At 32.6% G+C, this 41,818-nt stretch carries 36 protein-coding genes; 15 read left to right on the top strand and 21 right to left on the bottom strand.

The window, feature by feature from the left end:
- Positions 1 to 379 precede the first annotated feature (379 nt).
- Entirely contained in the window at positions 380 to 1,780 is a 1,401-nt protein-coding gene (gene uxaC / locus CLORY_RS15515; RefSeq protein ID WP_079426048.1) for a glucuronate isomerase, read from the bottom strand.
- A gap of 52 nt (positions 1,781 to 1,832) precedes the next feature.
- Positions 1,833 to 5,012: a glycosyl hydrolase 115 family protein gene (locus CLORY_RS15510; RefSeq protein WP_079426045.1), complete on the bottom strand. Its 3,180-nt coding sequence runs from the start codon at positions 5,010 to 5,012 to the stop codon at positions 1,833 to 1,835.
- A 274-nt stretch (positions 5,013 to 5,286) separates the two neighbouring features.
- On the opposite strand from CLORY_RS15510, the gene CLORY_RS15505 reads away from it, so the two are divergent.
- The 4 genes from CLORY_RS15505 to CLORY_RS15490 all read left to right on the top strand — a co-directional run bounded on the left by CLORY_RS15505 (position 5,287) and on the right by CLORY_RS15490 (position 10,337).
- Complete coding sequence (locus CLORY_RS15505) at positions 5,287 to 6,081, top strand: Nif3-like dinuclear metal center hexameric protein (protein ID WP_079426042.1); 795 nt, start codon at positions 5,287 to 5,289, stop codon at positions 6,079 to 6,081.
- A gap of 272 nt (positions 6,082 to 6,353) precedes the next feature.
- Positions 6,354 to 7,169: an AraC family transcriptional regulator gene (locus tag CLORY_RS15500; protein WP_139376061.1), complete on the top strand. Its 816-nt coding sequence runs from the start codon at positions 6,354 to 6,356 to the stop codon at positions 7,167 to 7,169.
- Between the two features lie 458 nt (positions 7,170 to 7,627).
- Positions 7,628 to 8,698, top strand: a complete 1,071-nt coding sequence (uxuA, locus tag CLORY_RS15495) for a mannonate dehydratase (protein ID WP_079426039.1) — start codon at positions 7,628 to 7,630, stop codon at positions 8,696 to 8,698.
- A gap of 16 nt (positions 8,699 to 8,714) precedes the next feature.
- Positions 8,715 to 10,337: a mannitol dehydrogenase family protein gene (locus CLORY_RS15490; protein ID WP_242954431.1), complete on the top strand. Its 1,623-nt coding sequence runs from the start codon at positions 8,715 to 8,717 to the stop codon at positions 10,335 to 10,337.
- Between the two features lie 80 nt (positions 10,338 to 10,417).
- Here CLORY_RS15490 and CLORY_RS15485 read toward each other — a convergent pair whose 3' ends face one another.
- The 3 genes from CLORY_RS15485 to CLORY_RS15475 form a co-directional block, all read right to left on the bottom strand.
- Positions 10,418 to 11,008, bottom strand: coding sequence for a DUF6143 family protein (locus CLORY_RS15485; protein WP_242954430.1), 591 nt, complete (start codon positions 11,006 to 11,008; stop codon positions 10,418 to 10,420).
- 79 nt (positions 11,009 to 11,087) lie between these two features.
- The gene (locus CLORY_RS15480; protein ID WP_079426033.1) at positions 11,088 to 12,083 is read right to left on the bottom strand and encodes an AI-2E family transporter; all 996 of its coding nucleotides are present in this window, start codon (positions 12,081 to 12,083) and stop codon (positions 11,088 to 11,090) included.
- Between the two features lie 353 nt (positions 12,084 to 12,436).
- Positions 12,437 to 13,777 (bottom strand): erythromycin esterase family protein, encoded by a 1,341-nt coding sequence (locus tag CLORY_RS15475; protein ID WP_079426030.1) that lies wholly within the window; start codon positions 13,775 to 13,777, stop codon positions 12,437 to 12,439.
- A 295-nt stretch (positions 13,778 to 14,072) separates the two neighbouring features.
- Between CLORY_RS15475 and CLORY_RS15470 the strand changes: the two genes are divergently transcribed.
- The 4 genes from CLORY_RS15470 to CLORY_RS15455 are packed head-to-tail and all read left to right on the top strand — an operon-like array spanning position 14,073 to position 17,029.
- Positions 14,073 to 14,732: an amino acid ABC transporter permease gene (locus CLORY_RS15470; protein ID WP_423236527.1), complete on the top strand. Its 660-nt coding sequence runs from the start codon at positions 14,073 to 14,075 to the stop codon at positions 14,730 to 14,732.
- On the top strand, positions 14,713 to 15,390 hold the full coding sequence (locus CLORY_RS15465; protein WP_079426027.1) for an amino acid ABC transporter permease: 678 nt from the start codon (positions 14,713 to 14,715) through the stop codon (positions 15,388 to 15,390). The genes CLORY_RS15470 and CLORY_RS15465 overlap by 20 nt, the downstream gene beginning before the upstream one ends.
- A 15-nt stretch (positions 15,391 to 15,405) precedes the next feature.
- Positions 15,406 to 16,146 (top strand): amino acid ABC transporter ATP-binding protein, encoded by a 741-nt coding sequence (locus CLORY_RS15460; protein ID WP_079426024.1) that lies wholly within the window; start codon positions 15,406 to 15,408, stop codon positions 16,144 to 16,146.
- Between the two features lie 25 nt (positions 16,147 to 16,171).
- On the top strand, positions 16,172 to 17,029 hold the full coding sequence (locus CLORY_RS15455) for a cysteine ABC transporter substrate-binding protein (protein WP_079426022.1): 858 nt from the start codon (positions 16,172 to 16,174) through the stop codon (positions 17,027 to 17,029).
- Positions 17,030 to 17,213: 184 nt separating this feature from the next.
- Here CLORY_RS15455 and CLORY_RS15450 read toward each other — a convergent pair whose 3' ends face one another.
- From CLORY_RS15450 to CLORY_RS15435, 4 genes are all read right to left on the bottom strand, one after another.
- Positions 17,214 to 17,552: an arsenate reductase family protein gene (locus CLORY_RS15450; RefSeq protein WP_079426020.1), complete on the bottom strand. Its 339-nt coding sequence runs from the start codon at positions 17,550 to 17,552 to the stop codon at positions 17,214 to 17,216.
- Between the two features lie 18 nt (positions 17,553 to 17,570).
- Positions 17,571 to 18,095 carry a 2'-5' RNA ligase family protein gene (locus CLORY_RS15445; protein WP_079426017.1) on the bottom strand — a complete coding sequence of 175 codons (525 nt, stop codon included), beginning with the start codon at positions 18,093 to 18,095 and terminating at the stop codon, positions 17,571 to 17,573.
- Positions 18,096 to 18,302: 207 nt separating this feature from the next.
- The gene (gene nhaA, locus CLORY_RS15440) at positions 18,303 to 19,511 is read right to left on the bottom strand and encodes a Na+/H+ antiporter NhaA (RefSeq protein ID WP_079426015.1); all 1,209 of its coding nucleotides are present in this window, start codon (positions 19,509 to 19,511) and stop codon (positions 18,303 to 18,305) included.
- Positions 19,512 to 19,803: 292 nt separating this feature from the next.
- A complete protein-coding gene (locus CLORY_RS15435) occupies positions 19,804 to 20,700 on the bottom strand; it encodes a 30S ribosomal protein S1 (RefSeq protein WP_169911646.1) in 897 nt (298 codons plus the stop codon).
- Positions 20,701 to 21,217: 517 nt separating this feature from the next.
- Here CLORY_RS15435 and CLORY_RS15430 point away from each other — a divergent pair.
- Positions 21,218 to 23,605, top strand: coding sequence for a phosphoketolase family protein (locus CLORY_RS15430; protein WP_079426011.1), 2,388 nt, complete (start codon positions 21,218 to 21,220; stop codon positions 23,603 to 23,605).
- 81 nt (positions 23,606 to 23,686) lie between these two features.
- Here the strand turns inward: CLORY_RS15430 and CLORY_RS15425 are convergent, their stop codons facing one another.
- The 10 genes from CLORY_RS15425 to CLORY_RS15380 form a co-directional block, all read right to left on the bottom strand.
- Positions 23,687 to 24,160, bottom strand: a complete 474-nt coding sequence (locus CLORY_RS15425; RefSeq protein WP_139376059.1) for an ABC transporter permease — start codon at positions 24,158 to 24,160, stop codon at positions 23,687 to 23,689.
- A 97-nt stretch (positions 24,161 to 24,257) separates the two neighbouring features.
- Positions 24,258 to 25,661 carry an ABC transporter permease gene (locus CLORY_RS15420; protein ID WP_079426006.1) on the bottom strand — a complete coding sequence of 468 codons (1,404 nt, stop codon included), beginning with the start codon at positions 25,659 to 25,661 and terminating at the stop codon, positions 24,258 to 24,260.
- Positions 25,658 to 26,536, bottom strand: a complete 879-nt coding sequence (locus tag CLORY_RS15415) for an ABC transporter ATP-binding protein (RefSeq protein WP_079426003.1) — start codon at positions 26,534 to 26,536, stop codon at positions 25,658 to 25,660. Before CLORY_RS15415 ends, CLORY_RS15420 begins: the two co-directional genes overlap by 4 nt.
- Before the next feature lie 71 nt (positions 26,537 to 26,607).
- Complete coding sequence (locus CLORY_RS15410) at positions 26,608 to 27,795, bottom strand: HAMP domain-containing sensor histidine kinase (RefSeq protein WP_079426000.1); 1,188 nt, start codon at positions 27,793 to 27,795, stop codon at positions 26,608 to 26,610.
- Complete coding sequence (locus CLORY_RS15405) at positions 27,783 to 28,457, bottom strand: response regulator transcription factor (protein WP_079425999.1); 675 nt, start codon at positions 28,455 to 28,457, stop codon at positions 27,783 to 27,785. Before CLORY_RS15405 ends, CLORY_RS15410 begins: the two co-directional genes overlap by 13 nt.
- A gap of 415 nt (positions 28,458 to 28,872) precedes the next feature.
- Positions 28,873 to 29,715 (bottom strand): carbohydrate ABC transporter permease, encoded by an 843-nt coding sequence (locus CLORY_RS15400; RefSeq protein ID WP_079425997.1) that lies wholly within the window; start codon positions 29,713 to 29,715, stop codon positions 28,873 to 28,875.
- Between the two features lie 11 nt (positions 29,716 to 29,726).
- The gene (locus CLORY_RS15395; protein ID WP_079425995.1) at positions 29,727 to 30,611 is read right to left on the bottom strand and encodes a carbohydrate ABC transporter permease; all 885 of its coding nucleotides are present in this window, start codon (positions 30,609 to 30,611) and stop codon (positions 29,727 to 29,729) included.
- 154 nt (positions 30,612 to 30,765) lie between these two features.
- Positions 30,766 to 32,052: an extracellular solute-binding protein gene (locus CLORY_RS15390; protein ID WP_079425992.1), complete on the bottom strand. Its 1,287-nt coding sequence runs from the start codon at positions 32,050 to 32,052 to the stop codon at positions 30,766 to 30,768.
- A gap of 196 nt (positions 32,053 to 32,248) precedes the next feature.
- Complete coding sequence (locus CLORY_RS15385; protein WP_079425989.1) at positions 32,249 to 33,073, bottom strand: response regulator transcription factor; 825 nt, start codon at positions 33,071 to 33,073, stop codon at positions 32,249 to 32,251.
- Positions 33,066 to 34,850: a sensor histidine kinase gene (locus tag CLORY_RS15380; protein ID WP_079425987.1), complete on the bottom strand. Its 1,785-nt coding sequence runs from the start codon at positions 34,848 to 34,850 to the stop codon at positions 33,066 to 33,068. Before CLORY_RS15380 ends, CLORY_RS15385 begins: the two co-directional genes overlap by 8 nt.
- Before the next feature lie 360 nt (positions 34,851 to 35,210).
- On the opposite strand from CLORY_RS15380, the gene CLORY_RS15375 reads away from it, so the two are divergent.
- The 3 genes from CLORY_RS15375 (at position 35,211) to CLORY_RS15365 (ending at position 37,514) form a co-directional block, all read left to right on the top strand.
- Positions 35,211 to 36,371 (top strand): DEAD/DEAH box helicase, encoded by a 1,161-nt coding sequence (locus CLORY_RS15375; protein ID WP_079425984.1) that lies wholly within the window; start codon positions 35,211 to 35,213, stop codon positions 36,369 to 36,371.
- 195 nt (positions 36,372 to 36,566) lie between these two features.
- The gene (locus CLORY_RS15370; RefSeq protein WP_079425982.1) at positions 36,567 to 37,247 is read left to right on the top strand and encodes a hypothetical protein; all 681 of its coding nucleotides are present in this window, start codon (positions 36,567 to 36,569) and stop codon (positions 37,245 to 37,247) included.
- Between the two features lie 60 nt (positions 37,248 to 37,307).
- A complete protein-coding gene (locus tag CLORY_RS15365; protein WP_079425979.1) occupies positions 37,308 to 37,514 on the top strand; it encodes an alpha/beta-type small acid-soluble spore protein in 207 nt (68 codons plus the stop codon).
- A gap of 116 nt (positions 37,515 to 37,630) precedes the next feature.
- Here CLORY_RS15365 and CLORY_RS15360 read toward each other — a convergent pair whose 3' ends face one another.
- Positions 37,631 to 37,843: a YetF domain-containing protein gene (locus CLORY_RS15360; protein WP_079425976.1), complete on the bottom strand. Its 213-nt coding sequence runs from the start codon at positions 37,841 to 37,843 to the stop codon at positions 37,631 to 37,633.
- A gap of 157 nt (positions 37,844 to 38,000) precedes the next feature.
- Between CLORY_RS15360 and CLORY_RS15355 the strand changes: the two genes are divergently transcribed.
- Both CLORY_RS15355 and CLORY_RS15350 read left to right on the top strand, forming a co-directional pair.
- Entirely contained in the window at positions 38,001 to 38,729 is a 729-nt protein-coding gene (locus CLORY_RS15355; protein WP_079425974.1) for a YetF domain-containing protein, read from the top strand.
- An 11-nt stretch (positions 38,730 to 38,740) separates the two neighbouring features.
- Entirely contained in the window at positions 38,741 to 39,106 is a 366-nt protein-coding gene (locus CLORY_RS15350) for a DUF4363 family protein (RefSeq protein ID WP_079425971.1), read from the top strand.
- Positions 39,107 to 39,186: 80 nt separating this feature from the next.
- Here CLORY_RS15350 and melA read toward each other — a convergent pair whose 3' ends face one another.
- On the bottom strand, positions 39,187 to 40,509 hold the full coding sequence (gene melA / locus CLORY_RS15345) for an alpha-glucosidase/alpha-galactosidase (RefSeq protein WP_079425968.1): 1,323 nt from the start codon (positions 40,507 to 40,509) through the stop codon (positions 39,187 to 39,189).
- 233 nt (positions 40,510 to 40,742) lie between these two features.
- On the opposite strand from melA, the gene CLORY_RS15340 reads away from it, so the two are divergent.
- The gene (locus CLORY_RS15340; RefSeq protein ID WP_079425965.1) at positions 40,743 to 41,564 is read left to right on the top strand and encodes an AraC family transcriptional regulator; all 822 of its coding nucleotides are present in this window, start codon (positions 40,743 to 40,745) and stop codon (positions 41,562 to 41,564) included.
- Positions 41,565 to 41,818 lie beyond the last annotated feature (254 nt).

The raw sequence follows: 41,818 nt of genomic DNA, 5'->3' as shown, positions 1-41,818 counted from the left end.
ACACGTGCTCTCCGCACAATACTTTGTACTTTTAATTACCGAAGCCAGTTTCCTACAAGGAGTTCTTGCTACCAGAATTTACACGGGCTTACTTCCTCACCTTTCTTTATTATTGACAGGATTTCGTCTTTATTAACAAACGCATCCAATTTTCATTATACTTGGTGAAAGCAAGTTTTCATGGGCATTTCCTACGAAAAAGAAGATTACTTTTTCATTCTACTTGGTGAAAGCACGCTTTCATGAACATTTCCTAAAGAATAAAAAAGATATTGGCATCTAGCGACTAATCTAGTTCACTAAGAAATTATTCCATGTCGCTTACTCCACTATCTTTCTTTTGCAGAGTTTTAAATATAATACTTATCTCTTTATCATTCTATACGTTAAAATAATTTTTGGCATTATAGTAGCAAATATCCCTAACAATCTTTCCAAGCAATTTCATGTCATCTGGGAATTCACCATTATCAACGCTTTCACCAATAAAATCACATAATATCCTTCTAAAGTATTCATGCCTAGTATATGAAAGAAAACTTCTAGAATCAGTAAGCATTCCTACAAAACAGCTTAATAAACCGACATTAGCCAGTGTTTTCATTTGTTCTATCATTCCCACTTTATTGTCTAGAAACCACCACGCTGCTCCTAGCTGCACTTTTCCTTTTACACCTTCACCTTGAAAAGATCCCATAATTGTTCCCAAAATATAGTTATCAGCTGGATTTAAAGTGTAAAGTATCGTCTTTGGCAATAAATTATTGACTTCTAGGCTATCTAAAAACTTGAAAAGTTTTTGTGCAAGCTTATTATCATTTATAGCATCATAACCAGTGTCAGGCCCAAGTTTATTGTACATTCGCGTATTAGCATTTCGTATAACATTTATATGAAGCTGCATTGCCCATCCAAGCTTTGCGTATATTTCTCCAAGATACCTTAAGGTGTAGGTTTTATACTTTTCTTCTTCTTCTAGTGTGATTTTCTCACCTTTTACAGCTTTTTGGAAGATAGTTGAAACTTCCTCTTTAGAAGCTTCTAAATACGGGAAATAATCTAAACCGTGATCAGATATTTTGCAGCCCACAAAATTAAAAAACTGTGCTCTATCCTCAAGTGCCTTTAGCATAGAATCATACTCATCAATACTTTTATCACATACCTCCCCAAGTTTATCAATCCATTCTTTAAAATCACTCTTACTTATTCCTAACGCCTTATCAGGTCTAAAGGTAGGTAAAACCTTAGTAGTAAAGGTTCTATCCTCCTTAGTCTTAATATGATACTCTAGAGAATCCACAGGATCATCAGTTGTACAAATTACTTCTACGTTGGATTTCTTAATTAATCCCTTTGCTCTATACTCTTCCTTAGCTAACAGCTCATTAACCTTTTTCCATATAACAGGTGCTGTTTTTTCATTTAAAGTTTGCTCTATTCCAAAGAATCTTTTTAGCTCCAAATGTGTCCAATGATACAAAGGATTTCCTAAGGTCATTGGAATAACTTTAGCCCAAGCAACAAACTTATCGTAATCACTAGCATCTCCTGTTATATATTTTTCTTCTATTCCGTAAGCTCTCATCACTCTCCACTTATAATGATCTCCATACAACCAAGCTTCTGTTATATTCTTGAACTGCTTGTTTTCACAGATCTCCTGTGGACTTAAATGGCAGTGGTAATCAATTATCGGCATGTCCTTTGCATGTTTTTCATACAATTCTTCAGCTGCCTTACTATATAATAAAAAGCTCTCATCCATAAACTTTTTCATTTCATGTTTCCTCCTGCATACAAACAATTTTATTATTAATCAGAATATGATATTACACAATACTCTGATCGGGCTGCTCCAATTCGAATTCATATTCACTTAAATTTTTTTCGTAAATAATAGAAGTCTTAAGCTTATATCTCTTGCTATTTTCCACCTCTTTAAAACAATAATTATACATTTGTCTATCCTTTCTAGCTATGATTCCCATATTGCTTACAGAATCTATAATATTACCTCTCTCGTCAAATAACGAAATAGTCAATGCAAATTTATGCGAAAATATATCTCTATTAGATACCTCTATCTGAGCTGTCAGCGGCTTTTCAGGTAAAACATCGTTGAGCCTTAAGGTTGGTCTTACTATCATTAAAGCCTTTTCCTTTGCCATTAATTTAAGCTCTTCTGGCTTTCCATACTTTTTACCTGTTTCTTTTTTCCCTCCATAATAGCTTTCCGGAGCCCCCAAATAGCTTGGCTTAAGTCCACCCATATTGATAAGTATTTTTTGCAAAACAACTATAGGATCTACCATCCAAATTTTTAACGTATGATACCCATAGCCTTCCACATTATGAGCCGTCTTAGCTTTTCTTATGTTATATATAACACTTTCATCCCAGTCACAATTACTGAAGTCAGCGATCTTTATCGGCTGATCATCAAATGATATTCCAAGCCTTAACCCCTGCCCGGGAATGAAATCAATAGTCGGTGCAATAAGTGTTGTCACCTCTAGCTCTCCAGGATTTACAATATACACCTTATATTCAAGGCAGGGAGAATTTTCTGGCGGAGTCGTGCTTGGAACTTTAACTGGAAAAACAGTCATGGACGATAGAGTTCTTCCATAGTCTGGTATCTTCTCCCATCCAGCATTATTGGTGTCCACTTTTTTTGTATAATGTTCCGCCTCTATGGATATATATCCATTGGACTCTATAAATCCTTCTAGTGTAGTTCTATCAATTTCAACAGGGTTGAACAAGCTTAAATTGATTGCAACAGTTTGTCCACTGGAGCTTGAAACCCTTATGCTTCCTTGAACATCTTCTCCTTTTGGTGCATTGTCCCAATCAATATCAATCCATATTCTTTTTTCTAATTCTATAGTTCCTTTAGTGCTGCTTAGTTTTATCCATTTTTCATCAGCATCAATAGAGAAGGCAAAAATATCTTTTTTCCTGTTAAATATATCTATATATCTGCTTTCTCTGTTAAATCCATCAAATTTCGGAAGTATGCATCTCTTGCTTGAAATAGGCCAAGCCTCTGCAGAACCTTCAATAGCCACTCCCATTTCAGCACCACTTTCGAGTTTTAACCTCGTAACCTCCGGCATTATGTTTTCTGGCGGATAATTCCAATAGGTATACCCAATATGTGTCTGATCCATCATATGATTCCATCTTCCAAATGCCATTCTCTTATTATAATCAAAAGTCAGTTCAGCATCTGCCTCGAATATTTTCTCTGCCATGTCTGCTAATTCATTTGTTGAAGCTCTTCCCTGCGCCGCATAAAGTTTATTCTTCTCAGCTGTCAAATATAATTCCGTAACCTGTGCAGAAGCTTTTGCAGGATAAAACGCCACCTGAAAAAATGCGTCCTTTAAATTATCTGGCAGCTTTTCATATATATTTTCAGCCTTGACTGTTATTTCATTGAAGTCTGCAATTACTGAATCAGCCTCTTTGTAATTTGTCTGACTATAGAGCTCAACTGCATTTAGTAATTCAGGTTTAAGTCTGCCATTAAGCTTTGAATACCTGTTGATTATGTAGGAAATATCTTCAGCATATTCCTTACCAAATTCCCTCTCGGCCCATCTTACACTGTATTTCCAAGTGTTATCTTTATTAAATTCGTCCATATTCCACGCCATGCGAAAAAAATACTCAGTCTGAAATTCCATGGGTTTTAAATCCCCCACATTCAGAATCCATATCCTATCTGCTCCATATTCATAAGCCTTATGCATCTGTTCCCATATCTTCTGAAGCGGCACAGTATTAATCCATTTATAGGATCTTGGTCCTCCAACATAATCCAGATGATAGTATATACCAGCTCCTCCGGATCTTCCTCTTTCCTCTTCAGTAGGTACTCGTCTAAGATTACCATGATTATCATCAGACCACAGCAAGGTTATATCTTCAGGAACCCTCATTCCATTTTCATAATAATCCTGAACCTCTTTATATAATGCCCAAAGCTGAGGCACCTTCGTCACATCAGAATTCATTTTCTCTCTGATTATTTTCCTCTGATCTTGAACGATTTTCTGCAGCAGCTCAATTTTTTTCTTAAAGGTTAGTTGTCCTCCCATTTCCTCATCGCCGTCTCCGCGCATACCCAAGGTCACTATGCTTTCAAAGTTCTTATTTCTTTCTATTCCATGTTCCCAAAATCTATATAAATACTCTTCATTCACCGAGTAATCCCAAGGACCTTTTCTGTGCTTTTTCCATTCACCATGAGCTCTTATCATCGGTTCATGGTGAGAAGTCCCCATTACAATTCCATATTCATCAGCTAGTAGCGGATTTAATTCATCATCCTCATTGAAGGCATTATCCCACATAGCCGGCCATAAATAATTACCCTTAAGTCTCAATATGAGTTCAAATACATGTTCATAAAATTCATGAGTAAAATCTCTGTAATTTGCTCTAACCCATGCCATAAGAGAAGGTCCTTCATCATTAAAGAATATCCCCCTATATTTTACAGAAGGCTCTCCCTGCTTATAGATGCCTTGTCTTACTATTAGGTCGTCTCTATGTCTGGCTGGTATATCTGCCCACCAGTGCCAGGGTGATATACCAATCTGTTCAGATAAATCGTATACACCAAAAATAGTACCGCGTTTATTGCTTCCTGCGATAACCAAAGCTTTATCTACGTCTGTCATAGGATTGTCCACTGTTTGAATTACAAAAGCTTCCCATTTTTCTTTAACGTCCGCAGCATCAAGCTTACCTTCTGCAATAAGTCTATCTATTATGGGACTGTTTCCAATAGTACCTATAATCACCGTATTCTCTGAAAGCTGCTCGCTTGTTCTAAGTTTCGGAAGTATTCTTGAAACTTTATTTATATCTTCTCTTAAAGTTTTTACAGCTCTTATAACACCTTTAAAATCTTCAGAGGATACATATATATCTGCTGCCTTATTATTGTAAACAAGCTTAAAGTCACCTATTGAATAAGTTTCATCTACGTATTTCATATTCTTATTTCTATCCCTCCCGTCGAATAACAAATCTACAAAAAATCTATTTTTTGTAATATATCAGGCTTATAATATCATTTACTAACTCTAGCAGACATGAACTATGTTACTGAATTTGTAAAATATCACTACTATTTATTCTTACATATGATTTTTCCTATAAAATAACTCTGTCTGCGACTATAATATTTAATAGAGAGCAATTCACAGAAATGGTGTAACCAATTATTTATATAGACGACGCTTTCACGTTTGAAAGGAGCATAAGAACATGAATATTAAAATTGAAGATGTATTAGATATTTTGACAACCCCTAAAATACCAATTGAAAATACAGTTGATAATCTACTATTGGGAAGTGTAGACACTGATGTAACAGGTATTGCTGTAGCTTTCCTAGCGTCCCAAGAAGTTATTGAAAAAGCAAAAGACTTAGGAGTTAATCTCATTATCTCACACGAAGGTATATTTTATAGTCATAGAGATAACCATAAAATATTGCAGAGGAATTCTGTATATATCCAAAAATATAGAACCATTCAAAAAAATGACCTTGCTATTTTTCGTTATCACGATTATATTCATAGATGTTTTCCAGATGGAATTACTGCTGGATTATTAAAAGAGTTAAACTGGGTGGATTATGAAGTTGAAAATCTGCAAACTTCATCTATTTTAGAAATACCCGAAAATACTGCTGAAAATTTGATAGTTCATATAAAAAAACAACTTGGAATTTCATATGTACGTTTCATAGGGGATTTATCCATGTCCTGCAAACGAATAGGAATATTAGTTGGGTACAGGGGATCAAGTGAGATAACATTACCACTTTTTCAGGAAAAAAATCTGGATTTGATAATTTACGGCGAAGGTCCAGAATGGGAAACTCCTGAATATGTGAAAGATGCTGTACAGCAAGGAAAAAATAAGGCTCTTATTGTACTTGGACATGGAGAAAGTGAAATGCCTGGAATGAAATATTTAGCTCAGTGGCTTCAAAAACAGCTGTCCGACATCCCAGTTTATTTTATACCTCAAAAATCAGTCTTTCAGATTCGTTAAATTTAATTAGATAATATCCGGGATATTACTGCATTTTATATGTCATCGCTTAAAAGCTAGGATTCTAGGACATACGAATGTAATAATATATATAGGTTTTTTGGATTATATAGATATACTTTATTCCATCTCTCCAATTTTTACTGTACTTCTCGTCTAAAAACATACATCTCGTTGTAAAATAATATCAAACATTTAAATAATTAAACATTTACTATATAATTATATTTGTAATATATGATTGTAATTTTACTGAGAGATGGTGAATATAATTGAATCAGCCAAAATATATCTATGAAGTATTTCCGAAAATCCTATATATTATTGATAGAAATGCTAATTTATCATGGAAACTTGATGACCAAATTAATTTTTATAATATAATGCTGCTTTATGACGGTAAAGCTGAATTCACATGCAATAGTACTACTATTCAAGCCTCAAGTGGTGATTTGCTTTTTCATAAGCCTGGTGATGTTAGAAAGGCTCATACTTATACGGAAAGTCCCATGAAATGTTATGCAGTTGATTTTCTATATACATGTCCTATTTATCAGGATAATCAGTGGAAATTTGTAAACGCGCCGCTTCCCTTTTCATATTCACAGAAGATAGGAGATAAATACCTTTTCTCCAGACTTATTGATTTATTTTCACGATTAAACCGTTCATACTTATCGACTAAAGATGTAAGCGGCGTGAATCAAAGATTAATATTTTCAGAAATACTGGCACTCCTTTTCAGATATAAAGAGGGAAATCAATACAATTACTCAAACTCAAGAAAAGTTGATAAAATTATTAACTACATGACAGAAAACTATATGGAAAATATAACTCTTCAGCAGCTTGCTGAGCATTCAAGAATCAGTCCTTCATACTTAGGCAGTATTTTCAAAAAAGTTACAGGCAAATCAACCATTGAATATCTGATAAATATAAGAATTACTAAAGCTAAATCACTGCTTAGAGATGGATTTACTGTTTCAGAAACCTCAAAATTGGTTGGTTTTAATGATATTTTCTATTTTAGTAAAGCCTTTAAGAAACATGAGGGTATTAGTCCTTCTCAGTACATCGACTTATAAAAAGGGTAGGAAGTGATTTCCGTAGGCTGGAAAATGCCTCCTCCAACCACTTCCTACCCTATACCGACTCTATGCATTTACAAAGTATTATTTTCTATATTACTTCTCCCAAATTATTTTTCTTGTTTATTTATTTACTAGCATTTTCTTAAAAGCTGTCTTCATATTACTTCGTATATTATATAGTTACATCCTTCTAATAACACATACAATTTATTCATACACAGTTGAAAGTTATCCTCAATTGGCAAAAATCATAATTCTTTAGAGACTCAAATGTCAAGTGGCAGGCACTTGACATTTGAGATTTTTTATAGTGGAATATTACAAATAAACTTATAATTTTCATGTTAGTATTTGTGCAACAGTGTTATCATGTATATAATTTGTTTGTCTACAAATGCTTGTAGCCAGTAATCCTATTTAAAACAAATTATATTAGAATTGGAGTGATACTTATGAGAATGACCTTTAGATGGTACGGCGAAGGTAATGATACTATTACACTAGAGCAAATAAAACAAATCCCTGGGGTTGAAGGCATTGTATGGTCTCTTCATGATATACCTGCTGGCGAAGAATGGCCAATGGATAGAATTCTTAATGAAAAGAAGCTTATAGAAAGCTACGGATTTAATATAGACGTGGTTGAAAGCGTTAACGTCCATGAAGACATTAAACTTGGGCTTCCTACAAGAGATAAATATATTGAGAACTACAAAAAAACTATTGAAAAGCTTGGAAAAGCTGGTGTTAAAGTTATATGCTATAATTTCATGCCTGTATTTGATTGGACAAGAACTGACTTATACAAAAAACATCCAGACGGCTCTACCTCTCTATTCTTTGAAAAGGCAAAAATTGAGAATGCGGATCCCCTTGAGCTAGTTGAAAAAATAGCCAATGGAGTCAATATGACAATGCCTGGTTGGGAACCTGAAAGACTCTCTCATTTAAAAGAGCTTTTTAAAGCTTATGAAAATGTAACAGATGAAGATCTATGGAATAATTTAAAGTACTTTCTTGAAGCAATTATTCCAATAGCAGAAATCAACGATATTAAAATGGCCATTCATCCAGATGATCCGCCATGGCCAATCTTTGGACTTCCAAGAATTATCACCAGAAAAGAAAACCTTAGAAGATTTTTAAAACTTGTAGATAGTCCTTATAATGGCTTAACCTTATGCAGTGGTTCCCTAGGCTCTAATCCAGAAAATAATGTTGCTGAAATGATAAGAGAATTTGGACCAAGAATCCATTTCGCACATATTAGAAATGTTAAGATATTCGAAAATGGAGATTTCATAGAATCTTCACATAAAACTTCTGATGGTTCTCTTGATATAGTCGACATAGTTAAGGCTTATCATGACATAGGCTTTACTGGTTATGCAAGACCCGATCATGGAAGACATATCTGGAATGAACAGTGCAGACCTGGCTACGGACTTTATGACAGGGCACTTGGGATTATGTATATATGGGGAATATGGGATTCCCTTCAAAAGAACAGCGGAAAGTGTTAAGAGAGGTGCATATTAATTGGAAAGCTTAATTTTAAACAAAGAAAACATAAAAAATCCTCAGAATTGGAAGCAAGTTGACATAGAATTGCCAAGCTTTGATTATGATAAAATGTCAACTGCCACTCAGGAAAATCCAACCTGGATACATTTTGGTGCTGGAAATATCTTTAGAGGCTTTATTGCAATGCTTCAACAGAAATTGTTAAATAAAAAGCTTGTAGGTACTGGTATCGTTGCTGTAGAAGGTTATGATTATGAGATTATAGATAGAATTTATACCCCATATGACAATTTAAGTCTGCTGGTAATCATGAATCCTGATGGCAGTTTAGACAAAAAAGTTGTAGCAAGCGTAGGCGAAAGTCTTGCTGCCGACTGTTCAAGAGAACAAGAATGGCAAAGGCTGAACGAAATTTTTAAAAAGTCCTCTCTCCAAATGGCCAGTTTTACAATAACAGAAAAGGGTTATGCCTTAAAGAATATTTCAAATGAATATCTTCCTGTAATAAAGACTGATATGACCGCAGGTCCTAAGAGTCCTAAGAGTGTTATGGCTAAGGTTGCCTCATTGGCTTATACAAGATACAAAAATGGAGAACTGCCCATTGCTTTTGTTAGTATGGATAACTGTTCCCAGAATGGTAAAAAACTTAGAAATGCTGTAGTTACAATAGCAAAAAAATGGTTTGAGTCTGGTTTTGTAGAAGAAGGTTTTATCAAATATCTTAACAATCCAGAAAAGGTATCCTTTCCTTGGAGTATGATAGATAAAATTACCCCTCGTCCTTCAGACAGCGTAAAAGAAATGTTAGACTCAATTGGCTTTGATAGCACAGAAATTGTTTGTACAAAAGTTAATACTTATATAGCACCTTTCGTAAATGCAGAAGGTCCTCAGTATCTTGTAATAGAAGATAAATTTCCAAACGGACGTATGCCTCTGGAACAGGCTGGAGTGTTTTTAACTGACAGAGAAACTGTGGAAAAAGTAGAAAAAATGAAAGTTTGTACTTGTCTAAATCCTCTTCATACTGCTCTTGCGGTTTTTGGCTGCTTGCTTGGTTATAAGTCAATAGCCGAAGAAATGAAAGATGACTGCTTAAAAGCTCTTGTAGAAAAAATAGGCTATGAGGAAGGAATGCCTGTGGTTATTCATCCTGAAATACTTAATCCAAAAGACTTCATAAAAGAAGTAATCGAAGTAAGACTTCCAAATCCATATATACCCGATACACCTCAGAGGATAGCCTCAGACACCTCACAAAAGGTTGGAATAAGATTCGGAGAAACTATTAAATCCTACTGTTCAAGAACCGATTTAGATGTTAAAGCACTTAAATTCATACCTCTTGCTATTGCAGGCTGGTGCAGATATCTCTTGGAAGTAGATGACTTAGGACATAAAATGCATTTGAGTCCTGATCCTTTACTAAACGTTTTGAAATCTTATGTTTCAGATATAAAATTAGGCGATAAAGCATCTGTTGGAAATAACTTAAAGCCTATACTTTCAAATGCTGAGATATTCGGAACAGATCTTTATGAAATAGATCTCGGAGAAAAAATTGAAGGATATTTTATCGAAATGATTACCAGGGCAGGCGCAGTAAGAGCAACTCTTCAAAAATATTTAAAATAAAGATAATGGATTTTAAGGGACGTGCAATCATCGGCGGCATCTCATTTAGCCGGCGTAGATCACCTTCGTCCCTTTTTAGTTTATCTTGTCTTCTGTTGTCTGCACCCGCATTTACCTCTATACATCTTTTCTTCCCACCAGCCAAATGCTACTCTTCCTGAAGTTTCATTCTCTGGTGTCTCAGGCGTTGATAAAAATACCATAAAATTTCCACCTGGAGCGATAATTATCTTACCATTTTCATTGTCTACAAGTGTCGTTTCTGGCAAAGCTCTTCTTACAAAAGCTTTTATTCCACCTGTTGGGTTCCCAGTAACATTAGAAGCATATTCAAGTTGTACCCTTGCTTTAGGCAATGGTGTAACAGCTAAATTTGTTGGAGTTGTATCTGAATATTTGACGTCTGAAGCAGGCGGAGTTGCGTTAAACCAGAATTGTGCACGGAAAGGCGATCTTGAAACACCAGTTACTGTCCACACATTTACATGCAAAATCACTCCAGAATTTATAGGATTATGCAAACGCGCCCAAGCACTTGTATTCTGACCAAAAGTTAAGTTGTCAGCATATCCAATAAAATATTTTCCAAGTATAGACTCATATAATTCTATGGGTGTACTGACATTTTGTAAAAGCGGTTCATATATCTTTTCAAAAGTTTCTCTGTTCATGAAAATTCCTCCTCCATACATAATATCCAGATTATTAATGTATGGTGACAACCTTCATGGGGAAACAAACTATAACTTTTTAATCCTGAACCTTGACGTTAATAATATCTAGGAAAAATATGAACAATGGTATGCTGAGTAGCAAACCCCATATTCCCATAAAATGCTCTCCTAAAATAAGTAATATAAACGTAAAAAACATTGGAAGCTTTGTTTTATCAGCCATCAGTTTTGGATTTAATACGTAGCTCTCCAGACAATGCAGCAACACAATCATTATCAAGACATACACTACCTTAATAGGCCCTCCAATACTAAAAGCTATCAGTGAAAGAGGAACTAAGGATATAACAACTCCAGCAACAGGAATAAAGCTTAACACAAATATCATAAAGCCTAGTCCAATAAGCTGTGGAAATCCAAGAATCCATAGGACTATTATTGAGAGAATGCTATTTACAAATGCTATTAAGATTTGTGCTTGTATAACCTTACCAAAGGAATTTAAAAAGTTTACTCCAAAATACTCGAAATAGCTATAGACACCAGCAATCTTACTCTTTCTAAACTTAGCTAATAACTTTCTTATTTTTTCATTCTCCAAAACAAAAAACATACTTAATATTATGGCCAGAAAAATATTAAGACTCAATTGTGCTACATTTTTACCAACTTCAACTATAGTACCCATATATTTCTCAGAATACTTAGATATATCGAATTTCTCTATAATAGGATTTATATATTTTGCAAATTCATCAGGTACTTTTACCTTAGATATCTCCCAAAGCATAATTCTAAATTGTTTAATAAGTTCGGGAACATATCTATATATAAAGAAAACTATAAAACCTACAATAACAACATACAGTAATAATATAACTATAACTCTTGGTATATGAGTTTTATCAACCAAGAATTTCTGCATATTGTAAATCAGATAAGAGAATAAAAATGTAAGAAAGAATAAATTAAATAAATCTCTCATTAAATAAACAAGCAAACCCAATACAGCAAACTCTATAATTCTCTTAATTAAATTTTTATTAAAGCTCTCCTTTACGATTTTCAACATCTAGGTCCCCCACATAAATAATTTTCTACTATTATAAGTATCTCACTAATAAAAAAAATGTCAATAAACCAATTTATAACAACTTATTTTTAGTCATTCCATCTTATCCATCATATACCGTATTAACCATCCATGCATTATTTCTATCTTTTTTTATCTGTTTTGACATATCTATAAAAGATTTTTAATTTCATTTTGTTCTATAGATAAATTAACATCAAATTATCAAGATTTTATCAAATAAATATAAAGATTTTTATAAAATTTTACGCAGCCCTTCCCTTCTTAGTATAAATTTAAAAGAGACGAAATCTCGTCTCTTTAATACTAGAATTTTTGTTATATGTATTAAGCTAATTTCCTGTATATTGGAATAGAGTTGGTTCCTTTACCTTATCAATAAGAATTATTCCGTCATATTGCTGTTTGGGAATAAATCTCATATCCATAGGATGTACTATTCCATCTGTTAACCCATCTTCTGCTGCATATACCCTATTAAACATCCATGCGTTGTTTTTATTTTTCTGGTTTTGCTTTGACATATCTATAAAAGAATTCTTATAGCCATTTCTTATAATGTAATTTTCCATACTTCCCTTAGGCATTGGTTTTATATTAAACACTTTACCAGTTTCTATTTCCGCAGCTCTTCCTCTATTCATATAAAGTCCTAATACATATTCCTTATTCCCAAGCTTTTTGTTAAGCATCTCTCCCATGCTCGTAAAGCTCGATATCCATTTTTTGTTTCCTTTTTGTTGAATTTTAGAAGTATTTTTTGCTATATGATCATTATGAGCCCATAAAATAACCTTTTTTCCCGGATACATCACTTTAGTAAGCCATTCATAATTAGCTGCCATAAGTTTGTCTCTATAAGTATAACTTTGCACAGTGCCATACATACTCTGTCTTACAAAACTCATTCTCTGCTTTAAATATCTTATAGTTGCTTCATAAATATGATTTTTATCTGAATGATAAGAAATTAGTTTCTCTTTATTATCCTCCATAAATTTAATAATATCATCATACTTAGGCTTATATTTTGTTTCTATATCTTTTAAAATATCTTTATGCTTATAACTATCTTCACCATACTTATTAATTACTGAATAGCAATCTTGTATGTATTGTAAATCAAACTTAGAAAACTCGTCTCCTCTGTTCTTATCCAAGCTTCCTACCCAATAAGAAACAACTTGGTTAAAATATAAGGATGTTGGTTGATTATCATATCCAGCAAGATATAGCGGATGCTTAGTTTTTTTCTGTTCCTTGATATAATCAAATAACTTAGCAGTTTCTTTTGAATGCCATATCATATGCAGTGAATTTATCATTGCCTGATTTGAAGACATTGAATCAATATTTTCATTTACTACAGCAGCATCTCCAAAACAAGTTTCAAAGGCAACTACATCATACCCTAATTTTTCATGAAGATATTTTATAATTCTAACTTTCATACTGCTATACTCCGCTACTCTATGAAAATTTTCTCCAAGTGCCACTACAGTTTTACCTTTAAGCAGCGGTTTCAGAAAAGCTAAATCCTTATCTCCTTTCTTTTCTGTCAGATCAAGTCTGTGTGAATTTTTTTTAAGCCATGTTCCTCCTTTTGCTGAAACACTTATTCCTGTAAGCATAATTAATGCTAAGGACATTGTTGCTAATCTCTTTAATTTCATACTATTCTCCCCTTTTTGTTTTGTTGGTTTATAAATAAATTAGCATCAAATTATAAAGATTCTATAAGATTTTTTGTATATTCACATATTTACTTTAAGATTCTTAAAATTTCTCAGTTTAATAAAAAATAATAAATAAACTATGTTGATTATTATCTATTTATTCAATATAAAATCTATTTACAAAAAATTTATCAGATTAATTGACAAAACTGATATAACCAACTAATATATTATATATCTTACTATTCCAGTATGTTTTATTGTGTTTGTTTTTTAGGAGGTGTTACTGACTATGAATTGGAAGTTCATAATAGATAATATTCCAGCTTATGAAAAAGCTGCTCTGCTCACTTTAAGGCTTGCTTTCTGTGGAATATTATTTTCTACTATATTAGGATTTCTGTGCAGCATAGTGCAATATTATAAAATAAAAATAGTGGATACTATAGTCAACGCATACATAGAACTTTCTCGTAATACACCCTTACTTATACAGCTGTTCTTCCTATACTACGGTTTTACAAAGTTAGGTTTAAAAATGAGTGAAAATATCTGCGCAATAATAGGTTTAACTTTCTTGGGGGGAAGTTATATGTGTGAAGCTTTTAGAGGAGGATTCGAAGCAGTAAACAAAATTCAGATTGAATCTGGCCTTAGTTTGGGACTTTCTAACGCTCAGCTCATAAGATATATAGTATTTCCTCAAGCATTTTCCGTGAGCATGCCGGCGCTAAGTGCAAATTGTATATTTTTAATTAAAGAAACTTCTATTCTTGGTGCGATATCAATTCTTGATCTTATGAATTTAACTAAAGATCTGATTGGAATGTATTATCTTACTTTTGAATCCCTATTTATGTTAGTAGTGTCTTACTTAATTATACTTTTGCCTTTATCTCTATTTCTAACTTGGCTAGAAAGGAAGGTGCGCTATGCAGAATTCGGGAATTAGTGTTATCTTTGAAGGCAGAAATATTCAACGACTATTGGAAGGTTTGATGGTAACAGCTGAAATAGCGTTTATATCGATAATCTTAGGATCATTACTCGGAATAATAATTGGTATTACAAGAACTTCTAGGTCAAAGATTCTTATTTTTTTCGGACGCTTATACCTGGAAATCTTCAGAATAATTCCAATTTTAGTTTGGCTCTTTATAGTATATTTTGGTGTCACTACAGCATTAAGTATAGATTTAAGCGGCATGACGGTATCAATTATTGTGTTCACTCTGTGGGGTGCTGCTGAGATAGGTGATATAGTTCGTGGAGCATTACAGTCTCTTCCAAAGCATCAAATAGATTCTGGAAAGGCTATAGGGCTTAGCAACTATGGACTTTACAGATATATCCTTATACCTCAAGCAATAAGAAGAATGATACCCGCATCTATAAACTTAGCTACTAGAATGGTTAAAACAACCTCTCTCGTTGTATTAATCGGTGTTATAGACGTTGTAAAAGTTGGTCAACAAATCATTGAACTTTCACGATTAAAAGTACCTTCAGCCTCTTTCTGGGTTTATGGAATCATATTTGTTTTGTACTTTATAATTTGTTACCCGCTATCAGTACTAGCAAAAAAATTAGAAGCAAAATGGCAATATTAAGAGGTGAGTGATTATATGGCAAATGATATATTTATGGAGATAAAAGATTTAAAAAAGCAATATGGAGCAAAAACTGTACTTAACGGGATAAATCTAACAGTAAAAAAAGGTGATGTAGCCGTCATATTAGGGCCTTCAGGCTGCGGTAAAAGTACACTTCTAAGATGCCTTAACGGACTTGAACCTGTACAAGGCGGCGATGTATTCTTTGCTGGTCAAAACCTTACAGATAAAAATACAAACTGGCAAGAGATTCGTCAAAAGATAGGTATGGTATTTCAAAGTTATGATCTCTTCCCTCATATGACTGTTATTGAAAATATTCTGCTAGGTCCCATGAAGGTACAAAGAAGAGATAAAGCCGAGGTATTAAAGCAAGCAAAAGAATTGCTTGATAGAGTAAGTCTGCTTGATAGAAAGAATTCTTATCCAAGAGAGCTTTCAGGCGGTCAGAAGCAGAGAATAGCTATAGTCAGAGCTTTATGTATGAATCCTGAAATAATGCTTTTTGATGAAGTAACTGCATCTTTAGATCCTGAAATGGTAAGAGAGGTATTAGATGTTATCTTAAACTTAGCAAAACAGGGAATGACAATGCTTATCGTAACTCATGAAATGAATTTTGCCGAGTCTGTTGCTGACAAAATAGTTTTTATTGATAAAGGGCAAGTATGTGAAACTTCTGAACCTAAAGAATTCTTCTTAAATCCTAAGACAGATAGAGCAAAACAATTTTTAAATATATTTCAATATTAAACTAATTATTTAAGGGGGACAAAACATGAAAAAACTAAAAAAAATATTAACAGCACTAACTATCCTTACTATAATTTCCGGAGCATTAGCAGGCTGCTCTGCTAAAAGCGGTCCAGCACGAAAATCAAATAGCTCAATTGATGCTATAAAGAAACGAGGCACTATACGAATAGGTGTATTTAGTGATAAAGCTCCTTTTGGTTATGTTGATTCAAATGGTAAAAACCAGGGCTTCGATGTGTACATTGCCAAAAGATTCGCTAAAGACCTTTTAGGTGATGAATCTAAAGTTAAATTTGTATTAGTCGATGCTGCAAGCAGGGTTTCCTACCTTCAATCAAATAAAGTTGATATTATAATGGCTAATTTCACTGTTACAGACGAAAGAAAACAGCAAGTAGATTTTGCAAAACCATACATGAAAGTTTCTCTTGGAATTGTGTCTCCTAAAAATACAGAAATAACTTCAGTAGATCAACTTAAAGATAAGAAAGTAATAATCGCTAAAGGCACTACTGCAGAAACTTACTTCGCTAAAAATCTTCCTGATATTAAACTCGTTAAATTTGACCAGTATTCAGAAATATTTGAAGCTTTAAAAGATAAACGTGGTGATGCTATAGCTAACGATAATACTGAAGTTCTTGCATGGGCTAAGAAAAATCCGGGCTTCACAGTTGGTGTACCGAGCTTTGGAGGACAGGATACAATAGCTCCAGCTGTTAAAAAAGGAAATAAAGAGCTTCTTGATTGGTTAAACAAAGAAATCGTATCTCTTGGTAAAGAGAACTTTGTGCACAAAGCTTATGAAGCAACACTAAAATCCACATATGGTTCCGAATATGAAGAAAATCTTGTTATTGAAGGCGGAGAAGTTAAATAAGAAAAGTTTAAAAGCTTCGTCGGCTTGAAAATATAAAATCCTATAATTTTTGATAAGTATAAAAATGAGGAAGTGATCTCTAGCTAAAAATATCTGCGACGATCACTTCCTCTAATTTATTTTATCAAATTTAACTTAACATGCTTGGAATAAGTATGTTAACAGCCTCTAAACCCATAAGGTTTTACCAATCCTTCCATATATCTGGTTGATATCCTACAGTTGCTTTTTTACCGTTCCTTACAATAGGTGTTTTTAAAAGTTTTGGATTTTCTACAAGTTTCTCTTCTTTATACTCAGGTGCCAGATACTTAATTAGCGCAACTAAATCCTTATCTTTTGCATTTTCATCCAATAGCATTTCCCATCCGCCTACTGCTTGTTTAACATTATTAAACTCACCTTTGCTCATACCATATTTAGCTACATCAATAAGCTGGAACTTAATTCCTCTCTCTTTAAAGTATCTCTCTGCTTTTTTTGTATCAAAACATTTGGATTTTCCAAATATCTGTATATTCATTTCGCATCATCCTTTTAATTATCCAATAAATTCTTTATATAACTTCCATGTATAATCTTCAAATTTATAAATGCTCACATTATCAAACTTGCATTTAAATTTACAAGGATATTGATTAACATAATCAAATACCTCATTAAATAATGGCTTATGCATTCTTGTCGCTAAAGTAATATGAAATGTCTTATCCTTTCCATCTTTTTTGGTAAAATCAATGTAAGGCACAAGACTCATTTTATCAATAAGCCTGTCATGCATCTTTTTACCTTCTTCTGACATGTTCACGTTCATATAGATTACCCTGTCATCGAAATGGTCATAACCTTCTATACTATAGGCTTCAGGCTTTTCTTCTTTCCAAAAATCCTCAATACACTTTTCCAACTCTTCAATATTTCCATCATATTCGAAAGGAGCTTTAATAGTAAAATGGGCTGGAAGTTTAGAAGATTTTGTTTTGTATTTTTTAAACAGTTCTTTCCTTAGATTATTATTAAATTCTCCTGCTTCACCTTTAACTGTACATACAATTACGTATCTCATAGTTTTACTCCTTTCATATTACGATAATATTACTTGCTTATTATAACTATAATATATAACATCCTTCATTTTTAATATCTATTTTCTCAATACTGCATATACTTCCTTAATTTAATAAATAACTTAATTATATGCTTACTTATATACGCTGTCAAAATTCACATTTTTATATCTAAGACACTAATTCAGAAGGAGTGCATTATTGTGTTATCGAACATGTTCATCTTTTGGTACTATTGCAATTAATTTAAATATAGCGCTTCCTACTATTGCCGATAACAATGATGCAAACATAATACTAATTTTAGCTGTAGATAGTAGTTCATTATCTGTAAATGCTAATGTTGAAATAAACATAGACATAGTAAATCCTATACCCCCAAGAATACTAGCACCATACAGCTGCTGCAGCTTTACCTTAGGTGAAAGTTTAGCAATTTTGAATTTTAACATAATATAGGACATTCCAAATATCCCTAGCTGTTTGCCTACAAACAAGCCCAATATAATACCTAGACTTACTGGGTCAAGTACCATTTTTGATATGCTTTTTATATCAATATGAACTCCTGCATTACTCAAAGCAAATAACGGCATTATTACAAATGATGACCAAGGCGCTAATATATGCTCAAATTTGTATAGCATAGAAGATTTAAATTCATCATTATTTCTTCCAGTCGGAAGAGATATTCCTAACATTACCCCTGCAATTGTAGAATGAATTCCAGACCTTAAGAAGCAAAGCCATAGAAAAAAGCCGGCAATAGTAAAAAACAGTACTGATTTAACCTTTGTTTTTTCAGTTAACATGAGAATAGCAAAAATGATTAGTGCGGCTAATAATGCTCTCCAATAAATTTTATTTGTATAGAATATTGCAATAACAATTATTGCTCCGAGATCATCAGCTATTGCTAAAGCCGTAAGAAAAACTTTAATACCTTTTGGAACCTTCCTACCTGCAATAGATAATATTCCCAGCGCAAATGCAATATCTGTTGCAGTAGGAATTCCCCATCCTATAACTGTAGGTCTACCTAAATTAATCAAAGTATATATAACTGCGGGAACAATCATTCCTCCTGCAGCAGCACTTACAGGAAGTATTCTTTGTTTAGCGGATTTTAGTTCACCAATTACTAACTCTCTTTTTATCTCCATCCCCACAACAAAGAAGAAAATAGCCATGAGCCCATCATTAATCCAGTGAAGAATTGACATTGAAATAGACATATTCTTATAGCCAATAGCTATGTAAGTATGAAGTATATGATCATATTGTTCACTAAAGTTAGAATTTGCCATTACCATCGCAATAATTGCAAAAATTAGAAGTATAAAACCACTAAAGGATTCACTTTTATAAAACTCCAAAAAGACATTCTCTTTTTTATTGTTCATATTAGCTTTCATTTTCAATCCCCTTTTATTGAGCTTTAAAATTATTAGTGTATTATGCAACTTATCATGCTTCTTATATTTCGTTAGATATAGATTATTATTATTTCCTATTTTCCTGTTTTTCTTCACATTTTCATAAAAAAAGAAATGTTTGACACTACAGAGATTGATCCGTTCATTAATCACTTGTAACACAAATTTTATGTAAATTTCCTTAAGACTAAAAAAGACGTAATCTCTGGCGGCAAAAATGCCTTCATAGATTACGTCCTTTTATATCAATATAATTTATATATTTTCTTTTCTATAAATTAAAATCCTTAAACTTATCTTTAAACAAATCTCCTAATGTTGGTGCTTCTCCCTCATCGCTGTAAGCTGAGGCATTTTCGGATGAATCTTCAGATTCATCTATAATACCAAGAGAAATTCTATTCTTATTCCTATCAAAATCAATCACATACACATTTACAGTATCGCCTACTGAAACCACTTCAGAGGGATCTAGAATTCTTTTGGTAGAAAGATCATCGTTGTGTACAAGACCATCCATTACTCCTAAATCTACAAAAGCTCCAAATTTCATAAGCTTTTTAACTTTTCCAGTAAACTTATCTCCACGATTCAAGTTATCCCAGAAAAGTTCCTTCTTTTCCTCAAGTTTTTCTAATTCAACTACCTTTGCAGACAGTATTACTTTTTTGTCCTTTGAATCTACCTCTATTACTCTGACATCTAAATTGTTACCAACATATGATTTTAAATCTTCAACATACTGAGTAGAAAGCTGTGAAGCCGGAATAAATGCCCTAATACCATTTATTTCTGCTGTAACACCGCCTTTTACAGCCTCATTTACTTTAACTGTTATTATTGCTTCATTATTTTTCTTATCTTCAAGTTCACTCCACATATTTTTTGTATCAGCAATCTTCTTAGATAAAAGTACATTTCCTTCGCCATCATTTATATCAAGTATATAGACAGATACCTCATCACCGATACTAACTATACTATCTGCCTGCGCATCCTGATCATAACTCAGTTCGTCTTTAGGTATAACTCCATCTGTCATATACCCTATATTTACTATAATTTCGTCTTGGTTTACAGCCATTACCTTTCCCTTGACCATATCTCCAACTTTTATTTTTTTCATAGAACGGTCTATTTCGTTCAAAAAGTCATTCATCGACTCCATCTTTTCACTCTCCCATCTGATTAATTTAAAAAGCATACTAAATAGAATACATTCATATTTATTATAATAGTTGGAATACAAAATGTATATAAACTATTTAATCAATACTCTTATTATGCATTTACCAACAATTATTAACAAGTATAGAAACCAAATTTTGCACTATAAATTACAAATAAATGCAATTATAACAAATATAAGACAGCGATTTTTAAAAAAATATTGAATTATTTTATAAATTATTAAATGCTTACATTTCATAAGTACACACATTTATATAACTTTTACATTATTTTAATATCACTTTTTTCATTAATACAAAATAGGTTGTCATTAATAGTCTTATATAGTCTATTAATGTGCATTTTTTAACATGATTTTTTTAAATCTTGATATACATTAATACTATCTTGCACTTATATGTAACTTGTTACAAAAATCCGCAAAGCCTTTGAATAAGCCATTCTAATAATGTTATAATTAAAAAAAATCGCTTTATTGTGTTTAGGAGGCTTATATGTCAAATAATATCGATTGTGTTGAAAAAGGTCCGTTAACTCAGGACTATTTAAAAAAAATGGATGCGTATTTTAGAGCAGCTAATTACTTGTCAGCTGGTCAATTATACCTTCTAGATAATCCATTGTTACGTGAACCATTAACTATGGATCATGTTAAACGTAAAATTGTTGGTCACTGGGGTACTGTTCCAGGACAAAACTTTATCTATGTTCATTTAAACCGTATTATAAAAAAGTATGATCAGGATATGATTTACATTTCCGGTCCAGGACACGGCGGAAACTTCATGGTAGCAAACACTTATTTAGAAGGAACCTACAGTGAAGTATACCCTAACATCAGCCAAGATGTTGAAGGTATGAAAAAGCTATTTAAGCAATTTTCTTTCCCATGCGGTATATCCAGTCACGTTGCACCAGAAACTCCTGGTTCAATCAATGAAGGCGGAGAACTAGGATATTCTTTAGCTCATGCATTTGGTTCTGTATTCGATAATCCAGATCTTATAACAACTTGTGTTGTTGGTGATGGTGAAGCAGAAACTGGTCCACTTGCTACTGCATGGCACTCAAATAAATTCTTGAACCCAGTTAAAGATGGTGCTGTTTTACCTATTCTTCATTTGAATGGATATAAAATCAGTAACCCAACAGTCTTTGCTCGTATCTCTCATGAAGAAATAAAGAAATTCTTTGAAGGCTGCGGTTGGAAGCCATACTTCGTTGAAGGTGACGATCCAATGACTATGCATAAACTAATGGCTGAAACTCTTGATACAGTAATAGAAGAGATCAAAGCAATTAAAAAGCATGCGGCAGAGACTGGTGATACTACTCGTCCAATATGGCCAATGATCGTATTACGTACTCCAAAAGGATGGACAGGTCCTAAGGTTGTAGATGGTAATGAAATCGAAGGAACTTTCCGTGCACACCAAGTTCCTATGAGTATGGAGAAACCTGAACATCTTGAGATGCTAAAAGAATGGTTATTAAGCTATAAACCAGAAGAGTTATTCGATGAAAAAGGACGTCTTGTTCCAGAATTAGCTGAATTAGCTCCAAAGGGAAATCACCGTATGGGTGCTAATCCACATGCAAACGGAGGACTTTTACTACGTGATTTACGTCTTCCAGATTACCGTGATTATGCAGTTGATGTTAAAGCTCCAGGTGCAATTGAAGCACAGGATATGATAGAGCTTGGCGGATACGTTAGAGATGTATTCAAGCTTAACCAAGAAAATCGTAACTTCCGTATTTTTGGACCTGATGAAACTATGTCAAATCGTCTTGGCAAAGTATTCGAGGTAACTAAACGTGATTGGAACAACGCAAAAGTTGATAACGATGAGTTCCTTGAAGCAGATGGCAGAGTAATGGATTCATACTTAAGTGAACATATGTGTGAAGGCTGGCTAGAAGGCTATCTATTAACTGGACGTCATGGATTCTTTGCAAGTTATGAATCCTTCATCAGAGTTGTTGATTCAATGGTAAGCCAGCATGCAAAATGGTTAAAGGTAACATCTGAACTTCCATGGAGACAGAAGGTAGCTTCATTAAATATTATTCTTTCTTCAAACGTATGGCAGCAGGATCATAACGGATATACTCATCAGGATCCAGGATTCCTTGACCACGTTGCTAACAAGAAAGCAGACATAGTACGTATGTATCTTCCACCAGATTCTAACTGTCTTCTTACAGTATTTAACCACTGCATGAGAAGTAAGCATTACGTAAATGTTATGGTTACTTCGAAACATCCAAGACCACAATGGTTAACTATGGAACAAGCTGTTAAGCATTGTAAACAAGGTATAGGTATCTGGGATTGGGCAAGTAATGATAAAGGAAGCGAACCAGATGTAGTATTAGCTTGCTGTGGAGATACTCCAACATTAGAAACATTAGCAGCTGCTACTATACTTCATGAACATTTACCTGAACTTAAGATTAGAGTTGTAAATGTTGTTGATTTAATGAAACTTCAACCATCATCACAGCATCCTCATGGATTAACTGATGTTGAGTATGATTCATTATTCACAAAGGATAAGCCAATTATATTTGCTTTCCACGGATATCCAACATTAGTAAGAGAACTTACTTATTTGCGTCATAACCATAATCTTGACGTACATGGATACCAGGAAGAAGGAACAATAACTACACCATTTGATATGCGTGTACAAAATCAGATTGACCGTTTCGATTTAGTAATAGCTGCTGTAAGCAGAATTCCTGGACTTGGAAGCAAAGCTGATTACCTATGCCAGTTAATGCGTGATAAGTTAGTTGAGCATAAGCAGCACATCGCTGATTACGGTGTTGACCTTGCTGAAGTTAGTCAATGGAAATGGCACAGTATCGCTGAATAATATATAAAAAACTGCAATAAAAGCTGATAAATTACTGCTTTTGTTGCAGTTTTTTATACTAATGAAATATATTATTTACTGTTAACGTAATAATTTTAATTTTCTCACGAACATTGTACCTGTTACAAGAATAATTCCTAACACTAATAACCAATATTTATTCTGATAATTCTTTAATTGCATGGATGAGAGTGTAAATACTCCAAGATATCTGTTTTTTGTAAACATATCAAGCAAAAGATAGGTTATTGAAACAAGATAACCCACTACAGTATTATTAACTAAAGCTGTTGTAAATAATCCAATGCATCCTAATGCAAATGCAGAACAAAAAGTTCCGAACACATAAAAAAAATATGGAAACTTGCAATAAAAGAACTTCATAATACCTGCAAACACGCTTATAAGTATTATCATGCAAAAAACTGCCATAACCAATCTAAAAATGAAGATCCAGCATTGTGTTATTGCTTTACCTGATACAACTTCGTTAATTTCCTTGTTTTGTTCTGGCCGCAGAATTGGTACAAGCAAAACTATTCCCAAAATGGACACAAATCCTTCCAAGCATTGTGCAGAGAAAATTTCATTTAAATTAGAAATTCCATGAACTAAAGGTATAAAGCAAAGTATTATAACTGATAATAATACGCTATTTCTTACACATAATACAAAATTTATTTTGCAAAGTATTGCAACATTTCTTACATGCTGTTCCAATATCAACTTTCCCCTTTCTTTTTTGTCTATAAGTCCAAATAGTAATTGCTAGCAATATACCTGAAGCTCCTACTAAAATCAAACGATTTGCCCATATAATTAGTAAATTATTATGTACCAAATCATAACCTCCCAGATCATTATTGCGAATTACTAGATTATATAATGAATAATCACCAGATAAATCTGTTAATCCGGTATCTAGATACCACCATATAAGCTGAATAATAATTGCAATTGGACTATCCGTCAGTACAGTAATACACATAGTAAGAGCTGTAACAACCATAAGCGTCGGAACCAGCCACCAAAAAATATATTTTATATATGCTAGTTTATCTATATCTATGTGACTTTTAACACCAAAAGCTGTCATTGGTACAAGAGATTCTAGACTAAGCACAATTACAGGTATTAATAACATAGTAATATAAGCAAAATAGCGGGATAGTATTAATTTTGTGCTGGATATCTTACGTGAATAAATAAGCTGCTGCATCTTTCCTCGCCTATCTTTCATTATCATAAATACTACAAGAAAAACAGGATATATTCCTATTGAAAGCCCTAAATAATCACAAAGCAGCCTAGCAAACCCACCTGTCGCTTTATCCTTCTGTATTGTAGTATTATATTCCGAAAGAGCCCCTTTATAATTTTGTTTTACAACTCCAAAGTTTTTCTTCAGAGACTTTATGGAATAGAAAGACTCCCTTCCTACCATCTGTTCCATCTCTGCCATCAATTTCTTAAAATGAGCATAGGACACTTGAGAAACAAAATGCTTTAACTTATCTTTTTTCCCCTTCTTAGTATTTCCTGCTTCATTTACCATGGAAATACTGCCATCCTTGTTCCTTGTAGTCTTATTATAAAAGTGAATAATACCCAAGCCATTATTTGCCGGGAAATAATTGTCTGGTAAATGTTTTAACTGCATAGCAGTTAGTCCTGTAATCTCTTCTAATATTTCCAATACACGATTTTGTTTCTCATTATTAAATGTTTCAAATTTTACATAGGAAAATGGGTAATGCTGATAGCGATTTGCTTTATACTCACTTAACAGCTGATCTGCTGCACCAAGCATAAGCTTTTCAGGAATCTCTTTATACCTTACACCAAAGTTGTTATCATCTATTTGCGGCTTTCTTAATACAGGAATTGATACATTTCCTTGTTTCTCAGACAAAGAAGCTGATGGTGAGGCTTTGCTTATTTCTTCTGTCGTAATTCCTCGGAATTGACTATTCCATTGAATAATGATTGCAGCTATTACTAGCCAAAAAATAACACTTGTTAATACTCTACGACATTCCTTTAAAAAAAAACTCATCTTATTTCTCTCCCTTCCTTCTTTCTCAAAAGCTCAATATAGCCATCTTCAATAGTAGCTTTGCACGTGACAGCTAAACTAGATGGCTTAACATCTGACAATAATCGAATTTCAGTCTTTGCGCCATGCGTTTGAATATTTAGTATATGAAAATTTTTCTTAGCAAACGGAATTTCTTCCTTATGTATTTCCATACTATACACTTTGCCTGAAGCTTGCTGTGATAATTCGTTAGCAGTTCCACTATAAACAACTTTTCCCTCGTCTAGCACTGCTATGTTTTCACAAGTTGCTGCAATATCTCCTACAATATGAGTAGACAATATTACGATTCTATCTTCCGCAATCTCACTTATCATATTCCGAAAACGAACTCGTTCTTCAGGATCAAGTCCCACTGTAGGTTCGTCAACTATTAATATTTTAGGATTATTAAGTAAAGCCTGCGCAATACCTAATCTCTGTTTCATTCCACCTGAAAGGCATTTAATTTTTTTCTTATAGCTGCTATCAAGATTTACTCGCTGTAACAGTTGAGGAATTCTTTCTATTCTTTCCTTCTTGGTAAGTTCTGATAGGACTCCAAGATAGTCCATCGCTTGATACACCGTCATGTTAGGATAAATAGAAAAATTCTGCGGTAAATATCCAATTATCTTTCTAATTTCATTAGCTTTTTCTATCTGAATGCCTGCCATATCAATTTTCCCAGTTGTCTTTGCAGCTACTGTTGCAAGAATTCTCATAAGTGTTGTTTTTCCGGCACCATTTCTGCCAAGTAACCCAAACATGCCCGTCGTAATTGTAAGCGAAACATTGTCTAGAACATACTTTCTTCCATATAGCTTAGATAAGTTGTCAATATAAATATTCATAAAAAAATACTCTCCTTTCTTTAACTAAGAAGAGTATAAATATAAAAAATCAATTTTCGGTCAATATAAAATTATCTTACACATATTTTAGCAGTAACCTTAGCTCCCATACCTTTTTCATTTGCGAGAATCAACTCACCTCCATGCTTATGACATAAAATTTTGCATATAGCAAGCCCCATCCCTAAATGATCGTCTCGTTGTTTATCTGTATAAAAGGGATAGTACGCTGATTTCAGCTCTTCCTGCGAAAGGCCTTTTCCATCATCTATAAATTGAAAATATAAAAATTCTTTTTCTACAAAACATTCTATATGTATACTGAACTTTGCATATCTTAAGCCATTTGTTGCAATATTTTCTAATATACGAAATAACATCTGCTTATCTATAAATACTTCCATATCGTTATGCACATATGTAAATATTATTTCTTTTCCAAACCTTTCTGCTAATACAGACAAATACTCTTTTGCTTCCTTTAAAAGCTTAGACAATAAAAAATATTGTCTAGCCAATTCTACTTGTTCTAATCTTTCAATATCACGTACAGAATCCACATAATTTTCTAACCGATTTGCTGCAGCTAAAACATTGCTTAGCGTTTCACATAGTTTTTCACTGCTAATTTTACCTTTTGGTATGTTTTTCTGAAGATACTGTGTATATCCCTTAATAACAGTAATGGGAGTCCGTAAATCATGTGCAGCTGCTGCATTTAACTGCTTACGCTCATCTATCATTTTCCACATAGCTTTATTATTCCTATATAGTTCTGTTCTCATTTTTTCAAAAGCATCGCAAAGTTTCCCCATCTCATCATTATTCTTATAATCTATAAAAAAATCCAAATCGTTTTTTCCAACCTTTATTGCACTTTCATTCAGAATATAAATAGGCTCTTTCAACTTTACTCTATAGAATACTGATGCTGCAAAAACAACACCAATAATCACGTATAAAACTGGGAATATAAGATTACCGATATTTGCAATAGAATAAATTATATTCTGATATGTAGTTAATTTTTCAAATTGATAGTCTTTTGAACTAATCCTAATTTCGCCAGTGTTCCTATCAATTATTTTGTACTTATGTATTACAATCGACCTTGACTTCAAAGTTTCATTTTGAACTATACTACATCCAAAAATAGTTATTGCCGAAAGCCCTATAACAAATATAATAGTAACCAAGACAATAGCTATTAAAGATTTCTTCAATGATAGATTATTAAGTGTTTTTTTCATTTGTTCCATCTATACCCTACTCCCCATACTGTTTCAATGTAATCTATTCCAGTCACCCTTGATAGTTTCATACGTATTTTCCGTATATGTTCTTTAATTACACTGCTATCACCCTCAGCATCATATCCCCATATTTTTTCATAGATTGTTTCTTTTTCAAATACTATTCCAGCATTCATCGATAGCAATTTTATGATATCAAATTCTCTTCTGGATACACATATTTCCTTACCTTCATAACTAATAATTCTCTCTGAATAATCTATAGCTAATCCGCCCGAGAATCTAGTATCAGTGCTGCATGTCCTACGTTGTTCCCGCCTTAGATGTGATTCTACACGTGCAGTTAACTCGTCGATACTGAATGGCTTTACAATGTAATCATCCCCACCTACCCTCAAGCCATTTATTATGTCTTGTTCTTCAATTCTGGCACTAAGAAAAATAATTGGACAATACACATGATTTCTTATTTTAGAACATAATGTAATTCCATCCATATCTGGCATGTTTATATCTAGGATAATGATATGAGGTTTTAAAGATAATTTTTCAATTGCTTCTTTCGCACTTAGTGCCGTAAAAACAATATAGTTTTCCGTTTCAAAATGATCTTTCAATAGATTTATAATCATCTTCTCATCATCTACTATTAATATTTTATCTTTCATTCTTTTACTCCAATTCTGTTTGATAAGATAATTATACTATTTAAAAGTCAAAACATGGTCAAAAAAAGGGAGAAAGTGATTTCCGTCGGCTGGAAAATGCCTCCTCCAACCACTTTCTCCCCTATACTAACTCTATGAATTTACAAAGTATTATTTTCTATATTACTTCTTCCAAATTATTTTTCTTGTTTATTTGTTTATTAGAATTTCTTAAGAGTTACTCTCATATTACTTCGTACATTTTATAGTTACATCTTTTGAACAATACATGTAGCATATTCCTGTACGGCTGAAATTTATCCACAATTATCAAAAAAATAAATTACTAAAAAGAAACAAAATTTAAAGGAATTCAGCATAGCTGAATTCGTACCCTCACTTTACTCTTTACTCTTTTCTCTTTTCTCTTGACTCTCTATCCTTTTATAGCTCCAGCAGTTAAACTCTTCTGAACCTGATTATTAAGCAGCATATAAATTATCAAAGTAGGAATGGTTGCAACCACTAATGCTGCACCTATAGGTCCCCAGGACGTCAGATATTGTCCAGCCATTGCTTGAATACCTACAGTAAGAGTTTTAGCCTTATCGTTGCTAATGAAAACCACAGCAAACATAAGTTCATTCCATGCTTGTATAAATGTAAATATTGCAGCTGTAGCTATTGCTGGTCGCAGCAATGGAAGAATGATCTTAAAAAAAGCCCCATATATGCTGCAACCATCTATACAGGCAGCCTCTTCAAGATCCCTAGGTATTGATCCTAAAAAGCCAGCAAAAATCATAATTGCCATAGGTATAGCAAAAGCAGTATATGGAAGGATCAGAGACCAGTCTGTATCTAATAATTTTAATTTACGCATCATAATAAACACTGGCAGCAGAGCCGCATGTATAGGAATCATCAATCCTATCATCATAATTCTCATAGTAATTTTTTGAAATCGCCATTTCATACGTATCATTGCGTAAGTTCCCATAGCAGCAGCTAAAAGTGTAAGTAATATTGTAAGGGCAGTAACAAAAACACTATTAAATAGATACATGCCAACTTTTCCACTCATAAATGCAGTTTTATAGTTGCTCCATAACAATTTATGCGGAAGTCCTATAATATTACTTCCGAAAATTTCAGAATTGGTTTTAAATGAAAAACATATAAGCCAGTATAAAGGGAAAATACATACAAGAGACCAAAATGCTAATAAGATATAGATTATGCTCTTTCCTAACCTGTTGATATTTTTTTCTAATTTCATGGCACTTACCTCTATAATTCTTCAGATTTTTTAAATAAGAGATTTACGATTCCAGTGAATAAAAAGCACTCTACAATAATAAATACTGCCATTGCACTTCCATATCCATACTGATTACTCATAAATATGGTTTTTACCATAAGGGTGCTTGGCACTTCGCTGGCACCTGCAGGTCCACCATTCGTAAGTACATAAATCAAATCAAATACTTTAAGTGATCCTATTACTGAAAAAGTTACACTTACTTTAAGCATTGGAGTAATCATTGGAAGTGTAATTCTAAGGGCTGTAGTCAAGGAATTAGCTCCATCGATTTTTGCAGCTTCAAATATATCTGGAGATATTGACTTTATGGCACCATACATAAGCAGCATATGATATCCCACATACTGCCATAATATAGGCACAAAACTTGAAGCTAAAGCCGTATTTTTATCACCTAGCCAACTGTGTGCATACTTTCCCAAGCCTATATATTTCAGAAATTCATTTAAAAGACCATAATCCGGATGATATATTTTCATCCATAACTGTCCTATAACTACTGTAGAAATGACAACAGGGATAAAATAAACTGTTCTAAAAAATCCTTCACCTCTAATTCTGTTACTCAATATTAACGCCAAAATAAGCGAAATAGGCAATTGAATAAAAACTGAAACAAGCAAAAATAAGAATGAGTTTCTTACTGATAACGGAAATCCATCAATATTTTTTATAAATAACTTCTTAAAATTATCTAGTCCAATAAAAGTGCCAGAACCTAATCCATCCCATTTAAGCGTACTATAATAAGCCGACATAATTATTGGTGCAAGAATAATAACTACGAAAAATACAACACATGGCAGCATAAATATAAAAATTGCTTTTTTATTTGAAAAAACTTTGTCCATATAAACTCCTCCCTATGGCAGAAAGACTTTGCCTTATACGTACCCCAATTATGCCGAGAATGGGTACAGATAAATGAAATTTTATAGTAAAAGGGGATGGAACGAATGCCTCCTCTCCCCTTTATTGATGCATAGAATGAACAACACTATACTCTTACTTTGAATTCATGGTTTGCAAGTCTTTTACATATTGCTCAGGAGTAATTTGTTTTGCAAATAATTTTGCAGATTCATTCATATACAGCTGTGAATCCTGACCATCAAGATATGTGTTCCACCACAAAGTATAGGTTTTAGCATTTTGTGTCATACTTACAAGCTTTTTAGTAAGTGAGTCTATTTTTGAGTCATCCACTTTATCCTTATATACTGGAAGACCTGCTCCAGCAAGATACAATTCTTTGGATAAATTTTCACTGATATATTTTAATGCAGTAACAGATTCTTTCTTATATTTAGTATTTGCATTTACTGTAAAGATTTCAGACGCACCGCCGGTGTAATCATTCATATCACTTTTATCACTAAGGGATGGGAATTTAATAATATCGATTTTATCTTTAATTTTGCTGTCAGCCTTCATTATATTACCAATTGTCCAACTGCCGTTAAAGTACATTGGAATCTTTCCTTCATAGAAAGGCACCTCAGATTCATCTCTTGTAAGCCCCTGCGCTCCCTTATTAAATGCACCTATATCAATAAGTTGTTGAAATTTCTTTGCCCCTTCAATGATTCCTGAATCTTCATAGCTTCCTTTCTTGGAGAGTGCATTAAAACATGTTTGATAACCAGCCTGGCGAGTTTCTATTATGTCAAGATACATATCGAGGGGCCATATATCCTTTGCTCCAACTGACATAGGTGTAATTCCTTTTGATTTAAATTCTTTACATGCAGTTAATAATTCATCCCAAGTAGTTGGAATCTTAACATTGTTCTTGCTGAATAATTCCTTATTAATAAAGAAAGTTCCAACAGACATAGAATGAGGTAATCCATAAATCTTACCGTTAAAGGTCACGTTTGATAGAGTCCCATCAAGAAGTTTGTCTTTTGTTCCGTCATTTAAATAATCATTAAGTGGAAGCAATTTTTTAGCATCTACGAAATTTTTCATATAACCTCCACCCCAATAGAAGAAAATATCCGGTGCTTCATTCGCAGCAACTGCGGCTCTAATTTTTGTCTTGAAAGCCTCATTTTCAGTTGCATCCACCTGAAGCTTAATTTCAGGATGAACTTTCTTAAATTGTGCTAAAACCTTTTCAAAAGGTGCTTTACTTGACTCTGAATCTGATGCCCAGATATGCCATAATTTTAATGTAACTTGTTTTTTATTAGACGAACCTCCCGATGATTTGCTGCTGCATGCTGATAAACTAAAAAACATCGATGCAGTAAGTGCTCCTACAAAAAAACGTTTGCAGAATTGTTTCATAAAAATCCCCCTTATCTCAAGTCCCCTATAAGACTTTTTTCTTTATGTTTTTATTATAGTTTAACGGCACGCAGTAATAAACGTAATATTTTTACCTAGACTCGTAACATTTTTACTAAATAAAAATGGTAGGAAGTGATTTCCGTCAGCTGGAAAATGCCTCCTACAACCACTTCCTACCCTAGAGACTAAAAAATCATAAAACTCTATCAGTTGAGAATTGATTATTTAAAATCTTTCGTTTGTAATCATTAATTGTATATCCTGTATATTTCTTAAAACATTTCCCGAAATATTTAGGATCCGGAATTCCCACAAGCTCCGCTACTTCATAGGCCATTTTATCAGTTTCATTAAAATAGGCAATAGCCTCCTGAATTCTCATTCTAGTAAGATATTCAACTAAATTGGCACCTTTTTGCTGTTTAAAAATTCTGCTCAAGTAGCTTGGGTTAATATAGAAATGAGCGGCTAATGATGAAAGCGTAAGTGTAGAGTCAGATATATTTTGTGAAATATAACTTATTATCTCATTAATTTTACTTGGTTTAACATCAATAAAATCATCATTTTCAAATCCTACTTCAGACAGTCTTTTTTTCATTAGATCGTAATGCCTGCGGTTTTCTTCCTCTCTTTCTATCGTAATCTTTATTTTCTCTATAGCCTCTTTCAATTCTGACCTTTTTAGAGGTTTGAGCAAGAAGTCAGAAGCTCCCTTTTTTAAAGCTTGTTTAGCATATTCAAACTCTTCATAAGCAGTAAGTATAATTATCTTTATTTGTGGGTGATGCTCTTTAATTAGTCCGCAAAATTCAAGTCCGTCCATATATGGCATTCTGATGTCTGTAATAATTAAATCCGGTTTAGTATCCTCTGCTATATATAAGCCTTCTTGTCCACTAGCTGCTTCCCCTATAATACTAAACCCCATAGCTTCCCAATCTAGCAGCATCTTTATAAGGTTTCTTGTATTTTGTTCATCATCAATAACTAATAATTTAAGATTCATACTATTCATTTTGCTCCCCTCGCTTTTTAGGAATTATTAATGTGATTTTAGTTCCGGTACCTTTGCTGCTTTCTATAGTATAGACATCAGAACAATCATAATAAATTTTCAACCTTTCTACAGTACCTCTAAAACCAAAACTATCCAAATTATCATTAATCTTTTGAGATTTCATTAGATTAAGTTCTTCCTCAGTCATTCCTATTCCATTATCCTCTACCATGATTAAAATCTTGTTATCTCTGAGTTTAGATGAAATATATATATCACCATGCTCACCCTTTGGCATTATTCCGTGATATATAGAATTTTCAACTAAAGGCTGTAAAATCAACTTTAGTATATTATATTTCAATGTTTCAGGATTTAAATCATAGTGTACGGTAAGGATATTTCCATATCGAAGCTGCTGAAGAAATACATAGTCTTTTACTATTTCAACCTCTTCTTCTAGCGATATTATTTCTTTTCCTTTGCTTAAGCTCTTTTTATAATAGCTGCCCATAGCCTCCAAAGCATCATAAAGTTCTTTATTTTTTCCTGCTAGCGCCAAATACTCCATAGCATTTAGCGTATTATATAGAAAATGAGGCTTTATTTGTGCTTGAAGTACATTAAGCTCTGCTTTTCTTATAGTTTTCTGCTCCCATACAGTTTTCTCAATTAAGTTCTGGATTTCCTTTATCATAATGTTATATCCATTTTTTAATTGTCCAATTTCGTCATTGCCTGTTTTCATAGCCATTATAGTAAACTTACCATTTTCTATATTTTTCATTGCCTGCAGAAGTCTATGAATTGGATTTGAAATCAACTTAGATATAAATATAGTTCCTATAAGAAGCAATATACTGTTTAATATGATTGTTATTAAGCTTATTAGTCCATATATAGAAAATTCTTTTTTTAATTCAGACATAGGTATTCCTATAACAATTTTCCACCCATATCTTTTAAGCTTCATTGAAGAATATATATATGATTGTCCACTTTGATTTAAGGCTAAAGAATTTCCTTTAGCTTTACTTATATTAAGTATTTGTTTCATTTCTTCCTTATTAAATTGATTATTACTTGACACAAGTTCATTATTTTCATTCAAAATTGCTATACTGGTTTTATATCTATTGGTTATTTCTTTATAACAGTTTTCAAATGCCTCTTCAGAAATATTAACCATTATCACACCTATTTTTCTTTCAGAGGTTGTGCTGTTGACAACGCGGATTAATGATATCGTATTTTTACCTGCATTTTTCAATTTAAAGATCTTGATTCCATTCAATTTTAGAATATAGTATCCATCTAACTTTATTACACTGCTATACCAATCTGCCTGATTCAATCTTTTAAGCTTTAGTCTTTTTAAGTAATTCTTATCCACACCATAATAATTATTATAATTATCAAAAACATAAACAGATTGTATATACTGCATGGAATCTATTAAAGTACTTAGATAATTGTATATTTTTCTTTGGTACTCCAAGCTGTTCCCATGATTTCCATCAGTCAGAATATCCTGTACATCTATATTGGCCATAATAATCCTTGAGTTAAAACTAACATTATCCATCATGTTATATATATTAGATTTTAAAGAATACAGTGTCTGCATAGACAGTGTTTTTTGTTTCTTAATAGTAAAATTATAATTGACCTGATAGTGTATTATTGTTGCTATAATTAATGACAAAGTAAGAAATGCCATATATAGAGCGGACATTTTTGCAGAAATATTAAGATTGTTATATATACGTATCATAAGTTGTTTAATCGTTTTCATAAAATCTAATCCCTCATATTCTTCAAATTATCACTTGTGCCTATATGATATTAATTGTTACATTACTGCTAACTTTCCATAACTTATTATAATCCTATATACACTATTTTCAAGAACTTTTTAAAACTAATTTACTAAGTATCCATAAAAAATTGTTACACTCTTAATATTCACAAAATACTTTTATTACATTGCTTTTGTTGCCTTCTTATCTTAATTTACTAACTTCAAAATATATTACCTTATGTAGATAAATAATATCTATCAGCCTGTATAATGTATAGAATGTATTTTCCCTATTGTGAAATACTAAAGAATATAGTATTATGGTATTTTTAAGTAATATTTAGGAGGACAAATATGGATAATTTTTTTGAACAACTTGGAATAAGTGCAAATATAGTTCAAGGATTGATTAAACTAGGTATTAATATACCTACAGACATACAAAAAGAAATAGTGCCGCTAGCACTTGAAAATAGAGATGTTATAGGGCAATCGCAGACTGGAAGTGGAAAAACACTAGCATATCTTCTGCCGCTTTTTGAGAAAATTGATATATCAAAGCGTGAAATGCAAGCTATAATTTTAGCTCCAACTCATGAATTAGTTATGCAAATACATAGGACTATAGTTTCGTTATCCGAAGCTTCAAATATTAAAGTAACCTACGCTTCGATAATCGGTGAAGCAAACATAAACAGACAAATAGAAAAATTAAAAGAAAAACCTCATATTATTGTTGGTACCCCCGGAAGGACTTTAGAATTAATAAAAAGAAGGAAATTATCTGCCCATACCGTAAGGACTATTGTAATAGATGAAGCCGATAGACTTTTAGATCAGCATAATATTGATGTAGTGAAAGCCGTAATTAAGACTACATTAAGAGACAGACAACTGCTGATGTTCTCTGCAAGTATGTCACCTAAAAGTCTTTCTGCAGCTAAAGAGCTTATGAAAGAACCTGAAGTCGTAAGTATAGATAAAAAAATTGAAATTAGTTCCAATATACAGCACTATTATTTTACTTGTGAGCAGCGTGATAAGATTGAAATATTGAGGAAGCTAATCCATGCTATAAATCCTTATAAAGCTATAATCTTTATTAATAAAAGCGAAGATATAAATATTACAACCTCAAAACTAAAATACCATAAATTAGAGGTTGAAGGCATCCATGGTACAAATATGAAAGAAGATAGAAAGAAGGCTCTAGAGGATTTTAGAAACGGTAAACTTCAGCTTTTAGTCGCCTCGGATATCGCTTCAAGAGGACTTGATATAAAAGGAGTGACCAATGTTTTTAACTTAGACATTCCTGAAAAACCAGTTACTTACCTACATAGAGTGGGACGCTGCGGACGTGCCGGTAATGAAGGCATAGCCATATCTATTGTTTCAGATAGAGAAGTGAAATATATTAAGCAATATGAAAAAGCATTTAAAATAGAAATTTCACATAAAGCAATATACAAAGGTAAAATAGTTGAAGCAAAACAACATAATATAGGATTATAATTCCCTTAGATATAATTTATGTATTATATTATACATATTACTTTACCACCTTGAAATAAGCGATTTCAATCATTATAAGTTTACAGTGTAAATATATCAAGAATTATAGCATAGTTCTTTTTATGTAGGTATTAAGTATTTAAATTGTAATCCGATATTGAAAATATATACATAAAAGTCTAAGGGAGGATTAGCATGGATTCGCTTACAATTAGCAATTCTCAGTCAAGTAAGGACATTTATAACGCTAATGAATACAAAAACACATCAGATAAAAATAAATGTACAAATAATAATTTAGATAATACAAATATTGAGATAACAGATAAATCAAATATCTCTGATGATGCTATGGTGGGATATAAATTTTTTAAACGGCTGGAAGCATCATCAACTTTTAATGATAAAGATTCATCCGTTAATAAATACATCTCAGAATATGAGAAAATAAAAAAGGAAATAGCATCTGGTACTTATGGAAATGACAAAGATAAATATAAAGATCTATTAAATAATGCGTTTAAAAATATAGTATCTAGTATTTCCGATTCCGTAATCAAACAATCCAATCAAGCTCCAAAAATTAAATTGTCTACATCTGCATTGATTGAATGCCAAAGAGAGCATGATAATGCTACTACTTTTGTATGGATATTTAAAGCAGAAAACAAAAGAATTCTAAAGGAAATTGAGTACTATAAAAAGAAAAAAAACCATAGATTAGTTAATTCTCTTCGCCAATTAAGTGCTTCGTATAAACATGTGATCAATAATCTTTCAAGCACAGCTGAATATATAAATAACAATATCAGTGATTCACTTAATTCATATGCTTCAAAAGATTTAGAAAAAATAAGGCAATTAGAATCTGAATAATTTACTAAGTATATCTTTGCTCAAAAGTATAAAACTAATACTGATATGGAGGTGTTAGTAATGAGTAAAAGACCTTTAGTTCCAACAGCAAAGAAAGAACTGGATAAAATAAAAACAGAATATGCAAATGAATTTGGTATGAAGATAAATAATGGCGATAAAGGTGATAAAAGTTCCAAATTGAACGGAACTACCGGTGGTCCTATTGGCGGATTAATGACTAAAAAAATGGTTGAGGAGTTTGAGAAAAAATTAATTGATAAGTAAAAAAATGGTAGGAAGTGATTTCCGCTGGCTGGAAAATGCCTCCTCCAATCACTTCCTACCCTATACCGAATCTATGCATTTACAAAGTATTATTTTCTATATTTATTCATAGCAATTCAGCACAGCTGAATTCCCACCTTATTAACACTTTCGATATTTCCATCCATAATTAACGGCAGCGTTATTCGCTGATTATCAGATTGTATATTCAAATCTTTTAGTGTAACAGGCTTATTCTCTGCTTTAGAAAAAACTGATAAATTTCCTTGAGGTTCAAGTATCGCTGCCTGAACCTCTGAGACATTGTCATAATTGTTCTGAAGCAACATTAGCCAGAATCATTAATCCTGCCATTTCATAAGCAGTCATTTCTGCAATTGCCTTTTGGGTCATGATCCTTGTAGCTAGATAAGTAAAAATGAAGAATAAAGTTTTTTGTATTTGAAATAATAAACATTATCCATCTGTATTTAGGAGGAATAAAAAATGAGTGAAGGATTGATTGTTTTAGTCCGTTCTATAATCGCTTTTTTTACATTGCTTATTTTTACAAAAATATTAGGCAAGCAGCAGATAAGTCAATTGACTTTTTTTGATTATGTATTAGGAATTACAATTGGTTCTATTGCTGCTAGCCTAACTACAGATTTGTCGAGTAGAGCATGGCCCCATTGGGTTGGCCTGTTTTGCTGGTCAGTATTAGGCTACTTGATGGAATACATAACAATGAAATCGAGATATGCAGCAAAATATATAGAGGGCGAACCAACCATTGTTATCATGAACGGTAAAATAATGGAGGATACATTAAGAAAGATGAAATATAGGGTATCTGACATTATGGAGCTGCTTAGAAATAAAGATGTATTTGATTTAGTACAGGTAGATTTTGCAATTATTGAGCCAAATGGACAACTGTCCGTACTTAAAAAACCAGAATATGATAATATAAAGGCTAAAGATATGAATGTTGTCTGCCAACCATCTGGAATAAGTACAGAACTTATATATGACGGTATACTTATAGAAGAAAATCTTAGACAGCTAGATAAGGATAAAAACTGGATAATTGATCAGTTACATGCGCAGGGAATTAATGATATATCTGAAGTTTTTATAGCCACATTAAATCCTGCAGGTTCTCTATACATAGATAAATATGAAGATCATATAAAAAAAGTAACTGACATTGGTGATTATAAAGGGCCATACTAAGGAGGAAAAGCATGAGAAATCTTCTAACTAAAGCAATACCAATATTAACACTGCTTTTATTCATATTGATAATGAACAGCGATAATGTTTTGAAGAAACCAATATCGAAAGATGATGATATTCCTAAATCTATACAATTAATTATATATGATGTCAATGCTGAAAGATGGAACGCCGCTAGCAAAAAAACTTATGCTCTTTCTAAAGCGTGGAAAAAGGTACTTGCCAGAGTACAATTTAGTGCCGAAAAAGATGAAATAGATTATTTTGATGTAAGTCTGTCTCGCATCAAGGGTGCAATTACTGCGAAAAGCAAATCTGATGCTATTATTGAACTAAATGAAGCTTATGAACACTGGGATAATATTGGAAGATAAAAATATCCTCAACATTACTTTGGTTTCTAATAAATCCACAGCAATTATTGAAGATATTTTTAGATTAATCTAATATCACTTTATTTATAATATTTCATATATTCTCCATGAGCATCAATAAGTTCATCACACATTTTAACTATATCATCAATTGATAGTTCTGCCGCAGTATGAGGATCCATCATAGCAGCTTGATAAATATGCTCTCTTTTTTTGGTTCTTGCGGCTTCAATAGTTATAAGCTGGGCATTTATATTAGTCATATTCATAGCCGCTAACTGTACTGGTAATTTACCAACATGCGTTGGATGTATTCCGTTTCCGTCTATCAAGCATGGCACTTCAACACAAGCATCTGCAGGAAGATTATCAATAAGTCCAGTATTTAATATGTTGCCCCCAATTTTATATGGAGTATTCGTAACAATTGCTTCCATTATATAAGATGCATATTCTTTGCTTCTCTCATGCGTAATCTTTCCATCTGCAAGTATATCATTTTTTTCTTCTTCCCATCCTGCTATCTGATTAACACATCTTCTAGGATATTCGTCCAACGGTATATTGTATTTTTCAATTAGTTCAGGATATTTTGACTTAATATAAAAAGCATTATACTCTGAATTATGTTCACTTGATTCTGTACAGTAATATCCTAGGCGTTTAATATAATCAAAACGAATCATATCATCGTGTTTCTCTTCTGCATTTTTCTTTGCACTTCTCTTACGAATTTCCGGATATAAATCATTGCCAGTCTTATCTCTTAATTCGAGAAGCCATGCCATATGGTTGATACCAGCAATAAGTTCCGTCCTGCCTTCTAACTTGTCCTCCATACCAAGGTTTTTCAAAAGGGTCTCTGAACATACCTGAACGCTGTGACATAAACCTATCGTATTAATATTTGTATAACGCTGCATATATCCTGTAAGCATTGCCATAGGATTTGTATAATTCATAAAATAAGCATCAGGACATACCTCCTCCATATCAGCAGCAAAGTCTTCTAATACTGGAATAGTACGAAGTGCCCTCATAATTCCACCAATACCCATAGTATCTGCAATAGTTTGACGTAGACCATACTTTTTGGGTATCTCAAAATCTATAACTGTACATGGCTCGTACAATCCGACTTGGATAGCATTCACAACAAATCTTGCTCCTTTTAGTGCAGCCTTTCTGTTTTCTACTCCAAGATATGTTTTAATTACAGCTTTTGACTCGTTAACATTTTTATTAATAGCAGAAAGAATAATCTCCGACTCCTTCAAACGCTTTTCATCTATGTCATATAACGCAATTTCACATTCACGCAGCGCTGGAGTGCACATGCAATCTCCAAGTACGTTCCTAGCAAACACTGTACTTCCTGCTCCCATAAAAGTAATTTTTAACATATATATTTCCTCCAATTCATGTAAACGCCTTGAACTGTTAACTTATAAGGAACCAAATGATTGTTAAAAATCAATATTTGATAATTTGTAAGTTAAGTTAATCAGTCGTTTATCATTTATTATTTATTTGTTTCCTGTATGTATGTATAATATAATATATTCATTACATTATCATGATATCTATGTTGCAAATTACTAGTGATTTGTTGAATTTTTTATGGAGGAATTATATTATGGATAAACTAATAGTTAAAAACGTTCCTGTTCACGTAAAGGCAAATGCTCCGCTTACATTATATTTTTGCGGCTGGGAAAAATGTGAACCTTCACATTTTTATGGTCCTGCCATACGTCCGCATTATCTTATTCACTTTGTACTTTCTGGTAAAGGCTCCTACCACGTCAGAAATAAAATATATCAGGTTTCAGCTGAAGAAATGTTTTTGATTGAACCAGGGGTTTCTACATACTATGAAGCAGACCTTCATGATCCTTGGGAGTACGTGTGGATTGGTTTTGACGGTTATGAAGCTGAAAATATTTTAAAAAAGATCTGCTTTAGTAGCAAAAATCTGATTCACAAAGATTACAGCTGTGGTAAATTAAAGAAGTCTTTATTTGAACTCATTGATAATTTTGAATTAGGAAAAGATAATGAATACGCAATTATAAGCAGATTATATCAAATTTTCTCTTATTTGCTTTCCAAAGATGAATCTAACGATTCAACCGCTTCAGACTATGTTTTTCTTGCAAAAGAGTACATTAAAAATAACTACTCTTATGATATGAAAATAAGTGATATTGCAAAACATATAGGTATTGACCGCACGTATCTATATAAACTCTTTATGCAGCATAACAATTTATCTCCTCAAAAATACTTAATTCAGTACCGGTTAAATGTTGCTAAAAATATGCTCGCTGATAAAAAATACAGCATTACAGAAATCCTCTATTCTTGTGGTTTTCGAGATGCTGCATCATTTTATAAGCATTTCAAATGCTGCTTTAACATGACACCCTCACAGTATAGAAAAAATCTTTTTGGATAGTCGTTCTATGTTTTTTTATAATAACCTTCTTAAAAGCATCCTACCTTTCAATAGCCTATTGAGACACAATGAAAATATAATAAAAGTACTATATTTTTCATTATAATTTGTTATAATTAAATATAATTTATAATATAATGAATATGTTTCAGTAATTTACTAATATATACAAAAAAAATGTTGAAATATACAATATTTTATGCAAATCAACTGTTGCCTATTGTCTTTTTATATTATAGTGACTAAAGAGGAAA

This window comes from Clostridium oryzae (assembly GCF_002029235.1).
Taxonomy (GTDB): domain Bacteria; phylum Bacillota; class Clostridia; order Clostridiales; family Clostridiaceae; genus Clostridium_AE; species Clostridium_AE oryzae.
Note: the sequence above shows the minus strand (reverse complement) of the source record. Positions and strands in the feature narration are given on the sequence as shown.

What these genes read in the sequence shown, in the direction of transcription:
- melA (WP_079425968.1), bottom strand. Translation starts at nt 40,509, where the DNA reads ATGTTAAAAATTACTTTTATGGGAGCAGGAAGTACAGTGTTTGCTAGG.
- uxaC (WP_079426048.1), bottom strand. Translation starts at nt 1,780, where the DNA reads ATGAAAAAGTTTATGGATGAGAGCTTTTTATTATATAGTAAGGCAGCT.
- CLORY_RS15370 (WP_079425982.1), top strand. Translation starts at nt 36,567, where the DNA reads ATGGATTCGCTTACAATTAGCAATTCTCAGTCAAGTAAGGACATTTAT.
- uxuA (WP_079426039.1), top strand. Translation starts at nt 7,628, where the DNA reads ATGAGAATGACCTTTAGATGGTACGGCGAAGGTAATGATACTATTACA.
- CLORY_RS15365 (WP_079425979.1), top strand. Translation starts at nt 37,308, where the DNA reads ATGAGTAAAAGACCTTTAGTTCCAACAGCAAAGAAAGAACTGGATAAA.
- CLORY_RS15510 (WP_079426045.1), bottom strand. Translation starts at nt 5,012, where the DNA reads ATGAAATACGTAGATGAAACTTATTCAATAGGTGACTTTAAGCTTGTT.
- CLORY_RS15340 (WP_079425965.1), top strand. Translation starts at nt 40,743, where the DNA reads ATGGATAAACTAATAGTTAAAAACGTTCCTGTTCACGTAAAGGCAAAT.
- CLORY_RS15460 (WP_079426024.1), top strand. Translation starts at nt 15,406, where the DNA reads ATGGCAAATGATATATTTATGGAGATAAAAGATTTAAAAAAGCAATAT.
- CLORY_RS15380 (WP_079425987.1), bottom strand. Translation starts at nt 34,850, where the DNA reads ATGAAAACGATTAAACAACTTATGATACGTATATATAACAATCTTAAT.
- CLORY_RS15385 (WP_079425989.1), bottom strand. Translation starts at nt 33,073, where the DNA reads ATGAATAGTATGAATCTTAAATTATTAGTTATTGATGATGAACAAAAT.
- CLORY_RS15455 (WP_079426022.1), top strand. Translation starts at nt 16,172, where the DNA reads ATGAAAAAACTAAAAAAAATATTAACAGCACTAACTATCCTTACTATA.
- CLORY_RS15445 (WP_079426017.1), bottom strand. Translation starts at nt 18,095, where the DNA reads ATGAGATACGTAATTGTATGTACAGTTAAAGGTGAAGCAGGAGAATTT.
- CLORY_RS15420 (WP_079426006.1), bottom strand. Translation starts at nt 25,661, where the DNA reads ATGAGTTTTTTTTTAAAGGAATGTCGTAGAGTATTAACAAGTGTTATT.
- CLORY_RS15355 (WP_079425974.1), top strand. Translation starts at nt 38,001, where the DNA reads ATGAGTGAAGGATTGATTGTTTTAGTCCGTTCTATAATCGCTTTTTTT.
- CLORY_RS15465 (WP_079426027.1), top strand. Translation starts at nt 14,713, where the DNA reads ATGCAGAATTCGGGAATTAGTGTTATCTTTGAAGGCAGAAATATTCAA.
- nhaA (WP_079426015.1), bottom strand. Translation starts at nt 19,511, where the DNA reads ATGAAAGCTAATATGAACAATAAAAAAGAGAATGTCTTTTTGGAGTTT.
- CLORY_RS15505 (WP_079426042.1), top strand. Translation starts at nt 5,287, where the DNA reads ATGAATATTAAAATTGAAGATGTATTAGATATTTTGACAACCCCTAAA.
- CLORY_RS15405 (WP_079425999.1), bottom strand. Translation starts at nt 28,457, where the DNA reads ATGAAAGATAAAATATTAATAGTAGATGATGAGAAGATGATTATAAAT.
- CLORY_RS15435 (WP_169911646.1), bottom strand. Translation starts at nt 20,700, where the DNA reads ATGGAGTCGATGAATGACTTTTTGAACGAAATAGACCGTTCTATGAAA.
- CLORY_RS15415 (WP_079426003.1), bottom strand. Translation starts at nt 26,536, where the DNA reads ATGAATATTTATATTGACAACTTATCTAAGCTATATGGAAGAAAGTAT.
- CLORY_RS15410 (WP_079426000.1), bottom strand. Translation starts at nt 27,795, where the DNA reads ATGGAACAAATGAAAAAAACACTTAATAATCTATCATTGAAGAAATCT.
- CLORY_RS15390 (WP_079425992.1), bottom strand. Translation starts at nt 32,052, where the DNA reads ATGAAACAATTCTGCAAACGTTTTTTTGTAGGAGCACTTACTGCATCG.
- CLORY_RS15450 (WP_079426020.1), bottom strand. Translation starts at nt 17,552, where the DNA reads ATGAATATACAGATATTTGGAAAATCCAAATGTTTTGATACAAAAAAA.
- CLORY_RS15360 (WP_079425976.1), bottom strand. Translation starts at nt 37,843, where the DNA reads ATGTTGCTTCAGAACAATTATGACAATGTCTCAGAGGTTCAGGCAGCG.
- CLORY_RS15470 (WP_423236527.1), top strand. Translation starts at nt 14,073, where the DNA reads ATGAATTGGAAGTTCATAATAGATAATATTCCAGCTTATGAAAAAGCT.
- CLORY_RS15485 (WP_242954430.1), bottom strand. Translation starts at nt 11,008, where the DNA reads ATGAACAGAGAAACTTTTGAAAAGATATATGAACCGCTTTTACAAAAT.
- CLORY_RS15480 (WP_079426033.1), bottom strand. Translation starts at nt 12,083, where the DNA reads ATGTTGAAAATCGTAAAGGAGAGCTTTAATAAAAATTTAATTAAGAGA.
- CLORY_RS15375 (WP_079425984.1), top strand. Translation starts at nt 35,211, where the DNA reads ATGGATAATTTTTTTGAACAACTTGGAATAAGTGCAAATATAGTTCAA.
- CLORY_RS15400 (WP_079425997.1), bottom strand. Translation starts at nt 29,715, where the DNA reads ATGAAATTAGAAAAAAATATCAACAGGTTAGGAAAGAGCATAATCTAT.
- CLORY_RS15395 (WP_079425995.1), bottom strand. Translation starts at nt 30,611, where the DNA reads ATGGACAAAGTTTTTTCAAATAAAAAAGCAATTTTTATATTTATGCTG.
- CLORY_RS15350 (WP_079425971.1), top strand. Translation starts at nt 38,741, where the DNA reads ATGAGAAATCTTCTAACTAAAGCAATACCAATATTAACACTGCTTTTA.
- CLORY_RS15475 (WP_079426030.1), bottom strand. Translation starts at nt 13,777, where the DNA reads ATGAAATTAAAGAGATTAGCAACAATGTCCTTAGCATTAATTATGCTT.
- CLORY_RS15430 (WP_079426011.1), top strand. Translation starts at nt 21,218, where the DNA reads ATGTCAAATAATATCGATTGTGTTGAAAAAGGTCCGTTAACTCAGGAC.